The following is a 57671-nucleotide window of genomic DNA, read 5'->3' on the forward strand; positions in this document are numbered from 1 at the left end:
CATTCTCTTAATAAATGTGGGGCGTGCCACTAAATTTGTCCAATTTAGGCAGTGCCAATAAAAAAGCAGCCCTTGATGGACTGCTTTGAATGCACTGAGTTATGGACTACTGGCTATGCTGTAGTTTAGGTATTACAGTGCGATAGCTTCTAGTTGAGATTGTGCTGATTCAATCCCTTTAGCCGCTGGTTCATCGCCCATGTTTAGGGCTTCTGCGTATACAAACTCAACGTTTGTAATACCAACAAAACCTAGAATTGTTTTTAGGTAAGGCGTCACGTTGTCAGTTGCAGAATCTTTGTGGATACCACCGCGAGTGGTGATAACAACTGCTTTCTTTCCTTCGATTAGACCTTGAACGCCTGTTTCTGTGTACTTGAATGTCACGCCAGCGCGAGCAATCAAGTCAAACCAGTTTTTAAGCTGAGTTGGAATTGTGAAGTTGTACATAGGTGCTGCGATAACAAGTGTATCTGCCGCGTTGATTTCAGCGATTAGCGTGTCTGAAAGTTCAACAACTTCTTTTTGTTCTGCAGTCAGATCATCTGTAGCGCGAAGTGCTGTTGCAACTGATAAATCAAGTACTGGAAGAGGAGAAGCAGCCAGATCACGAACAACGAGTTTATCTTGATCGAATTTGGTTAGGTAAGCATCAATCAGTTTACTTGATTGAGAGTAATCACCAAGGATGCTGGATTTAAGTGCAAGTACTTGAGACATAATTTTTCCTTTACTGGAGGTATCACATTGATGGTTACATCATAATGAGAGCTATGACACATAAGAAGCAGGAATATTTGCATGACTCATTCAAAAAAATTGAATAAGAGGAATTGCTAATCCTGACCGCACTCTGTGATACAATCCGCGCAGTTTTGTTAATTAAAAGAATAGGTAAACGCTTTGACTCAGTCACAGCCAAATACAGAAACGAATAACTCAGCAAAAGCGAACAGTGCAGAATCTCTGAAGAAAGCACTGAATCAATGTTTGCTGAAAGATCGCTTTCGATTAAGCAAGCGTATTTCGGGCGCAAGTAAAATCAAAAAAGATACCGCTCGTAACGCCGTGTTTGATGAAATCGCTTTAGATATTGCGCAATCCATGATGGTTGTGCAGCAGCGAATCAACCAGAAAGTCACTATCGAATACCCAGAGCTTTTGCCAGTCAGCCAAAAGCGCGACGACATTGCGAAAGCGATTCAAGGCAACCAAGTGGTGATCGTTGCCGGTGAAACAGGTTCAGGTAAAACCACTCAGCTACCGAAAATTTGTGCCGAGCTCGGTAGAGGTAAGTATGGCCTGATTGGTCATACTCAGCCACGTCGTCTTGCTGCTCGTTCAGTCGCAACCCGTATTGCAGAAGAGATGGAAACCGAACTGGGCAATTTCGTCGGCTATAAAGTTCGATTCAACGACCAAATTTCTGATCAAACACAAATCAAGTTGATGACAGACGGTATTTTACTGGCTGAAATTCAGCATGACCGTTTTCTCAACCAATATGACACCATCATTATCGATGAAGCGCACGAGCGCAGCTTAAATATCGACTTTATCCTCGGTTATTTGAAACAGTTGTTGCCGCGTCGCCCTGATCTGAAAGTCATCATTACTTCGGCCACGATCGACCCCGAGCGTTTCTCAAACCACTTTAACAATGCACCTATCATTGAAGTGTCTGGGCGTACCTATCCGGTGGATACTCGTTACCGACCGTTGTCGAGCGACGAAGATACCGAACGTGATCAGCTTGAAGGCATTTTTGAAGCAGTAGACGAGCTTTGCGATGAAGGCTTAGGCGATATTCTGATCTTTATGAACGGTGAGCGCGAAATTCGCGATACGGCGGATGCGCTGTCGAAACGTAACCTTCGCGATACTGAAATCGTTCCTTTGTATGCACGCCTTTCAGCCGGTGAACAAAACAAGATTTTCCAACCGCATGCTGGCCGTCGAATAGTATTGGCGACCAACGTGGCGGAAACATCGCTTACCGTACCGGGTATCAAATATGTGATCGACCCAGGTACAGCGCGTGTCAGTCGTTACAGCTACCGAACTAAAGTTCAGCGTCTTCCTATTGAACCTATTTCTCAAGCGAGCGCCAACCAGCGTAAAGGCCGTTGTGGTCGTGTGGAAGAGGGTATCTGTATCCGCCTCTACTCCGAGGAAGATTTTAACTCGCGTCCGGAGTTCACCGATCCTGAAATTCTGCGTACCAACTTAGCGTCGGTTATTCTGCAAATGACGGCACTTGGTCTGGGTGATATTGAAGCCTTCCCATTTGTCGAAGCGCCAGATAAACGCAACATTCAAGACGGTGTGCGTTTGCTTGAAGAGCTCGGAGCGGTTAAAGAAGAATCGAAAAACAGTAATAAACAACTTACCGAAGTGGGGCGTAAACTGGCTCGTTTGCCAATTGACCCTCGTTTAGCTCGTATGGTGTTGGAAGCGCCACGCATGGGTTGTTTAAAAGAAGTGATGATTATTGCTTCTGCGCTCTCTATTCAAGATCCGCGTGAGAGACCAAGTGACAAGCAGCAGTCTTCGGATGAAAAACATCGTCGTTTCCATCATGAAGAGTCTGACTTCCTTACTTTCGTTAACTTGTGGGAATACATCAAGCAACAGCAGAAAGCGCTCACAGGTAACCAGTTCCGTCGTCAGTGTAAGCAAGATTACCTCAACTATTTGCGCATTCGTGAGTGGCAGGATGTTTACTTCCAGTTGCATCAGTCAATGCGCGAAATGGATTATAAGCTCAACGACGAACCGGGCAGCTATGAAGGTGTTCATACCGCTATTCTTGTTGGTTTGTTATCGCACATTGGTATCAAAGACCCAGATAAGAACGAGTATCAAGGTGCTCGCAACGCTCGCTTCAATATTTTCCCAGCCTCTGGCTTGTTTAAAAAGCAACCTAAGTGGGTGATGTCTGCGGAGTTGGTTGAAACATCCAAACTCTGGGCGCGTATCGTGGCGAAAATCCAGCCTGAATGGATTGAACCGCTGGCGAAACACTTAATCAAACGCAGCTACAGTGAACCGCATTGGTCGAAGAAACGTGCGGCGGTAATGGCGTACGAGAAAGTGATGATCTACGGCATCGCGATTGTACCTAAGCGCCTAGTGAACTACGGCAATATTGATCCGGTGTTGAGCCGTGAAATCTTTATTCGTAGCGCGCTTGTAGAAGGTGAATGGGAAACCAAACACAGCTTCTTCAAACTCAATCGCTCGCTACTGCAAGAAGTGGAAGAGCTGGAGCACAAGTCACGTCGTCGCGACATCTTGGTTGATGATGAAGATTTGTACCAATTCTATGACCAGCGTGTTGGTACAGAAGTGGTTTCTGGTCGTCATTTTGACACTTGGTGGAAAGCGACCAGCAAGACGTCGCCAGAGCTGCTGAACTTTGAAAAAGAGATGCTTTTCAAAGGTGATGCCAGCCATATTACAGATTTAGATTACCCGAACTTCTGGTATCAAAATGGCCTCAAGCTAAAACTCAGTTATCAGTTTGAACCGGGTGAGGATAGTGACGGTGTCACTGTTCATATTCCTCTGCCGATCTTAAATCAAGTTGAACCACAAGGTTTCGAATGGCAGATACCGGGTTTACGTCATGAACTTATCGTCAGTTTGATTAAGTCTCTACCGAAAACCTTGCGTAAGAATTTCGTACCAGCACCTAACTATGCAGATGCATTCTTGGCGCGAGTGAATGCGATGGAACTGCCTCTGCTTGACGCTTTAGAGAAAGAACTGCGTCGCATGACGGGCGTTACAGTATCGCGTGATGACTGGAATTTGTCGCAGGTGGCGGATCACTTGAAAGTCACCTTTAGAGCGGTAGACCACCGAAACAGTAAGCTTAAAGAGAACAAAGATCTCTACGAGCTGAAAGAGAGCTTAAAAGAGAAAGTTCAAGAAACCCTTTCTCAGGTTGCTGATGACGACATCGAGCAATCAGGTTTACACACTTGGTCGTTTGGTGAACTGCCAAAAGTGTATCAGCAGAAACGTGGTGGTTTTGACGTTAAGGCATACCCTGCGCTGGTAGACAAAAAAGACAGCGTTGAAATTAAGCTATTTGAAACTGAGCAAGAGCAAATTAGTGCGATGCGCGAAGGTCAACGTCGTTTGATTTTACTGAACGTGCCTTCACCGATTAAATATCTGCACACCAACTTGCCGAACAAGTCTAAACTTGGATTATATTTCAACCCGTTCGGCAAAGTGATGGACTTAATTGATGACTGCATTGCATGTGGTATCGACAAGTTACTTGAAGAGCGTGGTGGGCTAGCGTGGACGCCAGAAGAGTTTGAGTCTCTGAAAGAGTTTGTGAGAGCCGAACTGGGTGACACCGTGGTTGATATTGCGAAGCAAGTTGAAGCTATTCTGACAATGGCATTCAATATCAATAAACGATTGAAAGGTAAGGTTGACTTCACGATGGCATTTGCATTATCCGATGTGAAAGCGCAAATCGAAGGCTTGATATTTAAGGGCTTTGCAACGGAATGTGGCTGGAAACGACTACCGGATATCTTGCGATACATGAAGGCAATAGAACGCCGCTTAGAGAAATTGCCGATCGATCCGAATAAAGATCGTCTGCATATGCTTAAGGTGGAATCGATTCGCAATGATTACAAAGAGCTGTTAAACAAAGTTCCGAAGGGAATGGCATTGCCGGAAAATATCAAAGAAGTTCGCTGGATGATTGAGGAACTTCGAGTAAGTTTCTTCGCGCAACAACTCGGCACGCCTTATCCTGTCTCGGATAAGCGAGTTAAGAACGCTATTGATGCATGTTCGGTATAAGATTTGCATAGCTGAATGAAATCACTATAATTTGGCGCCACGTGGCAACGGATCGCCGAATTTGGGACTGTTGCCTCACGTTATAAAAGAAGGTTTATTATGAAAAAGACTCTATTAGCAATTGCTCTTATCGGAGCTTCAACAACAGCGTTCGCTGATTCATGGATTTACGGTGGTGCAACTGTTGGTCAGTCTGACTTTAAAGGCAAAACTGGTACTTCTTACAACGTACACGCTGGCACAGGCATTCTGCCATTCATCGGTGTAGAAGCGGGTTATACAAAGCACGGTGATTTCGATTTCGGTGCTGGCAATGATCAAACAGCGAGCTCAGTTTACTTTGCATTAAAACCAAGCATTGATTTTGGTCCTCTACACGTTTACGCGAAAGGTGGCCTACATTCTTGGGACCTAGACCAAAACGGTACGAAGATCGATGATGGTGTAGATATCATGTATGGCGTAGGTGCTGAATACTTCATCATGGGCCCATTCTCTGTTGGTGCTAGTTACAACAGCTATACTTTAGATAACGAAGATATCAACTCATTCTCACTAAACGCGACTTTCCACTTCCTATAAGTCTGATAGTTTTAAAAAGTCTGATAGTGCAGATACGCAAAAGCCAGCCTAGTAAGGCTGGCTTTTTTACGTCTGCGATTAGGAAACTTAACCTAAGTAACGTGAAGTCAGGTGTTTCTTAAAGTGTTCGGCATTTAGTGTTTCACCAGTGGCTTGTGTCACCAACTCGTCAGTAGTGAACAAGCTGCCTTTACTCCAGATATTATCTGACAACCAAGTGAAGATTGGCGTTAAGTCACCGCTGCGTATAACGCTGTCTACATCTACGGTTTTCTTCATAGCAGCCATAAACTGAGCCGCGTACATAGCTCCCAAAGTGTAGCTAGGGAAATAGCCGAAGCTCCCATCTGTCCAGTGGATATCTTGCATGCAGCCATTTCTGTAGTTGTCTTTGGTGCTCAGACCTATGTAGGCTTGCATTTTTGTATCCCAAAGCTCTGGCACATCAGTGTGTTTGACCTTGCCATTCATTAAATCGCGTTCAATTTCATAACGCAAAATGACATGGCTAGGATAGGTGAGTTCGTCAGCATCAACGCGAATAAAATCTCTTTTCACTCGGGTATAGAGCTTCTTCATGTTCTCCACTTCAAGAACGTGTTTATCACTATCCTTAAAATGAGTCGCAGCTAAGCCCGCTAGATGGTGAATAAAGTTTTCGTTTCGTCCAACCTGCATTTCAAAAAATAGCGATTGAGATTCATGGATGCCCATGGAACGCGCTTCGCCAACAGGATTGCCAGCTAATGACTTTGGAAGCCCTTGTTCATATCTTGCGTGGCCGGTTTCGTGCACTATGCCCATCAGAGACTGAACAAACTCTTCTTCGCTGTAGCGAGTGGTAATACGAACGTCACTTGGTACACCACCACAGAAAGGATGAACACTTTCGTCAAGTCTGCCGTGGTTGAAGTCAAACTGAAGTAACTTCATTACATCTAAACCGAGAGCTTTTTGTGTCTCAGTCGCATAGTGACCATTGGGCATAATGATCTGTTCAGATTTCTGCTTTTCTATCGCTGCATCAATTAAAGCTGGTAGCCAGCTTTTAACATCATTAAATACCACGTCTAACGATTGTGTGGTTGTACCCGGTTCATAGATATCCAGCATCGCATCGTATGGCGTTAGGCCTGTAGCGTCTGCTCTGATTGCGGCTTCTTCTTGTGACAACTTAACAACTTCTGCCCAATTCTTTTCAAAACCAACCCAGTCGTTCTCTTTACGTTGAGTCCGCCAAGCGTGTTCACATTTAGAACCCGCAAGGGATTTCGCCTGAACTAAGCTTTCCGGAAGCACATTTGCTTGCTGCCATTGGCGTTTCATCTCTCTTAATGTAGATAGTTGTTGATGATTAAGAGATTCAGAAGCGGCATAAACAAACCACTCTTCAAGCTGTGGTTTCGTCATTAGGCTATGAATATGGACTGAGAGTTCAGCCATCGCTTCAGAGCGAGCCTGAGCACCGCCGTTTGGCATCATTGAAGCTTGGTCCCAACCACAGATCGCAGATAGGTGGCTGAAATGAGAAATGGTTTTAAAGTGTTGAACTAAGGTGTTGAATGCACTCATAGAAAGTGTTCCTTTATCCTTAAAGAAATTTGCAGAAAGTGTATCAAGGGAAAAACTAATCACCAAATTAAGTTGTTGTAATCTTGTTGCTCATTGAGCAGAAAGTTACTTATTTTTAGGCAGGATATTGCTTTATATCTCAACGAGTTAATTTAACTTATTGATTTGTTGATGATAATTATTTGGCATTTGACTTGCTCTTTATTCAGCGACTTAGCGCATAACGCGATATTTATACCGATAAAGAGGAATGTAAAATGCCAACTCCATGTTATATCTCGATAGAAGGTCAAACCCAGGGCTTGATTACGTCTGGAGCATGCACTTCAGATTCAATTGGTGATTCATTTGTTGAAGGCCATGAAGATGAAATGCTGGTGCAGCAATTTGACCACAGTGTGACTGTTCCAACGGATCCACAGTCGGGTCAACCTTCAGGTCAACGTGTTCATAAACCGTTTAAATTCACTGTAGCGTTAAACAAAGCTGTGCCTCTGTTGTACAACGCTTTGGCGTCAGGTGAGAAAATGAAGTCTGTTGAATTGAAATGGTACCGTACGTCCATTGAAGGTAAACAAGAGAACTTCTTCGTCACCAAGCTAGAAAATGCTTCGATCGTTGATATTCATTGTGAAATGCCTCACTGCCAAGATCCGGCAAAATCAGATTTCACTCAAAATCTAACGGTTTCGATGTCTTACCGAAAAATCACTTGGGACCACGTCAATGCAGGTACGTCAGGTTCAGACGATTGGCGAAAACCCGTTGAAGCGTAAGCCTAAAGTTAAACCAACAAAAAGGTCGCCTAGTTTGGCGACTTTCTTATCTGTATACACTCAATCAATGATTAGGCTTTACGCAGAGCAATTCGTTGTCCAAACACGTTGAACAAAGCGCCGACAACAATAAGAGCACCACCGATATAGGTAGACACAGCTGGAATTTCTTCGAAATACACCAGTCCGATAACAATCGAGAATACGATCTGAACGTAAGAGAACGCTGAGGCTTTACCCGCTTCTTGCGTTTTCATCGCTTTGGTTAAGCCATATTGTCCAATCTGTGTAAACACACCAATCATAATCAACATAAAGGTCAAATGAAGATCCGGCCATATAAAATCATTCCATACCAGCAGAATCGAAATGGGAGTAGCAATCATTGGGAAGTATAAAATGATGACTGAACTGTCTTCCGTTTGGCTTAGCTTACGAACAATGACATAAGCGATAGAGCTACCAAAAGCGCCAATGAGGGCAACTATCACGCTGAATGCGGGTAGGTTGACTTCAGTGGAACCATCAAGTTCTGGCAATAGGATGCAATATAGACCTAGTATGCATAGCACAATACAGATCAAGGTTGCTGGTTGAATTCGTTCTTTCAAAAAGAACACGGCTAGCAACGCGGTGAAAATAGGGTGCGTGTATTGAAGAATCGTTGCTTCTGCTAGCGGTAGTGACGTTACTGAATAGTAGACACAGATAAGTGAAAACGTACCTACAGCGCCTCTAAGTAATAGCAATGGGCGATTGTTACCCCAAACCGAAATGCGTTTACGTTTTACATCAGCGTAACTAATGACAAAAGAGACCAGAGCCCTTGCCGCGACGATTTCAAAGACAGGAATGCCATATTCATGAACCGCTTTTACGCTGGCTGTCATCAAGGAGAAGCCGAGCGCAGAAAGAAACATAAAACGTACGCCGACAGGAATTGCCAGCAAAGGGTTGGTTTGCATAGTAAAAGGTGACTTAGTTTAAAGCAGAATTAGAGCGATACTTTATCGTTACACGTCGTCGTTGTCGCGCATTTTCTGAAGTGTTTTTCATTCTCATTACTATCACAGAACCGTAAACGGTAAGAATGTTTCTAAAAACGGGAATATTGGTTATGGTATTTATGTCTAAAGGGAAAATGCTAGTTGGAAAGAAGCAAGGATTCTCTTAGGTTTAAATACATAGGGCCAAGTTCATTGGAAATTCATTAACGATAAAACCGTTGTCCTAGATAAGTGTTGGAACTGCTTACGGCGACAAATAAAGTCCGTTTCCCCTGAAATGGTTGAAACGGCTAAGGATATTTATGAATGCAAACTATCTGGATTAAAAATCCTCTCGCGATTTATACAGGGAATACCAAAGATGCTCGTGGTGGTGTGGTAATTCGCGGAAACAAAATTATCGAACTGGTTGCGTTAAACGCTTCACCTTCAATATCTTATGACTACGCTGTTGATGCTTCGCATCACGTCGTCACTCCCGGGCTCATCAATGCTCACCATCATTTTTATCAAACATTAACTCGCGCTTATCCAACCGCTTTGAATAAAGAGCTTTTTCATTGGCTCAAGAGCCTCTATCCGGTATGGGCGAATCTTGACGATGAAATGCACAGTGTTGCGACCGAACTTGCGCTGGTGGAACTGATGCGTTCAGGCTGTACAACCGCATCAGACCACCATTATTTGCTGCCATCAGGACTTGAACACGCCATTGATATACAGGTTGAAACGGCACGTAAACTCGGCGTGCGTACTATCTTCACTCGTGGATCAATGAGTTTAGGCGAGGATGAAGGTGGTCTTCCGCCAAGGCAGACCATACAAAAAGAACAAACCATCATTGATGATAGCGAACGATTAATCCGTGATTATCATCAGACTCAAGATGGAGCAATGACGCAAATCGCGTTAGCACCGTGTTCACCGTTCTCGGTCACTACAGACTTAATGAAGGAAACCGCTCGTATTGCAGAGCGCGACGGTGTTATGACTCATACACACTTGTGTGAAACCATCGATGAAGAGAATTTTTGCATTCAACGCTTCGGAATGAGGCCGGTAGATTATTTGGAAGATGTGGGTTGGCTTAATGACAGAACTTGGCTGGCGCACGGCATCCATTTCAACTCAGAAGAAATTATCAGGCTCGGTAAAGCAGGGGTGGGTATTTCACATTGCCCGACCTCGAACATGATGCTTGCTTCAGGAATGTGTAAGAACTTAGAACTGGAATCTGCTGGCGTGAAAGTAGGGCTGGGTGTAGATGGTTCGGCTTCCAATGACGGTTCGAATATGATTGCCGAAGTTCGTATGGCGATGTATTTGCAGCGACTTCAATACGGTTCCGCCAAAGTGACCCATTTCGATGCATTACGTTGGGCGACGAAAGGTTCGGCAGCGGCAATGGGACGCAGTGATATCGGGGAGTTAGAGGTTGGTTTAGAAGCCGATATAGCCATGTTCAAGCTTGATGATATTCGTTTCTCAGGGAGTCACGATCCATTAGCTGCGCTTTTATTATGTGGTGCTCAGCAAGCGGATAAAGTGATGGTGGCTGGTCAATGGCGAGTTTTAGATGGTGAAGTGGTGGGTATTGATATGGATCAACTGCTAGAGCGTCATACCGCGGCAGCGAAGCGCTTAGCGCAGCTCGCTAAATAATTATTCTTTAACTTAAAAGTCATAGAGACAGTATGAGATCTTTGTTGTATAACGAAGATCTCATAATTCATCAGGGATTGATAATGTACATTCAAAATTTCGAAGCTTTTCTTATTGCTATTACCATTCTGACTCTCACTCCTGGATTGGATACCGCACTGGTTATTCGCAACACCTCACGAGCGGGATTCGCGGATGGTTGTACTACGAGCTTGGGAATTTGTACGGGACTATTTGTCCACGCTACCTTTTCTGCAATCGGTATTTCAGCGATCTTGGCTCAGTCAGCAGAGCTGTTTCATTTCGTGAAAATGATTGGTGCGGCTTATTTAATTTGGTTGGGTTTATCGAGTCTTAGAGCGCTTATGGCTTCTGGTCAAGGGCTCAATGTAGCAGTGGCTACGCATTCATCTTTGAATTTGAAACGTTCACTGCGTGAAGGTTTCTTATCGAACGTATTAAACCCTAAAACAGCGGTATTTTACTTAGCATTTTTGCCACAGTTTATTAATCCTGAACATTCACCTTTGCTTCAATCTCTATTGATGGCTGCGATTCATTTCGTGATTGCGATGATTTGGCAATGTGGTCTCGCAGCAGCGTTAAGTTCAGCTAAGAACCTACTTAAAAACGCGTCTTTTATGCGTTGGATGGAAGGCACAACGGGTGTGGTGCTAGTGACTTTAGGCATTAAATTGTTATTTGAAAAAGAAACGGTTTAGTCTGAAACATTATGTTTGCAATAAAAAATAGCGCCAATGCGGCGCTATTTTTTTATCTGTCGGATGATGCTTGGTTAAGCAACAGCTTTTGAATAAGTCACATGCGCTTCAAAGTAACGTTTTGTCTCTTCAACTACCACATGGCGTAGGGCAATCAGACCGATAAGGTTTGGAATCGCCATCAGGCCATTCACGATATCCGCCAAAATCCAGATCATATCCAAATGCAAGAAAGCGCCTGATGCTACGAGAGCAATGAAGATTAGCTTATATGGCAGAACCGCTTTTGTCCCCAATAGGTAAACCACGCAACGCTCACCGTAATAGTTCCAACCTAAGATGGTGGTAAATGCGAAGAACATTAAGCCGATAGAGACAAGCATTGGCCCCAACGTGTTTGCATTTAAGCCAACAGCGAATGCATGAGTTGTCATTGCAGCACCAGCCAAATCTGTTTGCCATGCACCGGTAAGAATCAATGCTAAGCCCGTCATGGTACAGATGATGATGGTATCGAAGAACGTGCCTGTCATGGAGATCAAACCTTGGCGTACACAAGAGTCCGTTTTCGCTGCTGCTGCTGCCATTGGAGCACTACCAAGGCCGGATTCGTTTGAGAATACGCCGCGTGCTATACCAGATTGGATAGCCAGCATAATGCTTGCGCCAAGGAAACCACCTGTTGCAGCGGTTGAAGTGAAAGCAGAAACCAGAACCAACTCAATAGCATTCAACAGTTGATCTGAATTGGTGATAATCACACTCAGACAAGCAACAATGTAGAACACCGCCATTGTTGGTACCACTTTACCCGCTACTTTCGCAATAGACTGAATACCGCCGATAGTGACGAATGCCACTAGCAGAGTCAGCACCACTGCGGTTACTTCACGTGATACACCAAATGAAATCTGTGTTGCATCTAAAATCGCGTTTACTTGAGGGAAAGTACCAATACCAAAACAAGCGACACCCAGAGCAAAAATTGCAAACAACACTGCAAGTGCTTTTGAGCCAACGCCGTATTGTAAGTAGTACATTGGTCCGCCGACCATTTGACCATTTGCGTCTGTTTTACGATATTTCACAGCAAGTAGACATTCGGCGTATTTAGTCGCCATGCCAAATACAGCAGCCAACCACATCCAGAATAGTGCGCCAGGGCCACCGACTTTGATAGCGGTTGCGACGCCCACGATGTTACCTGTACCTATTGTTGCGGATAGGGCAGTACACAAGGCAGCGAAACTGGATACATCACCTTCTTTGTTTGAGTTTTTGTCTTTGGAAAAGACCATTTTTAACGCAGTTGGTAGATGGCGAAACTGAAGTAAGCCTAAACGAAATGTAAAATAGATACCTGTACCAACAAGTAATATCAGAAGTGGTGGACCCCAAATAAAATTGTCGATCGATTGTAGTAATGATTGAAGGTTTGTCATGAATTCCCCTTAAAAAATAACACATAAGGAGAAGAGAGAAAGGGTATTAAAAAATATAAATAGATCCGTGGCATTGGATGCAACGAACACAATAGGGCCTTTCACTCCTCTGTCCTTTTGCCTGAGAGTTTCACCCTGCTAAACGCAGGACTTGCTCCTTCGGCGACCGATTTAACGGTTCTCTCCAGAGGTTCCTCCAACTACAGTCCTCGCTTATTCCAAATACGGAATAAAGCACCTGAAAGATTTACTTCTTCGGCGGGTAACACTAATCTAACAATTTGTTATTAGATTAATAACCTCTCTCCTGCAGTCTTCATCGGAACAATTATCCAAGTGAATGGATAATTTGCGTTGGCGATATTAGCGAAATCAAAATGTGATGTCACGCGCTAGATCAATTTAATGTAACATTGTGGTTCAAGTTACGGATTTATATACTTTCCCATGACTTTATGGGCAATAATACGTGATATAAGCAAGTCAACAAATTGGAGGAATCCATGAACAGGTTAATTGCTATCGCTGTATTGGTGGTGCTGGCTTTTCTGTTAATCCGATATGGTACTAACGCGAAATTTCAGAAGTGGATTGTCACAACTTTGGTTTCTGCGTTTGTCATCTACGTTGTGACAGTTGTTGTAGCTGAATTGATCCGCTGATGTTTGAACTAGGAGTTAATAATGAATCAAACAGATTTAGATGATGATCATGATGATGTTGTCGTCATCGAGCAGCGTGATAAAAGGGGTGTTGTTTATATAGCAGTGGCTGCTGTATTGGGTTTGGCACTTGGAGGTCTGATTGGTTCTACAGTAACGGCTTCTAAGTGGGAAAAGACATACCAAGTGCTTGAGGCTCAGTATCAGAAGAGTTTAGAAACCAAAACAGAAGAAGCGGCGGTTGCAGAGCAGAATAAAACCTCAGCCCAAGAAGAGTTTGATAAGCAGCTTGCAGCGGCGATGGATGAGCAAGAACAAAAGCATCAACAAGCTTTGGCAAACATTGAATCGCAACTGACTGAGCTTGAAAAAGTGAATATGTCGTTGGAAGCGCAAGTCTCAGAACAAAAAGCGCAGTTGGAGCAGACTGCTCAGCAAAATGCCAAGTTGAATCGTCAGTCAGATATGCAAACCACCATGCTTGAGCGTTCTCGTGAGTTATTCCAGCAAGAGCTGAAAATTAAGCAAGAAGTAGAAACCTTGCAGAAAGAACGTGACGAGTTGGTTCCTAAGCTAAAAACACTGAAAAAAGAGTGTGATGTTTATTTAGAAGGTAAGTCATGGGATGCGACCTCAGACTCTTGTGATAAACAAGATGCTGCGAGTTCGAGAATTAGCCAAATTGATCAAATGCTAAGAATCCATCAGATGGACTTAGAGCAAATCAAAGCACTTTCAGAAGAACTTGGACTTTAAGTTCCAATCGAAATGAACAAATAAAAAACCAGCCAAGTGGCTGGTTTTTTTCAACTTAGTGTGACAACACTTGTTATTAATCGCGGAAGTTGTTGTATTGGAACGGCTGTTCCAAATCAGAACCACGTAGGAAAGCGATCACTGCTTGTAAATCATCCCGCTTTTTACCAGTTACGCGTACTTTGTCGCCTTGAATTGAAGCCTGAACTTTTAGCTTCTCATCTTTGATCATCTTAACGACTTTCTTCGCTAAATCGGTTTCAATACCTTGTCTGAAAACCACTTCTTTAGACCAAGTTTTACCTGACGGTACCGATTTTTTCGATTCCATTGAACGTGGGTCAACACCGCGTTTCGCGAGGTTGTTACGCAAGATGTCCATCATCTGAGTGATTTGGAAATCGTCAGGGGCAGTAAGTTTTACCGTTTCATTTTTTAGTTCAAAACTGGCTTCAACGTTGCGGAAGTCAAAACGTGTTGCTAGATCACGTACAGAGTTCTCGACAGAGTTACGTACTTCAACAGTATCGACTTCAGAAACGATATCAAAAGAAGGCATGTTAAGTTTCCTTATTGTTGATTAGAGCGGCGTACTTTTATCGACTCAGCCAGCATCGCTAGCATTGTCTTGGTATCTTCCCAGCCCAAACAAGGGTCAGTGATAGATTGGCCGTACGTCAGATTATCAAGGTCAACCATAGACTGGTTTCCTTCCTCAATAAAACTTTCAGCCATGATACCCGCTATTTTATGACTACCGGACTCTATTTGCTCACAAATGTTTTGAGCAACGTCTAATTGTTTACGATGCTGCTTTTCGCAGTTCGCGTGGCTGAAATCGACCACAAGACGTTCCGGCAAATTAAATTGGGCTAGTTGCTTACACGCTTCATCAATTGATGTGGCGTCAAAGTTTGGTCCAGATTCGCCACCACGTAGGATAACGTGACCGAATGGGTTACCCGCAGTGCGATAAACCGTCATGCGACCATTTTTATCTGGCGAATAAAAGTAGTGCTGGGCATGTGATGCACGAATAGCATCAATAGCAATTTTCACATTGCCATTGGTACCGTTCTTAAAACCGACAGGACAAGACAGGGCTGAAGCCATTTCCCGGTGAATTTGAGATTCTGTCGTACGCGCGCCAATTGCTCCCCAAGTAATCAAATCAGAGATATATTGGCCTGTGATCATATCCAAGAACTCAGTCGCGGTTGCAAGACCAAGCTTGTTAATATCTAGCAGAAGTTTACGCGCTTTGTTTAGACCGGTTTCTAATGCATAGGACCCATCTAAGTTTGGATCGGTAATTAAACCTTTCCAACCAATAACTGTGCGCGGTTTTTCAAAGTAAGTTCGCATAACGATAAACAATTCATTGCTATATTGTTCTTGAATTGCACTTAAACGCTGGCCGTAATCCAAAGCTGCTTCTGTATCGTGTACAGAACATGGGCCTACGATGACCAAAAGGCGATCGTCCTCGCCAGTAAGAATCTGTTCGATTTGTCTGCGAGAGTGAGCAATACGTTGTGCAACTTCTTCCGTAATTGGATGTGCTTGGCTAAGTTCTGCCGGAGTTGGCATTGGTCCCAACGCTTGGGTTCTTAATTCATCTGTTTTGGTTGGCATAGGAGAATAGCCTGTCCTTTTATTGCGAAGCGCTAAAGATAGCGAATTTGGCTGTCAGAATAAACAGTTGCGAGCATTTGACGCTCATAAAAAGTGTAAAGTGAAAATATATTCAGTTTTTCATCATAACTATTGAATATATGCTTGTTTTTCTCTCTTTGACTCGGTATTTTCGAACTAACAACAAAACGGTAATTGGAGCAGTAATGAGTTTTGAACAACAAGGAATCATCCATCAAGAATTGGTGTTGGGAAATACCCTGCCAAATGCGGAGCCACAGCAAAGTAGCCATGCCTTATTTATATCGCTGTCTGAATTGATTGCAGAGAGTGTGTTCTACCATCCTGCATTGGCTGCGGGTGGAGTAGAGTTGCTTCCTGAGTTAGAACAAAACTCATTGAAATCTCTGCTCAACGGACTGTCGATCGAAGAACATTTTGTCTCAGTTCTTGTAGAACGCATTACGCAGTCGATCAGTGCTGAACATGCCTCAATTCGAATTTGTTTAAGCTCATCAGACAGCTATGCGTTTAAAGCACTGATTGGCGGAAGCATAGAAGAAGATGAAGTTAACCCAGCAATGGGTGTTCGCGGTGTGTCTCGATTTGCTTCTAGCAAGTATTCACCGGCGTTTGCTCTAGAGTGCAAGGTCATCAAAGCACTGCAAGAGAAAGGTCATAACGTAGAGATCGTTGTACCGTTTGTCAGAGCGTTGAGCGATGCTGCAACCATTATTGATCGTCTGGCTGAACAAGGTTTACCACGTGGTTTGAATGGTCTGAAAGTGCTGTATGTTTGTAGTGTGCCTTCGGCTGCGTTGGTTGCAGAGAAACTGCTGCAGTACTTTGATGGTGTTGTCATCGATTGGGACGACCTGACGCAGATGACGTTAGCGGTGGATAAACATAATGATGCGATTAGCTATTTATATAACCCAGAAAGCGAAGCGGTAAGTCAATTAGCGAACCTTGCTGTAACTGCTGCAAACTTGGCTAAAAAGCCTGTAGTGGTTGTTACTCGTGGTTTGGAAAACTATCCGAAACTGCAGGAACATCTTGTAGAAAACATCCAGCCAGAGTCTATTTTTAACTTTTAACTCGCTGTTCTTGATTGAGAATTAAGAGATTGGTGAGAGCATCACTGATCTCTTAATTTTGTTAGCGAAATGTTGACACTTTATCCTGCATCCCTTTAACTGACCGAATAAATATAAAACAACATACCTTAAAAGGTCAGAAACATGCTCTCTACACTTACTAAAGCAAATTGGTATCTCAAGTCATTTGGATTTTTTAAAGTTCCTTTGATTTGGGCATGCCGCCCTCAAATTTTATCTCTCAATGATAAATCGATAGAAATCCGTATTCCTTTAAAACGACGCAACAAAAACCATTTGAACAGCATGTACTTTGGTGTGCTCGCTGTAGGCGCAGACGTAGCTGGTGGCTTTATGGCTATGGACAAAGCAGGGCAACGTGGCGAAAAGGTGTCATTGGCTTTTAAAGCTGTCAAAGGGGAGTTTTTTAAACGTCCGGAAGCGGATGTGCACTTTCACTGTAATGATGGCGAACTGATAGATGCAATGCTGGACGAAACCATAGCAACAGGTGAGCGAATTAATAAAGACGTAAAAATTGTTGCCACTTGCCCATCTTTACATGGAGATGAGCCAATGGCGGAGTTTTTGTTAACCTTGTCGCTTAAGCGCATTAATAAGCGCGGATAGCCTGATTTAACTAGCAAAGCCCGATTATTGTTGGATTTCGGTTTTCTCAATATCGACGATCTTGCTTCGGTTGAGTACCACTTTCCAACGATAGTAACGAGGGCTTTGCTGGTGTCCGTCTTCTTTAATGATTAAGTTGATTAAATGACGTTTTTCGACGGATTCTCGGCTTACCTGACCATTGCTCAGCCGATAAATACGGTTGGAACCTTTATCCATCAAGCGGGTTAGGGCACGCAGATCGATCAGCATTACATCTCGAGTTTCTTCATAGCCGCTCATGAAACGTGACGTTGTCATTTCTGTTTCGGAGCGATAATGGAGAATTTGCTCTTCCCGCTGAACCACGCGTTTCTTACGTATTATTTTGATGCGATCGGCTAAAGCAGAAAGGGGCTTATAGTCGAGCCATTCGATTTTTTGACCCACTTGCTTGCCGGTTGTCGGATCGAAATAACGTCGACGCCACTTCGGTTTTCCTTTGCGAATCCAACGCCACATCATGTCTTTCAAATCGTCTTTAAAAATCTCACGCAAAGCGTAGACAAAAGACATAGCAATAATGAATGAAGCAGTGATTTCTCCCCAATAATCTCTTGCCAGAATCGCTGTGATAGTCACAAACACCATCACTAACCCCGTCGCTAAGCCTTTGACTGCGCGCCTCATATTCTTACCTAAAGAGGTCACTTTCTCAGTAAGAATAATCGGATGCTCTATCAAACGACGTAGCAAACGCATTTTGTTACTCAAGCGGGTAATGTCCTGATCAGCTTTGACAGAGTTATAGTTGTTCAAAGTACGGTGTGCTTGCTCCCTTTCAACCAAGGTAATCAGGCGCTCTTTTATAGTTTTATATTCTTTATCACGAGTCAGCTGAGACACCATGGATAAGAATTTTTGTTCAGTATACCAAGAGAGGTAGTTATCGATATTTGCGTAGTAACGCTTCAAACCTTCTTCGTACGGAATGCTTCGGCGTAGTCGTTTAAGTATGTCTAAAGAGAGTTCTATAACAGTATCAACCTCATCTTCAGTGACGCTGTCACTTGAAAGGTTGAGCTGACTGACGGCTTTATCTAATGCGATAACATATTGATAAGCAAACAAACTTAAACTTACACGGTACTGTGTTGGAGAGAGCCTGCCACGTTGGGCAAGTCGACTGTGTACAAGTGGGAGAAGAATTTTGTCACTGTAGTAGGAGCGTTTTTGATGAATGGAGCTGTAAAAAAATTCAGACTCAGTCATTACGTCAGAGGTAAGTCCTAGTTCGCCCGGAACAAAGATATACATGTCTAAGTCCAGTTTTTTGCTTTCTGACATCTCAGTGGTGATTTTTAACGTAACCGCATCTTGCTTATCTACCGTGATCAACAATAACTCCTAACTATCTTCGAAAAAAATAACGAAATTTTCTCTGATGAACAGGCGAAAGCATAACAGAGATAACGTATAATCTCTGCAAATTTGAGGTGAGACAGTAATTAATGATTAACGTTGGCAAGATTAACAGTCTAGAAGTGGTAAAAATCGCTGAGTTTGGCGTGTTTTTAGATGCGGGCGAATATGGCACAACAATGTTGCCAAAACGCATGGCTCCTGAGGGCGTAGAACTCGGACACTATGTTGACGTATTTTTGTATTTCGATTCAGACAACCAATTGGCTGCTACAACTGAAAAACCTGTGGCTCAAGTGGGTGAATGGGGCTTAATGACGATTGAAAGTGTTAACAGCACTGGCGCGTTTGCAAGCTGGGGTATCAAAAATAAAGATTTGTTGCTTCCATTTAGCGAGCAACGTACACGCTTTAAGCCGGGTCAAAGCGTACTGGTTTATGTTTACACAGATAAAGCGTCTGGTCGTATCGTTGGTACCACTAAGTTCAATAAATGGTTGGATAAAACACCAGCTAATTACACCAAGAACCAGCAGGTTGATTTGATTATCGCTGAACGTTCAGACTTGGGCTTCAAAGCAATAGTAAATGGCGAGCATTGGGGAATGATTTTCCCTTCAGATGTATTTGGTAAGTTATTTATTGGTAAAAAGCTGAAAGGCTTCATCAAGAATATTCGCCCTGATGGCAAAATTGATCTCTCTTTGCAGAAGATCGGTGTTGAGAAGATGGACGACTTGAGCGAGAAGATTTTAGAGACTCTGGCTAAGAAAGGCGGTTCAATGCCATTAAGTGATAAATCAACGCCTGAAGCTATCTTTGCTGAGTTCCGTACCAGTAAAGGGACGTTTAAGAAATCTATCGGTACTTTGTATAAACAAGGCAAGATTGTTATCGAGCAAGATGGCATCCGCTTGGCTTAAATGCCAAGCTTTATAGCTCTGTTTGTTCCTCCTGAATAACCTTGTTTCCCTAGAATAAAAAAAGGCCCGAAATGCTTAGCATTTTTGGGCCTAGGGGAATGGCTCCGGAGAGCCTGCGCTAATTTCCACTTACAAATAAGTGTAGTACAGGCTCCTCGTTTAGCGAGGGTTAACTAGAATTTCATACTATAGTTTGATTTTACAAAAGAGAAGTTTGCTTTTTAGAATAGGTTTTTGTCTCTAACAAGCTCTCTTGGTAAACCATTTTTCACTCGGTTACCGACCCATTTTCCTAATCCAATCACATCGTTACCAAAGCGGACGATGACTTCACCTTGGCCACTTTGCCCTTGTGGACGAACATCACGCCCCATATACCATTCTCTGGCGTCTTCAATCGAGAGTTCAATACAACAAGCTTCATTACCCGTTGCAAGAGTGGTTGCGACTTGGTGTTGCCAGCGATAGCCTTTTTTGTGCGTTTCAGCAATCTTAATCCCCATACGCGAGAAACGTAGCTCACCCAGCATTGGCTCTAATGCATCAGGGAATAACCATACATCGTTGTCACGAAGCCAAACGGAACTGTTTTCTGGCAGCGAAATACCTAAGCATTTTTTCAGCTCTTGATTCACGTCGTTTGAGATCTTCGCGTTGGCTTTTTCAAACGGGAACTTACCTAAGCGTTTTTTGACTGCTGGCGTATCAACACTGCCATTCTTGCGGATTCGAGCCACGAAGAAGCCTTCGCAGTCATAAACTTGTGGGAATATATGCAGGAAACCTTCTTCTGTTAATGCTTTATTGGCTTCAGGGAATAGCGAAGCTAAGGATTCGAAACTGACCGCATCGCCGAATGTCTGTTTAAGATGCTGGCAGACATCTTGGTTTTCTTCACGGCTTAATGTACAGGTTGAATAAACAAGCACCCCACCGACTTTTAGGGCCTGAAATGCGCTTTCAATCAGTTCTTTTTGTGTATCTGCAATGCTTTGAATGGATTCTTTGCTCCAGTTTTTCAAAGAATCCGGATCTTTACGAATGGTTCCTTCGCCTGAACAAGGAGCGTCCAACAGCACGGCATCAAACTGCTCTGGTAACCAACTGCCAAACACTCGTCCATCAAAGTTGGTCAGCGCAGTGTTGCGAATGCCGCAGCGTTCTATGTTGGCATGTAGGACTTTTACACGGCTGGCTGAGAATTCATTCGCTACCAAAATACCGTTATTTTGCATTAAGGCTGCAATCTGCGTTGTTTTAGAGCCCGGTGCTGCCGCAGTGTCTAGCACTGACACATAAGGGCTGTCTTCAGCGGTGAACAGTGCAGATACAGGCATCATAGAGCTGGCTTCTTGGATATAGAACAAGCCTGCCATATGTTCAGCGGTATTCCCCAGAGGAACGTCACCTTCGTCAGCATCAATCCAGAAACCAGTATCACACCAAGGTACAGGTTCTAAAGCCCAGCGTTTATCTTCAGCGCGTTTTTTGAATTCCTCTACAGAGATTTTCAATGTGTTTACGCGAACACTTTTACGTAGCGGTCTTTGGCATGCTGCAATGAAATCTTCCATGTTTAACTCAGGAGGAAGAATTTCGGCCATTGAAGATAGGAACAACTCAGGGAAGGATATATTAGGATGCAAAACGTATTCTCGATTAGCTAAAGGGCAGAGTAGGTAGTAGGCGGCAGATTATAGCGGCATCACAGTTTTATTTGAAGTCGTGGTTTTACTGCTGGGTTAAGCGTTGTTAAGCAGATAAATGAAAAAAGCGTGTTTCCACGCTTATTTCTTACTACTTTGAAGTTGCTAGTCCGGTTGCAGACTAGTTTGGTTGAGGAATAGGTGTGCGCCATTGTTTCCAACCTTCTTCAGCGCGCGAGTACAAGTAGAACGACTGTCCCGCTTTGGCAGCAGGCATGAGCTGTTTTTGTTCTGGTGTTGAGAAGGTAATACCACCGCGAACAATACTGTCAAACGTACCTGCCTTGATATCCGCACCCGATAAACCGATAGAAACGTCCACGCCTGAAACGTTCCAGAAGACACTGTTTTGGCGAATGAGATAGCTGTACTCAGGTTCAATTTCGATAGTCGAAATCACTCTGTCAGCAAGGTTTCCTAACTGCACTCGAGTTACTCGACCTACATCCATGCCTCTAAACAAAACAGGGGTGCCAACGGAAACCGAGCCTTTATCTTCGCTTTGTAGGGTAAACGAGATACTGGTTTTCTTATATGGCAGTTCTGACAACGGGAATGAATAGGTTGGATCGCCATCTCCCGGCTTAACCTCAATAGACTTGCTTAGCAGGTTCTCGATGTTTTCAATACCATGAGTCAAGCTAACGTTCGCTGATGCAATCCAGAATACTGATCCTTTTGTTGCAATGTTCTTGCTGTATTCAGGTTTAATTCGAGCGGAAATCGCAATCTTATTTGCAGTGAAACTTGGCGTGACGCTGACCACTTCACCTACAGATACGCCTTGGTATTTGATGTTTGTACCGACAGGAACCGCCACATCGCCAGAGGCTGTAAGAGTAATGGTTTTACCGTACTTTTGTGCTTGTTGATAGCTTGGATAAAGCACCCATTTGTCATTAACTTTGTTATCAACACCACTGATGTTATCAAACGCTATCCCTCCTTGAATCAATGTTTGCAGAGGCGCAGCTTTAACACTTATTCCTGCCAGCGATGCATCAATTTCGACACCTGAACGGTTCCAAAATACAGTTTGACTCGTAATTAGATGCTTGTACTGATTCTCTATTTTTACCTTAATCTCAACCCCTTTAGACGTCAGCGTGTAGCCTGCTACATTCCCCACTCGCAGGTTGCGATAGAGAAGTGGGCTACCCGCACTGACTGGAGGAAGTTCTTCCGCCATTAAGGTAAATGTTTGAGTGCCAGACTGATTGTACTTCGCCAATTCAGCTAACGATTGGCTTTGATAAAGCCGATATTGTAACTGAATTTGCTTACTGCCTTCACTGACAAAGCTAATTGAACCCGTCAGTAGCTGTTTAGCTGGAGGAATAGAAACGTTTAACCCTGATTCTGTCAGTTCGGCGGTTGCAGTACCTGTAACATAAAAGCGGCTATTTGAGCCGATAAATGGAACGTACTCTTCATCAATTAGCACATCGAACTCAACGTTATCAGGCTTAAGGGAGACTTTTGTAACGCTACCGACCGCAACGCCGCGATACAGAATATCGGTGCCAGCACTCAGACCAAATGAGCTGTCGGCGATAAGTTTTAAGGCGACGGATTTCGCCTGAGTACGGTTAAATTCTTGCTTACGCACTGCCACAAAATGACGAGAACGATCACCTTCACCGGGAACCAGAGTTAGATAGTTGCCCTTTATAAGATTGCCTAGGTTCTCAACACCTGTCAGTGCGATTTTTGCTTCTTCAAGAATGAAGTTGCTGCCACTGTTCAGCATATCGCTGAAGGCAGGTTGAATAGCGGCAGATGCAATAATTTCTTTGCGTTCTTCATCCAACTGCAGATTGGTGATCTGACCGATTTCCAACCCTCTGTACATAATTGGCGCACCAGAAACACTGATGTTGTTATCATCTGGCAGAACAATCTTAATGGCGACACCTCGTCCGGCGGTTCTGAGGTCCGGATAAAGTTTAAATTCAGAATTTTGTTCAGCGGGTTCTCCTTCGTCAGGAGAGTCAACGGCGATAGCCCCACCTAACAAAGCAGCTACACTTTCCATACGAATATCAACACCACCTAAACCTAAGTTAGCGCCAATACCACTTACGTTCCAAAAACGGCTTTCCGTCGTTATGACATTGCGATATTGCTCTTGAATGGACGCATCGATAATTACAGACTGATTGTCATCGGCCAGTTGATAGTTGTATACCTCACCGATGGGGATCTTTTTGTAGACGATTTGCGAGCCAACAGAAATTCCACCCAAATCTCGAGCTTTCAAAGTAATGGTTAACCCTTGATTGGCGAGCAAGTCTGAAGGTGCAGAGTCGAGAGCGCGATAGCTTTGAGGATGGTCGTCTGCATCATAATCATTGTCTTTAACAATTTCATCTCCCGGGTCAATAGCAATGTAGTTACCCGATACCAAAGCATCAAGACCGGAAATACCAGACAAACTAGCGGTGGGTTTTACTAACCAAAAGCGGGTCTTTTCAGAAAGCAGTCTTTTCGCATCCGGATAAATGTCGGTGTCGACATAAATGCTGTCTAAGTTAGGGGACAACTTGATGTTTCTGACCATACCGACCTCTAAGCCTTGATAGCGGACCGGTGTTCTTCCAGCTACCAGACCTTGTGCATTAGAGAAGTAAATTTGAATGCGTTCACCAGCATCATGGATAGATTTCATTATTAACCAACCAGCCAGCACGACGGTGAGGATAGGCAAAATCCACAAAGGAGAGATTCCTTTGTTCTTTTTGACATCTGGCTTGTAGGAGGTTTGCTGAGTAATATTTTTATTCATCAATTGACTCTTGTTTATTGTTATCGTCGCGGTAGTTATCCCAAATGAGTCTTGGATCGAGGCTTTCTGCTGCTAACAGCGTCAACACCACAACCATTCCAAAAGCAATGGCACCGTATCCGGGAGTAAAATCGAGCAACTGCCCACGATCAACGACCGCTAACATTATAGAAATAACAAACAGGTCCATTACGGACCATTTTCCTATCCATTTGATAACAAAGTATATGATCATTCTTTGGCGGAAAAAGACGCTTCGCTTAAATTTTATGGCAAGTAGTAGATAAGTTAAGCCAAGTATTTTGGCGACCGGTACCACAATACTTGCCACAAAAATGATGACTGCAATTCCAATCATGCCGCTGTTAATCAGTGATGCTACACCCGAAAATATGGTGTCTTCGAGTCTTTGTCCGTTGGTTAACAAGATTGAAATAGGCAGAATGTTGGCTGGAATAATCGAAACCGTAGCGGCCAATAAGTACGCCCAAGTCGTTTCAATGGAATTAGGCTTTCTGTGGTAGAGCTTCTGATGGCAACGAATGCAATTTGAACTCTCCGGTTGAGAGAGATGGCAGTTGTGGCAGTGCACATGTTTCACTTCGAGCGGATATTCAGTTTCTGGTCGCCAAGCTTCCCAATAACGTCTTACACTGATACGACTGATTAGCAGAACGGTAAATATCTGTAGCAGAACCAGTCCGTACAGCCCGGGGCCAACAAAAACGTCTGAAATATCAATCAGTTTGAAGCACGAAACCGCAATGCTCACTAGAAATACATCGATCATAACCCAAGGCTTAAGCTTAGAGATCAGTAGCAGCGAATAGCGCATTAGGGCGAAATTATTGTGTCTTAACGCAACGTGTGCACCTACCACGCTGCAGCAAAGTATAAATGGAGCGAGCGAAGCACAGAAAAACACGAGCAGTGCTAAGCCGACATATCCTTCGTTATAGAGTGCTTCTACACCGGAAGGTAGTGTTGCTGGAATCATAACGCCTATTAGGCGAATACGAATGAAATCGAAAAAGTGAGAGGGTATAAACAACAATAGGCAGGTAATAGCCAAAGCTAAGTTGCCTGATAGGGAAGGTTGCCCGCCACGATAAAGTTGCGTACCACACCGAGGGCAATATGCACTTTTACCTTTCTCTACGCTAATGACGTCCACGGGCAACTCACACCCTTGGCAAAGGCGTATTCCAGAAGGAGTGGATAGATGTTTTTCTATCGCTCTCACTTTCATCAGATACCCCTTGAACTTAATGTGTCAATGTAACTAATTGGCGTAGGATTGCACCGAACCGTAGAGAGTTTGATATAGCCCTTCTTGCTCAACCAGTTCTCTATGTGTGCCAGCTTGGCTAACGCGTCCATCTTCCAATACATAAATTAAATCTGCTTGTTTCACCGCTGAAAGTCTGTGCGCGACTATCAAAGTGGTTCGTCCTTTTAAGAACTCGTTCAATGCCTTATGTAAGGCACTTTCTGTTGCGGTATCGAGTGCTGATGTCGCTTCGTCTAAAATGACGAATTTTGGATTACTTAAAACCATGCGTGCAATGGCTAGACGCTGACGCTGACCACCGGACAGACGGATACCATTACGCCCGATTTGAGAATCTAACCCATGATCCAGCTTACTAATTACATCCTGCATTTGCGCAATTTCAAGAGCGCGCCACAGTTCAGCTTCATCATGTTCTCCACCAAGGGTCAAATTGTGCCTTAAAGTGTCATTAAAGAGTATAGGTTGTTGTAGAACAACGGCAATTTCCCCACGGATAACATCGAAACTAATGTCGTCGCATGTCTCGCCATTGAAACGAATTTGCCCTGAGTTCGCCCGATAAACACCGATCAGTAGCTGTATTAGAGTCGATTTTCCTCCGCCACTTGCTCCGACCAGTGCAACTTTTTTACCGGATGGGATATTAAGAGACAAATCCTTGAGCACATTGTTTTCACCGTCATATGAAAAATTGACGTTTGAAACCGTCACTTCTACTTCTTTGTCTTCAGTAAATGGATTGATTTTACTGACTGGGCGATGTTCTTCTTCTAAATCAAGTAGAGCGTTGATTCGGCCAAGCGCGGCTTTGGCGCTATACCAAGAAAATTGAATGCTCAACAGTTCCTGAACAGGTGAAAGCATGAACCACAAATAGCCGAACACCGCAAACATCTGCCCAATAGAAAGATCACTGAACACTACCATGAGCATGGCCGCCGCTCTGAACAACTCGAATCCAAGCAAAAACAGCAGGAATGATAAGCGGCCAGCCGCTTCGGATTGCCATGCATATTTGTCCGCACTTAAACGTACTTCGTTGGCCTGTTCTTTTAGCTCTGTAAGAAATTCACGTTCTTTGTTGGCCGCTCTAAGTTGATAAATACCATCGAGGGTTTCTACCAGCCTGTTTTGAAAGCGCTCAAAGGCTTGGTTTTCTCTTTTCTTCAGGTGTTTGACTTTACTACCAAGCAAACGCGAAAAGTAAACCACGACAGGGTTTACTAATAGGATAAAGAGCCCTAAGCGCCACTCAATCCACAATAAAACGATCGCAGTTCCGCTGACGGTTAACAGGCCAATAATAAATTTACTTAACGTAGACCCGATAAATTGGTCTATGGTTTCAATATCTGTAACCAAATGGGCATTTATTCCACCGCTTCCGCGAGTCTCGTATTGTTTTATGCTAATTCGCCCCAACTTATCTATCATCTTGCTGCGCATCTGATAGGTGATGGTTTTAGAGACAAGTGTGAACTGTCGGCTTTGTAGAATATTGAGCATCTGGCTCGCCGCTCGCATGAGAACGACAAGTACTAGAGTGAGGACGATGTAACCTGTTGCTGTTTGCCAAGACGATGGCAAAACACCATTCATCATCTCGATACCGGTTGAAGGCTGGTTTAGCAGCACTTCATCAACCATGAGAGGCATAAGCAGTGGGATGGGCACACTGATTAGCGTTGCAACAATCGCAATTACATTGGCAAACAATAGCTTGGATTGATGCTTTTTCGCTTGTGTTATTAGCCAAGAACGGCTAATAGTGTTTGTGGAATTTGCCATCTTTATGAGAATGAATCCTATTTAGTTTTGGCGCATTATATGTAAAACCTTTAGGTAATCAAAACTTAAAGGCATTTAAAACCTAAAGTGAAGTCTTTATTTTTCAATTGGAAGTTTAGTTTATATGAAATTAGAACATTACCACCGCTTAACAAAACAAGCTGTCGCACTACTAGAATCAGAAAAGGACTTGATTGCGAACTTGTCTAACTTAAGCGCACTACTCAACATGGAATTAGAAGACCTTAACTGGGTTGGTTTCTATCTGATGCGAGAAGGTGAGTTGGTATTAGGTCCATTCCAAGGTAAACCTGCTTGTGTGCGTATTCCTGTCGGACGTGGCGTATGCGGTACAGCAGTTTCAACTAATAGTGTACAACGTGTTTATGATGTTCATGAGTTTGAAGGTCATATTGCGTGTGACGCTGCCAGCAATTCGGAGATTGTTATTCCATTTTCAATCAATGGTGAAGTAGTCGGTGTTCTCGATATTGACAGTCCAAGTGTGGGTCGTTTTTCCGAAATTGATGAGGAAGGACTGACATTTTTGATGACAGAAGTTGAAAAGCTGCTCAATTCACAGGCTAACAAGGCATAAATTGTCTTTTGCCTGTGGTTTTTCGTATTCAGGTCACTATAATACCGAACATATTTACTCTTAATGCTCGCGGACAAGCCGCATAAACCAGGAATCCTCATGGAAAACACTGAAAAGTTAAAAAACAGCAAAGAAGTTATTGCGTACATTGCTGAATGTTTCCCTAAATGCTTTACTTTAGAGGGTGAAGCGAAGCCTCTTAAAATTGGTATTTTTCAAGATCTTGCTGAACGCCTTGGCGAAGATCCAAAAGTTAGTAAAACTCAGCTTCGTGCAGCTTTAAGACAGTACACTTCTTCATGGCGTTACCTACACGGCGTAAAACCTGGTGCGGTTCGTGTAGACCTAGACGGAAATGCTTGTGGAGAGCTTGAAGAGCAACATGTAGAACATGCACAAGCAGCGTTGGCAGAAAGTAAAGCTCGTGTTGACGCTCGTCGTAAAGAACAAGGTAAAAAAGCTCGCGAAGAAGCGAAAGCTAAGCCAAAAGCTAAGAAAGCAGCTCAGCCTCGCCGTCCTCAAAACAAAGGGCCAAAACCAGAAAGTAAACCTGTTGAAACAAGAGCTTTGAATGCTGACGAAATCATTGTTGGTAAAGAAGTGAACATCAACATGGGTAAAGGCAACATGGCTGCGACCATTGTTGAAATCAATAAGGAAGACGTGCGTGTTCAACTTGGTAACGGCCTACAAATGGTTGTAAAAGCGGAGCACTTGCGCGCCTAAAGGAGAAACTCCTACGCATGAAATGCCGTTCAAAATGGACTCTGATTGCTGCTAGCGTTTGGCTAGCAGCATCTTCAGCTCAGGCTGTTGAAGCCCAAATTCAAAAGAAAGATTTACCCGTTCTTGCTCCTGAAGCTCAACATGAAACAGCAAGTAAAAGGGTAACCTCTCGTTTTACTCGTTCTCACTACAAGCATTTCAATCTCGACGATCAGTTTTCTCAGGAGATTTTTGAACGTTACGTTGAGCTTCTTGACTACAACCGCAGTCTTTTCACTCAAGCTGACATCGATTCTTTCCAGTCTAAAGCTGTTCAATTAGATGATGAACTCAAGGCAGGTAGCAACGCTATTGCGTTTGAAATCTATAACTTGTCGATGATTAAGCGTTTCGAACGTTTTAAATATGCTTTGTCATTACTCGATAAAGAAATCAAATTTAACACTGATGAAACCATCGAAATTGATCGTTCTAAAGCGGCTTGGCCTAAGAATAAAGCTGAAATTGATGAGTTATGGCGCAAGCGCGTAAAATACGATGCTTTGAGCCTAAAATTGACAGGCAAAGAGTGGCCTGAAATCAAAGAGACGCTGTCAAAACGCTACAACAATGCTATCAAACGCCTAACTCAAACTCATAGTGAAGATGTTTTCCAACTTTACATGAATGCGTTTGCTCGCCAAATTGATCCTCATACCAGCTATCTATCACCACGTAATGCAGAACAATTCCAGTCAGAGATGAGCTTATCTCTGGAAGGAATTGGTGCCGTTTTACAAATGACGGATGACTACACGGTTATTTCTTCGTTGGTTACTGGTGGCCCAGCTGCAAGCAGCAAGCAATTGTCAGAAGGCGATCGTATTGTTGGCGTTGGTCAGGATGGTGAAGATATCGTCGATGTTATCGGCTGGCGATTGGATGATGTTGTTCAGTTAATCAAAGGTCCGAAGGGCACTAAGGTTAATCTTGAAATTCTACCTGATGGTAAGGATGTAAAACGTCACGTTGTAACAATTGTCCGCGATAAGATTCGTCTAGAAGATAGAGCCGTTAAATCAGAAGTGATTGAAAAGGTTGGTAAAAAGATTGGTGTTCTAGAAGTACCAAGTTTCTACGTTGGCCTTTCTCAAGACACCGATAAACTGATTACTCAGTTAAAAGCTGACAAAGTGGACGGAATCATCGTTGACTTACGAAATAACGGTGGCGGTGCTTTAACAGAAGCGACGGCATTATCCGGTTTGTTTATTACCAGTGGTCCTGTTGTTCAAGTTCGTGATAGTTATGGTCGCGTGAACGTAAACAGCGATACCGACGGAAAGATCAGTTATTCAGGTCCAATGACGGTATTGATCAACAGCTATAGCGCCTCTGCCTCTGAGATTTTTGCTGCGGCAATGCAAGATTATGGTCGCGCTATTATTCTTGGCGAGAACTCATTCGGTAAGGGTACAGTTCAGCAGCATCGTTCTTTGAATCATATTTACGATATGTTCGATAAAGAGCTGGGCTATGTGCAATACACGATTCAGAAGTTTTATCGCATTGACGGTGGTAGTACGCAAAACAAAGGTGTAGTACCTGACATTGCGTTCCCAGCTGCAATTGATGCTGCTGAAACGGGTGAGAGTGTCGAGCCAAATGCGCTTCCTTGGGACAGCATTGATCAAGCGAAGTATTCTAAACTTCACGATTTCTCAGCACTTATTGCTTCATTGACGCAAAAGCATCAGCAACGTATTGCCTCTGATCTTGAGTTTGGTTTTATCCAACAAGATATTACTAAATATAAAGCAGAAAAAGATGACAACGCGCTGTCTTTAAACGAAAAAGCTCGTAAGAAGAAAAGTGATGAAGCCGATGCAGAGCGTTTAGCTCGAATCAACAAACGTCAAGTTGATGCTGGAAAAGCAGAATACAAAAGTTTAGACGACGTGCCGAAAGATTATGAAGTGCCTGATGCGTATTTGAACGAGTCAGTATCTATCATGGTTGATATGCTGAAGTCGGCAAAAAAATAGAAAACTCAATGTAATAAAAGGCGAGCTGGTTAGCTCGCTTTTTTCATGCCTAAAATCCATATGCAACTAAATGTGATGTGTATCAAATAATTTAGCGAAATCTAACATGCGATCCTAAGCTTAAGAAAAGTGAGGGAGATCGCTATGAAATGGATAACCGTTATTTTTGCCTGTATTGCTTTGACGATAACAGGCCTGTCCTTTGGTTCAATGAATGGGCCGATTAAAGATTTAACGCAGTTTGATCAGCCGTTTCTTCTTGGCGATTGGTATTTGTTAAATCCAGCCCCAGAGGAATCAGAGGAAAACTTCCTCGCCATCAAGCTGAACTTTGAGTCCGACTATACCTTCAGCATTGATATTCAGAAGAAGGATTACAGTGTCGACCACTGGGAAGGTATGTATACAGCAAACAGTGATACGCTCATTCTCGGATTAAATAGCGATGATCCTCAGGTTTATGAATATCAAAGTAACCACAATTTGCTGTTTTTAAATGGTGTAACGTTTACCAAAGCTTTACCCAACGCTTTAGCAGGAATGTGGTCTAGCACTTCACTGTCCGGTCGGGATTTGTATGCCGATAAACTCACGGAAGTGTTACTCATTCTTCAACCGGATTTTGTGTTTCTGTTTAAAGCCAGTGGTAGTGATGGAAACGAAACGACCCATCAAGGTGTGTATTACATGGAAGGGGACCACCTTGTTTTGCTGTATGAAGACGGCGAACAAGATACTCGCTATACGCTACAGCAGGACCAGTTAACTCTGGATATGGAAGGCGGCTCTATGTATGCGGTTTTAAATCGAATTCGTTGACGGCGACAATCGAATGTTTATTAACCAATTGAATTCTATTTATAAGAGATAGCCAGTGATGGGTATCTCTTTTTTTCTTTTAGGGGTTGTTATTGGCAATAACAAGCCTAAGATCTGTAATTGTCACATATCATTATGTCAAAAGGATTCCGGCAATGGCTCACACTCCTCAAGCCAAATATCGTAAAGATTATACTCAACCATCCCATACCATTTCTCAAATCGAACTGACTTTCGATCTGTATGACACAGAGACGACGGTGACTGCTGTTTCACAAATTAAACAAATGAAGGACAGCACAACCTTAGTTTTGGATGGTGAAGACCTTAAGTTACAAGCGCTGAAAGTAAATGGCGTTGATTGGAACGAATACACTGAGCTGGAAGCTGGTTTAGAGATTCGTCAGCTACCGGCTGAGTTCGAGTTAACGGTTGTCACTCTGATCAACCCTGAGGCAAACACTGCATTAGAAGGTTTGTATAAATCCGGTGGTGCGTTCTGCACGCAATGTGAAGCTGAAGGTTTCCGCAGAATTACTTACTATTTAGATCGCCCGGATGTTTTAGCGAAATACACCACAACGGTCATTGCAGATAAAGCTCAATATCCATACCTGCTAAGTAACGGTAACAAAGTTGAACAAGGCGAAGTAGACAATGGTCGCCATTGGGTGAAATGGCAAGATCCGCATCCAAAACCCGCTTACTTATTCGCTTTAGTAGCGGGCGATTTTGATGTTCTGCACGATAAGTTTGTTACTCAGTCTGGCCGCAACGTAGATTTAGAAATCTTCGTTGATAAAGGCAACCTAGACAGAGCGCACCACGCGATGGTTTCTTTGATTAACTCAATGAAGTGGGACGAAAAACGTTTTGGTCTTGAGTACGATTTAGATATCTACATGGTCGTCGCGGTTGATTTCTTCAATATGGGCGCAATGGAAAACAAAGGGTTGAACATTTTCAACTCGAAGTTTGTATTGGCCAATGATCAAACGGCAACAGACACTGATTATCTTGGTATTGAAGCAGTGATTGGACACGAATACTTCCATAACTGGACAGGTAACCGCGTTACTTGTCGTGACTGGTTCCAGTTAAGCTTGAAAGAAGGCTTAACGGTATTTCGCGATCAAGAGTTCTCTTCAGATTTAGGTTCTCGTGCCGTGAACCGTATCAACAATGTTCGCATTATTCGTGGCCCGCAGTTTGCAGAAGATGCAAGCCCAATGTCGCACCCAATTCGTCCAGATAAAGTGATAGAAATGAATAACTTCTACACATTGACTGTGTATGAAAAGGGCAGCGAAGTGATTCGAATGATGCATACTTTGCTTGGTGAGGAAGGTTTCCAAAAAGGTATGAAGTTATACTTCGAGCGTCATGATGGTACAGCCGCAACGTGTGAAGATTTTGTCGCTGCGATGGAAGATGCATCCGGTGTTGATCTGAAGCAGTTCCGTTTATGGTACAGCCAGTCGGGTACTCCAACGGTATCAGTTAGCAGCGAATATAATGCAGAAGCAAAAACGTATGCGCTAACGGTATGTCAATCGACAGAACCAACGCACGATCAAAAAGAGAAGCAACCTCTGCATATTCCTTTTGACGTTGAGCTTTATGCAAAAGATGGAAGTGTGATTCCTTTGCAAAGCAAAGGTAATACTGTTGCGAATGTGCTGAATGTTACTCAAGCGGAGCAAACATTTGTATTTGAGAACGTGACAGAAAAACCAATCCCATCGTTACTAAGAGAGTTTTCTGCTCCGGTGAAGTTGGAATATGACTACTCAGATGAAGAGTTAGTATTCTTAATGTCCAATGCGACTAACGAATTTGCACGTTGGGATGCTGGTCAAATATTAATGGCTAAGTATATTCGTGACAATGTAACTCGCGAACAACAAGGACAAAAGGTTGAATTACCTGCTGTTGTTGTCGATGCATTCCGCGGTGTTTTATTGAGTGATTCTTTAGAACCTGCATTTGTTGCCGAGATGCTTTCACTACCGAGCCATAACGAAGTGTCTGGTTGGTACAAGTGTGTAGATGTTGATGCGATTGCCAATGTGCTTAAAGCATTCAAAGTTATTCTTGCGACTGAACTTGAAGATGAATTAGGCGCAACATATCAAACGCTAAAACAAAATGAATACACCATTAGCCATGAAGCCATTGGTAAACGCGCATTACGTAATATCTGTTTGTCCTACCTAGCGTACACTGAGCAAGGTAATGCTTTAGTGGAGAAACAATACAACCAAGCGAACAATATGACTGACACTATCGCAGCCATGACTGCGGCGAACAGTGCAGGGCTTGCATGTCGTGAAGCCCAAATGGCGGATTACAGCAATAAGTGGAAACATGACGGTTTAGTGATGGACAAGTGGTTTACTCTACAGGGTTGCAACCCGGCGAGTGATGCACTAGAAGTGATTAAGAAAACGATGAATCATGAAGCGTTCAGTTTGAAGAACCCAAACCGCACTCGTAATCTGATTGGTGCTTTCTTAAATAACAACCCGGTTAACTTCCATGCGAAGAGTGGTGAAGGCTATCGTTTTGCGGGCGAAATACTTCGCGAGCTCAACAGTAGTAACCCTCAAGTGGCTTCACGTTTAATTGACCCTCTGCTTAAATTCCGTAAATACGATGAAGAGCGACAAGGATTAATTAGAAAAGAGCTTGAAGCGTTAAAAGCGATGGATAATTTAGCGCGAGATCTTTATGAAAAAGTCTCTAAAGCGCTAGAAGATTAACAATCGGCAGTGGTGGCATTTCGATGCCACCTTTTTTATTTCTAAACCACAATTCATCGCTGCGGTGATTGGTCTATGAAGCATTACTATTTTTCACTCAACATTTCGTATCAAGCTTATTTGGCACATTATTCGGGAGCGGCAAGTTCCATTTTAGTTGCAACAGAGCAGGGATTGCGTTTGCAGTTGCCAGCATCAAGATTTCGGCCATTTCTTAGCCAAATTGGAGTAAAAGGTCGATTTAGATTGATAACTGACCAAAATAACAAGTTTATAAAGTTAGAAATGCTATGAAGAAAGTTATTACCAGATGTTTAAATAGGAATCTTAGTCACATTCTCAAACATTTGGCTGTGTAGAAATGTTAAAAATATTAACGTTTAGTTCCTAAAACTTTTACAATAAAACATGCATTACCAGCGGTAGGTTATATTCTTACTGCATCCCCTACAAAACATAATTCTAATCTGGAGTCGCCTATGACCGCGCGTGAGACTTTGATGCCGGTTCTACTTGAAAAAGTTTACCAACTGATTCAAGACAAACTTGAGCAAAAACAACAACCTTTGGTTACTCAACTCGCTCAACATTTATTTAGCAATGTATCGCAAGATGATTTAGCTGAACGAAATGAATCGGATTTATACGGTGCAGTTGTCAGCCTTTGGCATCATATCTGTGAGAAGAAGAGCGATGATTACTCTGTTCGAGTTTTCAATCCAACAGTAAGCCGACATGGTTGGGAGTCTACCCATACGATTGTCGAGATTGTTGTTCCTGATGGTCCTTTCCATGTTGACTCTATTAAGATGGCATTAAGCCGACTAGATTTAACTGCCCACCTGATGCTAAATGGTCCTACTCAAATTGATCGTGATGATAAAGGCGCAATCAAGAGTATCAATAACGGAGAAGGGCCTCTTCAGTCTTTATTCCATATTGAAGTCGATCGTTTAAGCAATAAAGCGGAGATGAAAACTCTTCAGGATGAACTGTTAGATATTCTGCTTGATACTGCTCTGGTCGTTAAAGACTGGAAACCTATGGTAAATAAACTGGATCAAGTTATCAGTCAACTTGAAGCAAATGTTGATCGTCTTCCTGAATCTGATCGTTTTCAGGAGACCATGGCATTCTTACGTTGGTTAGGTGATCATAACTTTACCTTTATGGGTTACAAAGAATACGATCTTGTTGAGATTGAAGGCGACACCACACTAAGACCTACTGATGAAGCGGGGCTTGGTCTTTTCTCACAAAGTGATCGCGTTCGTTCAGTAAAACTATCTGAGTTTTCAGATTCAGCCCGTCTAGAAGCGAAAAAAGCCTACTTATTAATTCTAACTAAAGGCAATAAGCAATCTCGTATCCATCGTCCGGCGTATACCGATTACATCGGTATTAAGAAGTTTGATGAAAACGGTAAGGTGGTCGGCGAGCACCGCTTTACAGGTTTGTACACATCAGCGGTATATAACCAAGCCGTACAAAGCATTCCTCTGATCCGCGAAAAAGTGGAACGTATACTCAGCGCTAGCCGTTACCGTGTTGGTTCATACGCTTATAAAGCACTGCACAATATTCTAGAAAACTACCCACGCGATGAACTTCTTCAAGCGACCGAAGAAGAATTGTTAGAAGTCGGTATGGGTGTTGTACAAATGCAGGACCGAGATCTTCTACGTCTGTTTGTACGCAAAGACCCGTTTGGCCGTTTCTTTAGCTGTATGGTGTATGTAACAAAAGAGCGTTACAACACTGAGTTGCGTCGTCAGACTCAACGCATTTTTAAACAGTATTTTGGTTGTGAACAAGAAGTCGAGTTCACAACGTATTTCTCTGAAAGCCCACTTGCAAGAACTCATTACATCGTTCGTGTTGATAACAACAATATGGACGTGAATGTGAAGAAAATAGAGCAAAACTTAATGGAAGCATCAACAACTTGGGATGATCGTTTGTCTGAAGCGATCGTGGCGAACTGTGGCGAAAGCAAAGGTTTACCGCTTTCAAAACAATATCTTCATGCATTCCCTCGTTCATATAAAGAAGATGTAATGCCAGCTTCTGCGGTTGCAGATATTGAGCGCCTTGAAGCTCTCAATGAAGAAAACAAACTGGGCATGCTGTTCTACCGTCCGCAAGAAGAAACCAAAGATTCTAAAGCGGTACGCCTGAAATTGTATCACCGTGATGAACCTATCCATCTTTCTGATGTGATGCCAATGCTTGAAAACTTGGGCTTGCGCGTGATTGGTGAATCGCCATACGAAGTGATCAAGTCAAACGGTCAGGTTTATTGGATCCTAGATTTCTCAATGCTTCATAAGAGTGAAAACCAAGTTGATCTTCGTGAAGCTCGTGATCGTTTCCAACAAGCATTTGCGGCTATTTGGTATGGTGATCTGGAAAGCGACGGTTTCAACCGTTTAGTTCTAGGCGCTTCATTAACTGGTAGAGAAGTATCGATTCTTCGTGCTTACGCTCGTTATATGCGCCAAGTGGGTTTCCCATTCAGCCAACAATACATCGAAGATACATTGAGTCACTATCCTGATGTGGCGAAAGGCTTGGTGGATCTGTTTGTACGTCGTTTTGATCCTAAACATAAAGGCGCTCAAAAAGGTCAAACTGAACTGATTAACAAGATCACAGAACAGTTAGATCATGTAGAAAGTCTTGATGATGACCGTATCATTCGTCGCTACATGGAAATGATCCTAGCGACTTACCGCACCAACTACTACCAATTGGATGAAGATAAGCAACCAAAACCTTGGTTAGCATTAAAGATGAAGCCAAAAGAGATCCCAGAGATTCCGGCACCTGTGCCTGCTTTTGAAATCTTCGTCTACGCACCAGATATTGAAGGTGTGCATCTACGCGGCGGTAAGGTAGCGCGTGGTGGCTTGCGTTGGTCTGACCGTCAAGAAGATTTCCGTACTGAAATCCTTGGTCTGGTAAAAGCACAACAAGTTAAGAACACAGTAATTGTACCTGTAGGTGCAAAAGGTGGCTTCGTTTGTAAGAAACAGTACCTGTATAACACTCGTGATGAAATTTTCGCTGAAGGTCAGCGTTGTTATAAACGCTTTATTCGTGCGCTATTAGACGTTACAGACAACATTGTAGAAGGCGATCTTGTTGCACCTGTGAGCGTAGTTCGCCACGATGAAGACGATCCGTATTTGGTTGTTGCGGCAGATAAAGGTACTGCAACATTCTCTGACCTTGCTAACTCAGTTTCTGCGGAATACAACTTCTGGTTAGGTGATGCTTTCGCCTCTGGTGGTTCGAATGGTTATGACCACAAAGCGATGGGTATTACCGCGAAAGGCGGCTGGGAATCAGTTAAACGTCATTTCCGCGAAATAGGTATTGATTGTCAAACCACAGACTTCACTGCAGTTGGTGTCGGTGATATGGCGGGTGACGTATTTGGTAACGGTATGCTGCTATCAAAACACATTCGTCTACAGTGTGCATTTAACCACTTACATATCTTTATTGATCCAACTCCAGATGCAGCAAGCAGTTGGGAAGAGCGTAATCGCTTGTTCAATCTTCCACGTTCTAGCTGGGAAGACTACAACCCTAAGTTGATTTCTAAGGGCGGTGGTATTTTCTCACGTAAGGCAAAATCCATTACCTTAACGCCTGAAATTCAGAAGATGTTAGGGACTAAAAAAGGATCGGTTGCTCCAAATGAGCTGATTAAGATGATCCTTTGCATGGAAGTTGATCTGTTATGGAACGGCGGTATCGGTACTTACGTTAAATCTTCGCGTGAAACGCACACCGATGTGGGTGACCGTGCAAACGATGCATTGCGTATCGATGGCCGTGATCTCAACGCTAAGATTGTCGGTGAAGGCGGCAACTTAGGTATGACTCAGCTTGGACGTGTAGAATACGCACTGAAAGGCGGCCGAGTGAATACCGATTTCGTTGATAACGTTGGTGGTGTGGATTGTTCAGATAACGAAGTGAACATTAAGATCTTCCTCAATGGTCTGGTTGCAAATGGTGACATGACGATCAAGCAACGTAACCAAGTTCTTGAATCAATGGAAGACGAAGTCGGCGCGATCGTAATTGAAGATGCGTATGTTCAGTCAGAATCGATTTCTGTGACCGAGCAACAAGGTGTTGCTGTCGTTAAAGAACAGATTCGCTTTATTCACCAATTGGAGAAAGCAGGGCATTTGGATCGTGCATTGGAATATATTCCTGATGACGAAACACTGCTTGAGCGTGAAAAACTTGGTCAAGGTTTAACGCGCCCAGAGCTTTCTGTACTGGTCGCCTACGGCAAGATGGTGTTGAAAGACGAATTGGCTTGTGAAGAGATTGCGAATGACGAGTTCCATGCTCAGCAGCTAATGCAATACTTCCCAACTGAGTTACGTCGTAACTATTCACAACACATGCAGAACCATCCGCTACGTGCTGAAATTATTGCAACAGCGCTTGCGAATCAAATGGTTAACGAAATGGGTTGTAACTTCGTTACTCGTTTGCAGGAGGAAACAGGTTCAAACGCTGTCGATATTACTAATGCATACGCTGCTGCCCGTGAAATCTACAAGTTAGGTTCAGTGCTTGAAGAAGTCCGTAAGCTGGATAACAAAGCTGATGCATTAACGCAATACGAAGTGATGTTCCATGTTCGCCGTACTCTGCGCCGTCTATCTCGTTGGTTGTTACGTAATCGTCCGGGCAAACAATCAGTTCGTGATTTGATTGAGTTGTACAAAGCAGATGTAGAAGCTATCGCCAACAAACTTGATGATGTTCTTGTGGCTGAAGAAGTAGAAGAGCACAACGTTATGGCTAAGGCTTGGATCGATAAAGGTATCGAACCTAAACTGGCTAACTATGTGGCTCGTTTGTCTAGCTTACACTCAGTACTGGATATATCTACAGTGGCTAAGGAAAAACAGAAAACAGTTGAGCAAACAGCCAAACTGTACTTTAACCTTGGCGACCGCTTGTCTCTGCACTGGTTCTTGAAACAGATTAATAACCAAGCGACAGACAATAACTGGCAAGTATTGGCACGTGCAGCATTCAGAGAAGATCTGGATTGGCAGCAACGTCAACTAACCGCACAAGTGCTTAACTGTGAATGTGCAAGTGGTGAGTTGGACGTCATCAAAGCGCTGGATGAGTGGATGGAAGCAAATTCAGTCTCTTTACACCGTTGGGAAAATATCCTCAATGAGTTCAAAGTCGGTACAGTCCATGAGTTTGCGAAATTCTCTGTTGCATTAAGAGAATTGATGCTGCTCAACTTAAACTGCCAAGCGGTTGAATAAAGTTTGAATTGTTAGCCGAATAAGACAATAATTACGCCCCGTTTAATCGGGGCTTTTTTCTATCGGAGGCACAATGCTCTACCGCTTAGCCAGAACTGGCTTTTTCAAATTGGATGCTGAAAAGGCGCATGATCTTGCCATCCAAAACTTCAAACGTTTTACCGGCACTCCTCTTGATCTCTTCTATCGTCAACATCTCCCTAATCGACCAGTTGAATGTATGGGATTAACATTCAAAAACCCTGTTGGCCTTGCGGCTGGTCTTGATAAAAATGGCGAATGTATTGATGCATTTGGTGCTATGGGTTTCGGATTTGTAGAAGTAGGGACAGTAACTCCTCGTCCTCAATCCGGAAACGACAAACCACGTCTTTTCCGTATAATTCCAGCAGAAGGGATCATCAACCGTATGGGTTTTAATAACCTAGGCGTTGATAACCTAGTTGAGAATGTAAAGAAAGCCAATTACGACGGGATTATCGGTATCAATATCGGTAAAAATAAAGACACACCAATCGAAAAGGGTGCGGATGACTATTTGATCTGTATGGAGAAGGTTTATCAGTATGCTGGTTATATTGCTGTAAACATCTCATCGCCAAATACTCCTGGACTGCGCACTTTACAGTACGGTGAAGCACTCGATGAACTATTAGCAGCGCTGAAGGAAAAACAAGCTGAACTTGCTAGCAAGCATGATAAGTATGTTCCTTTAGCTCTTAAAATTGCACCAGATCTGAGTGATGACGAAATTAAGCAAATTTGTGCATCATTACTTAAGAACCAAATCGATGGTGTCATTGCAACTAACACTACTTTGGATCGTTCTTTGGTTGAAGGTATGAAGCACGGCAATGAAGCGGGTGGGCTAAGTGGTAAACCACTTCAATCTCGCAGCACTGAAGTGATCAAATGTTTATACCGTGAGCTAGGCGATCAAATTCCGATTATTGGTGTTGGTGGTATTGATTCATATGTTGCCGCTAAAGAAAAATTGTTGGCTGGTGCAAAACTTGTTCAAGTTTACAGCGGCTTCATTTACCAAGGACCAGGTTTGGTAGCGGACATAGTAAAAAACATCTAATTTGTCTTGCGGTGTATAGATTTACGCAAAAGTGACAAGGTAATGTAGAGAGGGAATGAGCAAATCATTTCCTCTTTTTTTTTGTTTTTCCTCTCTTAGAATGAACTTCAGTTAGTTGGCAAGGGTAATTAAGCGTTTTACCTAAATAGTCTGATAAAAAATATATAGAGAGTCAGGACAATGCTTAAACCGAGTGACAAATGGAATTGGTACTACTCAGATAGTGAAGGCTATCTGATGCTAGAACTGGGTGAGGATATGGTGTTTCGCACCAACCTTAGCAGCAATCTATTAGTAGATTGCGCTTTTGCATCTAATCAATTTACCGTTGATGACGCTTCCGACTATCAAACATATAAGGAGCGTATTGATTGCTTAAATCTCAGTGAGCCGCGCAAAGTAGAATTAGTTCTATATTGTGTAGCCGCTAAACGCTTCCATAAGCCAGTTCAACCTAAGAGCTGGTTCTTCGACTATCAAAGCAGTGGTTATTCTCCAGAAGAGGGTGAAGTTGTCAGCTTGGTTAACAGTAATGGCCAAGGCTATTTTATCGTCTTAGAAGTGGGCGACAGTGCAAGTCTTTGTGCACTCGTTGACCTTGAAGATTTTGCTCTAAACGGTTCAAAGCAATTGCGCTTTGGACAGGTTATTAAAGTCATGCATGATCGAATGGCTTCAGCAAATCAAATTTTGCTACCTCAGCCTATGGCGATGGTAGGTTAACTTTCCCTAGTATTTTCGTTCCTTTGTTTCATTTCCTATCGGCGTAAAGCCGATTTTTTTTGCCTCAAATTTGCCATCGACAGGTAGGGTAACATCCGTTACTGCTATCTCATTTTTGATTCTGACAAATTAATTACATTTATTTTCCTTCAAATGTGACATCCAAATCGCACAAATCTCACCCCCAACTCATCTAAAAATTCCTGTTTTAGCTAATTTTGTAACTAATTTACAGTGTAAAAATGCATCTGGTATAGTCCAATTTGAGGGTGAATAAATACTCACTATCGCTATGAGCCCTTAAATTATTAGCTTTAGCCTTAGTGATGATTTATCCGGCGGTTTTTTGGGTAATAGAAAGGATGTTTTGTGTTTTTATGGATTTGGGGTGTTTAGATTTGGGCAAGCTGTCCATTGTCAGTTATAATCTGACACCATTTTTATTAGCTAAAGAACAGTATGAATCAGTATCTAGCGGTAACCTCAAACGGTCTTGAGAACCTATTAGTAGAAGAATTAACAAAATTAGGGATTTCAGACGCCAAACCTGTACAAGCAGGGGTGAAATTCAAGGCGTCAAATGAGCAAATTTACCGTTGTTGTTTATGGAGCCGACTTGCTTCACGATTTGTACGTGTTATTACAGAATTCAATTGTCAAAATGATATGGACTTGTACCTTTCGGCAACGTCAGTGAATTGGGTCAATCATTTTCACAGCTCTAAAAAGTTTGTTGTTGACTTCAACGGTACAAACCGAGAGATCCGTAACAGTCAATACGGTGCAATGAAAGTTAAAGACGCCGTAGTTGATTGTTTTGAAAAGAAAAATCTCCCACGCCCTTCGATCAGTAAAGATCATGCAGATCTTCGCATTCATGTTCGTTTACATAATGATAAAGCGCTGCTGGGTATCGATATGGTTGGTGGTGGCTTACATGTCCGAGGTTACAGACCGGAATCTGGTCGAGCGCCACTTCGAGAAACTTTGGCTGCAGCAATCATTCTACGTAGTGGTTGGGATGCCTCTAAGCCATTGCTAGACCCTATGTGTGGCTCGGGAACTCTATTGATTGAAGCTGCAATGATGGCTGCAAATATCGCACCTGGACTTAAGCGCGAGAAATGGGGCTTTGAGTCACTTGAAGATTTTGAACCAGAGCTATGGGCAGAGGTGAAATCTGAAGCGAGTGTTCAAGCAAAAAGGGGTGTCAATAAAACTGACACTAAGTTCTTTGGCCTAGATAATGATAGTCGTGTACTGAAAACAGCTAAAGATAACGCTAGGCGAGCTGGTGTAGAAAACTTGATTCAATTCGAGCTTGGTGATGCTTCTCTGCTTAAGAAGCCACAAGGCTTTGAGAATGGCGTTATTATATGTAACCCGCCATATGGTGAACGTTTGGGAACTCATCCTGGTCTGATTGCGCTTTACACTGCATTTGGTGCTCAGCTGAAATCAGAGTTCGGTGGTTGTCAGGCGTCTATTTTCTCTAGTTCAGACGAACTGCTAAGTTGTTTGCGTATGCGCGCTGAGAAACAATACAAGCTGAACAACGGTGCGTTACCTTGTCACCAAAAGAACTACTCAATTTCAGCTCGTGAACGTTCTGAAGATGAGCAGCAGTCACAATCAACACAAATTGCACCAGATTTCTCAAATCGATTGAAGAAGAACATTGGCAAGATTGGTAAATGGGCGAAACGAGAAGGTTTAGATTGTTACCGTATCTATGATGCTGATCTTCCAGAATACAACGTAGCGATTGACGTTTATCAAGACCAGCTTGTTATCCAAGAATACGCAGCGCCTAAGAATATTCCAGAAGAGAAGGCGAAACGCCGTCTTACTGACATCATTCGAGCGGCGATTCAGGTGACGGGAACAAACGCAAACAATGTGGTTCTAAAAGTTCGCGAGAAACAAAAAGGTACGTCCCAGTATCAGAAGTTTGGCCAGCAGTCTCAAACGATGGAAGTCAGCGAGTATGGTGTAAAACTTATCGTTAACTTACACGACTACTTGGATACAGGTCTTTTCTTAGATCACAAAATCACTCGTCGTAAATTGGGTGAGATGGCTCAAGGTAAAGACTTCTTGAACTTATTTGCCTACACAGGTTCAGGCACCGTTCACGCGGCTTGCGGTGGTGCAAAATCAACTACTACGGTTGATATGTCGAATACCTATCTTGAATGGGCTAAAGACAACATGAAGCTAAATGGTCAAGTAGGGCGTCAACATCAGTTTATTCAAGCGGATTGCCTTCAGTGGCTGGATCAGGCTTCGGGTCAGTATGATTTAATCTTTATCGATCCACCGACGTTCTCCAACTCAAAACGCATGGAACAGTCTTTTGATGTTCAAAGAGATCATATTCAGTTAATGAAGAACCTCAAGCGCATCCTACGCCCAGATGGCACTATCGTTTTCTCGAATAATAAGCGTCATTTTAAGATGGATATAGAAGAGCTAGCTAACTTGGGCTTGGAAGCGAAAAATATTTCAGCACAAACGCTTCCGCTCGATTTCGAGCGCAATAAGCATATCCATAACTGTTGGATTGTTACTCATAAGCAACTCTAGTGAATAATTAATAGGGAAGGTTGAGTGATCACTTTATATAGTACAGAGGGCTGTCATCTATGCGAGATGGCCTTCGCTTTACTAAATCAAGCAAATGTCGCTTCTCAAGTTGAAGTGATTGACATTGCATTCGACGATGAACTGTTTTCTCGTTACGGGGTAACTATACCTGTTGTCTCATATCAAGGTTCAGAGCTTAACTGGCCTTTTGATTTTTCAGAATTAACTCAGTGGTTAAAAAATAATGGCATTAATTACCATTCATAACGGTTTACTGGCTTTTGGTGATCACCCTTTACTCGATCACGCAGATTTTGCATTACAAGAAAACGAGCGAGTGTGTTTGGTTGGACGAAACGGCGCTGGTAAGTCGACGTTAATGAAAATCATCGCAGGCGAAATCCTGTTAGATGATGGCAAAATGCAAGTGATGCAAGATGTTGTTGTCTCTCGTTTAGAGCAAGACCCTCCTCGTAATCAGGAAGGAACGGTTTTTGATTATGTTGCTGGTGGACTACAAGAAGTCGGTGAGCAATTAAGGATCTATAACGATCTGCTCGATCTCGTTGCCGTTGACCCATCTGAGTCCAATATCAAGAAGCTTTCTAACGTGCAAGAGCAGTTGGAACACGCAGGCGCTTGGCGTTTCGAAGACAGAATTCAGAACGTTTTGGGCTCTTTGAAGCTTGATGGTCATACAAAACTTACTGATCTATCTGGTGGTTGGCAGCGTAAAGCAGCTTTGGCTCGCGCCTTGGTGTGTGACCCCGATGTATTGCTTCTTGATGAGCCAACCAACCACCTAGATGTTACGACCATTGAATGGCTGGAAGGGTTCTTAAAGGACTTCCGTGGCTCAATTATCTTTATTTCTCACGACCGTTCATTCATTAAATCTATGGCGACTCGCATCGTAGACTTAGATCGTGGTCAATTGAACTCTTTCCCGGGCGACTATGAAAATTATCTCAATGAGAAAGAAGAGTTACTGCGAGTAGAAGAGCTGCAAAACGCTGAATTTGACAAAAAATTGGCTCAAGAAGAGGTCTGGATTCGTCAGGGTATTAAGGCTCGTCGTACGCGCAACGAAGGTCGAGTAAGAGCACTGAAAAAGCTTCGTCAGGAGCGTAGTGAAAGACGTGAAGTGCAGGGCAAAGTTAACCTGCAAATCGATGATGCTGCTCGCTCAGGAAAGATTGTATTTGAAGCAGAGAACTTAAGTTATGCCATTGATGGCAAACGCCTCGTTAATAACTTTAGCTTCAATATTATGCGCGGCGATCGCATTGCACTAATTGGTCCGAATGGTTGTGGTAAGAGTACACTGCTGAAGCTTCTTTTGGGTCAGTTGGAGGCGGACAGTGGTCGTTTGCACTGTGGTACTAAGCTGGAAGTTGCTTATTTCGATCAATATCGTGAAGTTTTAGATCCTGAAAAAACGGTGATAGACAACCTTGCTGATGGTAAACAAGAAGTGACTGTAGGTGGTCGTCAACGCCACGCGTTGAGCTATCTTCAAGATTTCTTATTCGCTCCTAAACGCGCAAGAACACCAGTAAAAGCACTGTCAGGCGGTGAGAAAAACAGACTTCTGCTCGCTCGTTTGTTCCTAAGATCCAACAATTTATTGGTTCTAGATGAACCAACCAACGATTTAGATATCGAAACTTTGGAACTTTTGGAAGATTTGCTTGCCAATTATCAAGGTACTTTATTGTTAGTCAGCCACGACCGTGAGTTTGTAGACAATACAGTGACGACGAGTTGGATTTTTGAAGGTAACGGGAAAATAGAAGAGTTTGTCGGTGGCTATCACGATGCTCAGCAACAGCGCTCTCAAGTACTGCAATCGCGTAGTGTCGAAAACGCCGTCAAACAAGAAAAATCGGTTGAGCCAGCTCCCAAATCGGAGCCTGCGAAGCCTAAGTCTAAGAAGTTATCTTATAAACTGCAGCGTGAATTAGAAACTCTGCCGCAAAAACTCGAAGAATTAGAAGCTGAAATAGAATCAATGCAAGAGCAAGTCAACGATGCAGATTTTTTTAGTCAGTCTGTAGATGTGACACAACCAATTTTAGACAAGTTAACTGCTAAAGAGCAGGAGCTTGAAATTGCATTTGAGCGTTGGGAAGAGCTCGAAGCAATGCAACAGGATAGTTAATGGATTTTATGAATAGAAAATTGTTTAAGCTGAGCCTTGTGAGCTCAGCTATTCTTGCTACCACACAGGTGTCTGCTGCGCTTTATAACGTCGTAGAAGTAACGCCAAGTACTACTAACAGCTATAAAAGTGCTTATGGTGTCGCTATTGAGCCTGCAACCACCACTGGTGCAAGTGATAACTGCTTTGTAAGTAGTGTTGCGGGTTCCAAGTCATGTGACAGCTATATTCTGGGTGGAGAAACTCGTTTAGCAGAGATGAACTCAGGTTCAGAAGTTGATGGTTTAAGCTTTAGAGAAGAAGCGCCGTTCGCGATGAACCGTCAGTTTAACTTAATCAATACCTATGATGATTTCGAAAACTATTGTAAAGCTCAGCTAGGCTATTCAACTTGTAACCAGTGGGCAAGCGTTCGTTGGAATATCTGGTCTGCTGAACTGAATGGGAATGCTACACCAAATTCGATTGGTTTTATCGGAGCATCAACGACTAGTGATGAGGTCTATGAGTCTGCTAACGTAGTTATCAATAGTATTTCAGATTCTGGAAAAGCGATTGGCATTGACTCAGGTTTTGCTAACGTTACTAATTTTCGCCGAAATTCAGTAACTGCTCGTACCGAAGATAAGGTACCTTCAGGCTATTTCCAAACCAGAGCTTGGAAATCTGACGGTACATATACTGCGGGAAGCGTATCAAAAGAACAAGCAACTGCCGACAACGGTACATTCTACTCATCTCATCCAGCTCTTTGGGAAAATAGCACCGGTACAGCGGTAGAAATTCCGTGGGTAAGTGGCACCGCTTTAGCATCTTCAAATAATATTGCTGAAGGAAGTATGCGTGATTTCGTTATTGTTGATAACGTTATTTACGGTGTGGGCTTCAATGCATATGACTCCAGCAACAACTATATGAATGCTACGGTCTTTAAATTAGATCTAGGCTCGAATACATTCAACACTCAATCTGCATGGTCATCTACGGTTGTGAATGATGCAACTGTTGTTATAGGTTCTGATACCGTTCACACCAATTCAGTGATCACATCTGTAAATAAACACTTAGTCGCTATTGGTAGTGCAAAGAGGACGGGTAGTACACCGTACAACGGTTCAGCTTCAAACCGTCTATTTATTGTTAATGATGTTTCAGCTTCATCATTAAACGCATTTTATCCAACTGGCGGAATTCTCTTTGCTGGTGCTGGTGGTAAAGCTGGGGCAATTAACAACTACAACGAAATTGTTGGTCAGCTTGATTTTGCTGACACTCGAGAAATAGATGGGAAACCGAGAGTGAAACGCGGATTTATATATCCGTACAATGCTGCTAGTAGTGATGCCACTCGCATGAGTCGCTTCGCCAATAAAGCATGGTTTCTTGATGATCTAACAAACGGCGACAATGCAGCGTCGACTAATAACCAATATCGCGTTGTGGATGCTACAGATATCAATGATGCAGGCGTGATTTCTGGTACAGCGCTGAAGTGTAGTGGTGGATACAGTACTACTTCTCACAACGCTTCTTGTAGTGGAACTGAAACTGTTGTGGCAGTGAAACTTGTACCGATTGCCGGAGCCACTTCAAGTGACATTAGCCAGCGATCTACAGATACAACAACCTCTGAACGTTCGGGCGGTAGTTTAGGTTTGTGGAGTTTAATCCTTCTGACTTTAGGTTGGTTCCGTAGAAAATAGTCATTTTTTGTCAATAAAGGCACAAGCTCACAAAAATAAGCTTGTGCTTTTTTTTGACTTGAGAAAGGTCAGATTTTGCGCGATTCTTTAGGTGTGGTCATAAAAGATCCACACTAATGTAATAGTTGTAAGTAAGACACAAGTTACTGTATGAGGACTGCACTATGAAGAGACAAAAGCGTGATCGCCTTGAAAGAGCACAATCTCAAGGTTATAAAGCTGGTTTGAATGGACGATCTCCTGAGGAGTGTCCATACCAACAAAGTGATGCTCGTTCATATTGGCTAGGCGGTTGGCGTGACGCAAGAGATGATAAAAACTCTGGTCTCTATAAATAACCCCCACATACTAAAGGATCTTAAGCCCCGAAAGGGGCTTTTTAGTACCTAGCATTTATAACGCACTATAACTAAGTGTGTTTGATAAAATTAAAGCAGCTCGATAGCTGCTTTAATTAATAACTGAGAATTAAAACGCAGAAGTGTCTTGGAAGAGACCAACTTTCAAATCTTTAGCTACATAGATTTCTTTACCATCAACAAGCACACGACCATCAGCAAGACCCATTACAAGCTTGCGATTTACTACACGCTTCATGTTGATTTCATAAGTCACTTTTTTCGCAGTTGGTAGAATCTGTCCAGTAAACTTAACTTCACCAACACCAAGAGCACGGCCTTTACCTTTACCGCCAACCCAGCCTAAGAAGAAACCCACAAGTTGCCACATTGCATCTAGACCTAGACAGCCAGGCATTACTGGATCGCCAGGGAAGTGGCAGTCAAAGAACCATAAATCTGGAGTGATATCTAACTCAGCAATAATAAGACCTTTACCAAATTCGCCTTCAGTTTCAGACATTTTGCTAATACGATCCATCATCAGCATGTTTGGTGCTGGCAACTGAGGGTAACCTGGGCCAAATAGCTCCCCACGGCTAGAGGCTAATAGGTCTTCACGATTATATGAGTCACGTTTGTTTTGCATTATCAATTACTCCAATTTCTGATAGGGTGCATGTTAGTGAACACGTGTACGCCAGACAACTCCGATCAGTACTAAACAAACCAGTTTTTGATACGTTCCACAAACCCAACTGGCTGAACATGTTTTTCAAAATTTTCAATACGTTCTGCAATTTTGCTAATGACGCTATCTTCATCTTCACCTCTGAATGGTTTACCCATAACAAGAGGAACGACTTCATCGACATGCGACACTGGCCAAATATGAAACTCTCCATTCTTAATACTTTCGACTACAGATTTATGAAGAGCCAAATGTTTCAAATTACTTTGAGGAAGGATCACTCCTTGCTCGCCTGTAAATCCTTGGTGTTGGCAAACATGGTAGAAGCCTTCAATTTTTTCATTTAAACCACCAACAGCTTGCACTCGGCCAAATTGATCTACGGCTCCAGTAACGGCAATTTGCTGATTAATAGGGTATTCAGAAAGCGCACTAACTAATGAGCATAGTTCAGCTAGCGATGCACTGTCACCATCAACTTCACAATACGACTGCTCAAATACTACAGATGCTGAATAAGGAAGAGGGACGTCTAAGTCGAGTTCGCTGCTAACAAAAGCTTGCATAATCATCATACCTTTTGCGTGCAAGTTTCCGCCTAGTTCAACCTTACGCTCTACGTCAGCGATGTCACCATCACCAAAGTGAATAACACAGGAAATTCTAGCAGGCTCTCCGTAAGACACCGGGTGGCCTGCTATATCTACAACGGTTAATCCATTGACTTGACCAACTTGTTCGCCCTGAGTCTCAATAAACACTTGTCCATCGAGGATATCGTCTAAAGCTCTTTCTGGTAGGTAAGATTCTCTGTAGTGACGTGCATCTATCGCTTTTTCTATATGAATAGCTTCAATTACATCACCATTCGCTTCTATTGCAGCTTCTTCCAAGAGAGCTCTATGCCACATAACGCAAAGAGGAGCATAGTGTTGATCTTCGGTATATCTAGCGCCGGCTGTCATTAAGCTTACAAGTGCTTCAATGTTTAGCTGAGGAAGTGCGTAGTAATGGCATAGCCATTTAACAAATGATAAATATTGAGTTATCGAATCTGAATCAATCTTTACATCTAGTTCTAGTTCACTGTAAATACACAGACCAGAGTGGATATCTGCATCTAGAAAATCAACATCACCAAGTTGACTTCTATCACCAACAACGATGAGTTTGACATCATATTGGCTGTACTGCGTTTCTTCGATGATAGATTTTGGATCACAGTTAAATGGAGCAACGGGTGTACCAAGAATGGCCGATTTCAAAGTAGGCCAGTGACGTGGATTGGCTAAAAGTAAGTTAGCGGAAACGATAAGATGGCCACCATCAGCTTGAGATATCAGGCCCTTAGATTTAGAGACAATATGACCATTTTCAGCTTTTACTTGTCCTAAAATTGCTTCCATATCAAGCGATTCAGTTGAAATAACTGGCTTGCCTTCAACCATGCTTTCTAATTTTTCTTTTAACAAAGAGCGATATATTGAGTTGTCAGGGGCATTAACAATCAAGAAACGGCTAAATCCTCTAATGTTTAGAAATCTGTCGATTGCTTTTGTTAACCTAGATTGAGTATCGATTAGCGAGATCGGCTGTAGGTTAGGGTACTGTTCGAGTTGAATTTGAAATTCATCGTACTGGGGAGTTGCAAGGCGCCAAATATCTTGAGTCATTGAATTACTGAATTGATTGTTAAGAGACAACGAATTATATAGAAAAACCACTAGTTCGAATAGCACACTTGATGAATGATCTTCCTCTAGTTTTTATCAGGATTAATTTGAACATAAAATCGGGTTGGGTTACGCTGTCACCCTGATTTTTAATGGATTGCCTCAAATGAAATATCAACAGCTTGAAAACCTAGAATGTGGTTGGAAATGGCAGTATTTGATTAAGAAGTGGAAAGATGGTGAATCAATTACTTGCCATCTCGATCGTAGTGAAGCGGATGCTGCCATACAGAAATTGAAATCGATTGAACATGAACCTACGTTGGTTCTGGAATGGATTGAAAAGAATATGGCACCTGAGCTTGATAATAAGCTGAAGCAAGCCATTCGAGCAAAACGTAAGCGTCACTTTAACGCAGAGCAAATCCATACACGTAAAAAGTCGATTGATCTTGATTACCAAGTCTGGGAAAAGCTTTCCACTAGAGCTAATGAATTGGGATGTACGTTGTCAGACGCAATTGAATATCTGCTTAGTGAAGCTTCTCGAAGCGAAAAAGCCAGTAAAGCTGTATCAAACTTAAAAGAAGATTTGAGTAAGTTGCTATCTAATTAGGAGTTAACTCATGCTGTACGTAATTTTAATCGCTGCTTTAATCATTTTCTGGCTTGTAGCTGTTGATAGGCCTGTACTTAAAGTCACTTTTAAAGATGGTACTTTAAGTAAAGTAAAAGGTCATTTTCCTCCAACTTTTAAACATAACGTCACTGAGATTGCGGAAGTAACGCCATTCAGCGGTGAAATGAAGGTATATCAGCAACGTACAGGCATGAAATTAGTATTTACAGAGCAAGTTCCTAAAAAAGTTCAACAGCGAATTCGCAACGTTTTTCCGCATCAGGGATTTAAGAGTTCTGGTGATAAAACCAAGAAGAGTCATTAAGTAAATGATTAAAAATCAAATAGACAAGGCGCCAATTCAGCACCTTATCTTAACAGCATCTAAGTGCGCATTATATTGGTTTATGACAAATAAACCTTATTTAACAATAACTTATCGTATGCAGTTTTTATATACTAATTTCTTCAAACTGTCACGAAATGCATAAAAATAAGATATTTAGAGAGTTTGTGTGCAATTTAAGTATCGAAGAAACAGCAGAATTGTGTTTCAAAACTTCGAGAACGGTCACACAGTGGGATAGTGGAAAAACGATTCCACCGGAATGCAAACGACTAATGCGCTATGCGAAAAAGCGCCAAATCAGTGATCATAAGTCATGGGAACAGTTCACCATGATTCATGATCGGCTAGAGCTTCCAACCGGACAGCTAGTCGCACCGCAACAGATTCTTATAGGTATAGCACTTTTAAGTATCCAATCTGAGTTAGAACTCAAAACAACTTCTAAGCTAATACGTTATTCAAGAGAGTTAGCTCGGATGCTAGTCGAATCGAAAAGCCATACATGAATAAATGTATTGTGAGTTGTTATGCTCCGATAACAAGGAGATATAACTCGCAATACATCATTGTTTTCTAAGACTTTTATAACGTGTCGATAAACTCTTCATATATAACGCATGCTTTTAATTAGGCATGCGCATAATGACCACTAAAAAGCATACAAAAAACTACATATTTCGAGAATTCGAGTGCGGGTTAACGGTTGAAGCAACCGCAGATCTTTGTTTTAAACATATCAAAACAGTTAAAGAGTGGGACAAAGGCAGACCCATACCACCCGAATGCAAAAGGCTCATGCGTATGTCTCGAACACGTGATGCATCAAAAGAAGCCAGCTGGCAGCAATTCAAGATAACAAACGGATTGCTAGAACTTCCTACAGGCTTGCTTATCACACCTCAACAGATCCTTTTAGGTGCAGCACTCGTAACAGAGGGATCTGAATCTACTAGAAAGACTTCTTTATACTTAATGAAAACAGCTAGAGCGTTGGCAAATATTCTAGTTCTGAGGAGCGATTTTAGCCCCCAAAACAGAGAACGCCGATAGTTCGGTGGAATTTACCCCCGTAATACAGATTCGGGGGTTTTGCCTTTCCTTCAAGCGCATCACGCTTGTGCGTGCGCTCGTTCCGAGCACACACTCAATCGTAATTGCGCTTTATTAGTCAGACGGAAAGCCGCTAAAAGTATGCTGCAAAGCTATGAGCCACTTTTGACGCTTTAGATTATTAGGTCGTTAGGCTTGGCAGGAAGGGGGAAATATGATGCCATCAGAAGACTAGGGAAGCTCCGCGCCATTTAACGACACGAGACACTCAGCATTTGTGTGGGCTTGGTGCCTCGGTCGCGTAAGACGCTCCCTTATCCCTTCGGGGGAGGTGCTTAAAATCTTACTCTTCTTCGCCAGTATGTTTTTTTATATAAGATTTGTAATCATTAGGTAAATCATCATCTGCTTTCAGAAGTGCAATGGCGGCTTCACGCTCTTCGTTCTTCAATGCTTTTGTGTGCAAATGAATCGATAAAATATTTATGGCTTGATCGGTTGAATAAAGAGATATTGAAGCTACAAAACACAAGACGAATACACTGATAGTAAAAGCAACGGCAGTATGTGTCTGTATCGCCGAAATCGGCAATAAGGTTACAGATATCGAACAGAAGAATGCAATGAAGTAAACAAACCAAAGCATCCAGATTCGTCGGTTAAATTCAGTAGAATGCCCTGTTATTTTACTTACGTCTTTTGAACGTAGTCCCTTAATAGATGAAAGTGCATCCGCCTTGTTTTTGATATGGATTGATATTCCAATAAACGGAACTAATAACGCATTTAATAAATATAGTTTTTGCTTAAACAATACGGAGCTCTCTACATCTAGAAGATATAGGGCTAAGAATAATACTGTCGTACAGACAACGAGTGCTAAAACTACTCTAAACTTACTCCGCATCTAGCTCCTCTACTGAAATTTGTTCAATCAACCACTCTCGAACCTTTGGATATAGATCTTGCGCGTCCATTACTCCGTCTACATACCTTAAGTTTAGTCGTTTATGGAGAACTAACTCTCGACCAACTAAACGTCCAACCTTACCATAGTCAATTGAAATATCATCAGGATGTGAGTGCCTCATTGCTGTAGATACACTATTAAGTATGCTCTGGGACTGCTTAGATACTTTTCGGGTGTAAGAAATTTCAAGAGATACGTTGATGCTAGAGCCGTTCACGGCATCTTCAGAAAGTAGTTCTTCAGTAATGCCATATTCTTTAAGCTTTTCCATATCACCAAAAGCATCTAACAACCAGCTTAACCCCAAACCTCTTGGTTTAACACGTACTTTTTTAGCATCAAATTTATTATCATCACTGTATGTTTCTTGTAGCTCTTCTACAGGTTTATTATCTACAGTATCGACAAGTGGCGCTCCAATTCTCAGTATTTTAGTGTCTGAGCTTTCGAGTTTTTTCTGCGCCATTTCGGGAATTTTTGACGTAAGTAGAACATAAACATCTTTGTTAACTACTTCTGATTGATGTAGTAACCAGTTGATGTGTTTTTCCAGTTCTGAGGTACGTAAGACAGCTGATTGAATTATGGCGAGATGGTTTTTAAAGGCACCAAAATAAAGAATAGAATCTAAAAATTCTCTACGCTGACCTTGTTCGCTTCTAGGTGGGGCAATGGATTCAACTTCTAAATGTTCAGCATTGTCATCTACAGTAACTATTGATTTATTTGTCCCATCAGAATAGCGCATCAGATCACCAAAAACGATGTTCCAGCTAACCGCTTTATTGTTAATAAACAATCTGGATTTCTTGAAATTTTCTTCCTCAGGGTCGTGGGAATCTTCGTTTACGATTTGGTATCTGTTCTTAACAAGGTACAAACTTGCTAATGCTTTGTTTAGCATATCAGCCAGTGTCATGTCCCCATCATAATTGTTAATCTGAGCATAACGGTAATGGAGTATCTTGTTTTTATGCTCGACTTTTATTTCTTTTACTAGTTTGATTTTTTTATTCTTAGCCATAACTGTCTGAGATGCTTAAGTAGTTAGTATTTATATAGTGCTTTGTACTTTATAAATATTCAATATAGACATGTAAATATATTGACTTAGGTACTTGATATTAAGAACAAGCCTTATCTAATAGTTAAACCTTTTCGATATATAACACTACATCAAGCGTTCTATTGCTTGTTTTCTCACTTTCAGAGCGAAACAGCACACCAAGATAAGGAATATCTCCAAGAACCGGCACTTTCATGGTCACGGTTTGTGAATCCCTTGCCATCATGCCGCCTAGTGCAATGGTTTGACCGGATTTGACCGTAAGAACGGTATCGATTTGTCGCTTGCTCGTAACAATGTCACTGGCTTCTACAGATTTATCAACACGACTAAGCTCTTGTTTTACCCTGAGTTTAATATCGCCATTCAAGCCAATCATAGGCTGAACCCATAGCGATAAGCCCACGTCTTTACGCTCGATAGTTTGAAACGGTTTGCTGCTTCCATCGGTCTCTGTAGTGTACGAGCCGGTGATAATAGGCAGCTCCTGACCAACACTAATCAAACCACTGTGACCGTGCAGGATGCTGATTTCAGGGCGGCTCAATATCTCGGTTTTGTCGTTGGACTCAATCCAACGCACAAAGGCATTAAAATCATTACTGGTCGTGGTGAAGTTAGGCGAGCCGGTTAAGAACGCAATTGCCGAACCATCAAACGCCGTCTTAATCGCACCGGCACCAGCGGCGAGATTTACGGTTAAGTCTCGTAAGTCACCGTCCACCGTTTCCACAATCACAGCGCGTATCTTCACTTGTTTGAGTGGCTTGTCGACTGTATCGATAAAATCGGCAATATCACTGTGCATCGATTTGGGCGCGGTAATCATCAGCGCCGAGCCAGCAATGATACTGTCTACGTTGGTGACGTCTGGCACATCGAGCACGGACGATTGGACAACCAGAGACTTTCTGAGCGGCTCCAGTAAATCATCGGCGGTGAGATAGAGCAGCTTATACGTTCGCGTGACGATTTCATTACCGCCCGTCAGTTTGTTGCGCTTGTCTACGCGAATGACTGAACCCGATTCAATGTAAGTGAGGTTATGAGCGCGCATAACGCTGAACCACACATCACGAAAGTTCGCCGCACCCGAGGCTTGATAGAGTTTTAAATCACCGTTCACAGACGGGTCAACGATGATGGTCTTATCAAACACTTTGCTAGAGATAATAAAGAACTCATTGAGCGTCTTACCGGCGAGGTTAGCTTCAAAGGCAAACGCTCGGGAAGCGAGGCACAGCAAGGCGAGGGCAAGGATACGTTTCATTAATAGAGTCCACCTTTGTTAAGTGTGACATTGTCACTATTAGTGCGATTTTGGGCTGTTTTACGGCGTTGATGGTTCTCGCTGGATGTCTCAAACGGGTCAAAGTAGCCATAGCGAGCAATGTTAAAACAGGCGCTCTCTTGCATGGCATAGGCTGAACCTTGCTGGGTGAAGCAGCTGCATTGCTTTCTCACAATTACACAGGTCAGTTCAGGATATTGATTCGCATCGAGCGTGAGTGAGTCATACACCGGCGCGGAGAACGGCAGGGAATCTAAGCGCGGAAGGAACTTTTCTATATATACTGTGTTTATATCCAGTATTTTTAAGTCTTCCGTATTTTCGGCACTTTCAACGGTTGAAACCTCGCTCTGAACCACTTCAACGGGAGCCGGTGTGACCTGTTTTTGAAACCACGAATAGAGGTAGAACGCCGCCGCACTGATACCTAACACGCCAACGGTTAAGCCGATGATGCCTTTCTTTAACTGCGGGTCGATTTTGACCTTTTGTGTGTGCTTAATCGAGCTGAGATAAACGCCATAGTATTTGTTATCGCGTTTGACTTTCTCTTTCTCAGCCTTGGCTAGCTCGGTCTTGTTGGCTGGGTCAAAGCCTTCAATGTGAAAGTATCGATGCAGCCAATCACCGCCGATGAACTCATAATGGACATAATACTGCATACGCCTGCGGATGATTTGGTCAACGTCTTTGAAGTCCTGAGAGATGTAGACCAAATCAATGCCTTTGTGCCGGTGTGTGGTCACGAACTTCACATCAGGGGACACGGTTTTACCGGCTGTGCGATTGCCCCAAATGTTCTGCACTTCATCAACCAGTATCACCGAACCGGCAGGAAGCGTGTGGATCTCCGTTGGATCATCAAACGATGTCCAAGACAGGTTCAGGTGTTCAATGTCTTGGTAGGTGATGGACTCTTCATCGAGTTCAAGCACGGCTAAGGCTTCTTTAAACGAGGCGAGGCGCTTAGGGGATGCCAGCTTTTTGAACCAGTAAAGCCACTGCTTAAACGGCTCATGCTTCTTGTAGTGAAAACCCAGATAGGGCAAATCTTCTAGGGTTGCCAGACGTTGCTCAGTCTCGATGCGTAACAATTTCGCTTCTAACTCTTTGTTGTGACTGTTGGCTGGGAAATACACGCCATAGAGCCAGCCCTGAAAGCTGTTACACACATTGTAGTCGAGCAGCATCACCCGTATACCGTGATAGAACACAGGACGGTCGGCGAAGTTGTCGTTCTCGATGATAAACTTGATGGCGTTAAGGCTTTTCCCTGTTCCCATGCCACCACTGAAACCGTGCAACATAACGCTGGCTCCTTATGCTGGGTCGACCGGTTTACGCCACGAAGGACGATAGCCGGTTGCCGACATGAGCCCGTTTAACGTGAACGAGAACACCACACAGGTGAGCACCACGTTGATATAGGTATCCACGCCAGCCATCGCCATGAGCGCGGCAAGTTTCGGTGTGACGCCGTTCATGTTCGACTGTATGTAATCAGCTATCGAATCCATCGCGACCGACACGCCGGTGTAAGCCACCAAAGAGAACCCGACCGAGAGCGCGACATAGGTCGCCAGACCTTTTGCAATGCTGGGAATGAGAGGAACCAGCACCGTGGCTAAAAATCCAATGAAATACTGCATATTAAACGGCTCCTTGTGTGCGACCGATGATGAACAGCCCCGTTAACCACGCAAAGGCAATCAATAGGGGGCGTAATAACTCTGCATAGCGACAAGCGGGATCAAACTTAAATTCAATGGTTTTACTGTCACCAAAGGCTCGAAACGAAATGCGCTCAGGCGCAGGGCAAGCACCGCTACCAAAGGACACACCGCCGT

General features: G+C 42.9%; 47 protein-coding genes and 1 riboswitch (1 of these 48 cut by a window edge). Of the genes, 28 read left to right on the forward strand and 19 right to left on the reverse strand.

Annotated features, from left to right (window positions below; all coding sequences use genetic code 11):
* Nucleotides 1-132 precede the first annotated feature (132 nt).
* On the reverse strand, nucleotides 133-720 hold the full coding sequence (locus L3V23_RS17285) for an FMN-dependent NADH-azoreductase (RefSeq protein WP_042482526.1): 588 nt from the start codon (nucleotides 718-720) through the stop codon (nucleotides 133-135).
* A 183-nt stretch (nucleotides 721-903) separates the two neighbouring features.
* On the opposite strand from L3V23_RS17285, the gene hrpA reads away from it, so the two are divergent.
* On the forward strand, nucleotides 904-4833 hold the full coding sequence (hrpA, locus tag L3V23_RS17290; protein WP_102966588.1) for an ATP-dependent RNA helicase HrpA: 3930 nt from the start codon (nucleotides 904-906) through the stop codon (nucleotides 4831-4833).
* A 99-nt stretch (nucleotides 4834-4932) separates the two neighbouring features.
* Nucleotides 4933-5415 (forward strand): porin, encoded by a 483-nt coding sequence (locus tag L3V23_RS17295; RefSeq protein ID WP_102955068.1) that lies wholly within the window; start codon nucleotides 4933-4935, stop codon nucleotides 5413-5415.
* Between the two features lie 87 nt (nucleotides 5416-5502).
* On the opposite strand, the gene L3V23_RS17300 is transcribed toward L3V23_RS17295, so the two are convergent.
* Nucleotides 5503-6987 (reverse strand): carboxypeptidase M32, encoded by a 1485-nt coding sequence (locus L3V23_RS17300; RefSeq protein ID WP_102966587.1) that lies wholly within the window; start codon nucleotides 6985-6987, stop codon nucleotides 5503-5505.
* Nucleotides 6988-7244: 257 nt separating this feature from the next.
* On the opposite strand from L3V23_RS17300, the gene hcp-2 reads away from it, so the two are divergent.
* Complete coding sequence (gene hcp-2 / locus L3V23_RS17305) at nucleotides 7245-7763, forward strand: type VI secretion system effector Hcp-2 (protein ID WP_042482515.1); 519 nt, start codon at nucleotides 7245-7247, stop codon at nucleotides 7761-7763.
* Nucleotides 7764-7834: 71 nt separating this feature from the next.
* On the opposite strand, the gene L3V23_RS17310 is transcribed toward hcp-2, so the two are convergent.
* A complete protein-coding gene (locus L3V23_RS17310; protein WP_042482512.1) occupies nucleotides 7835-8728 on the reverse strand; it encodes a DMT family transporter in 894 nt (297 codons plus the stop codon).
* Between the two features lie 348 nt (nucleotides 8729-9076).
* Here L3V23_RS17310 and L3V23_RS17315 point away from each other — a divergent pair, with 348 nt between their 5' ends.
* Together L3V23_RS17315 and L3V23_RS17320 are read left to right on the forward strand one after the other, a co-directional pair.
* The gene (locus L3V23_RS17315; protein WP_102966586.1) at nucleotides 9077-10432 is read left to right on the forward strand and encodes an 8-oxoguanine deaminase; all 1356 of its coding nucleotides are present in this window, start codon (nucleotides 9077-9079) and stop codon (nucleotides 10430-10432) included.
* Between the two features lie 83 nt (nucleotides 10433-10515).
* Nucleotides 10516-11154, forward strand: a complete 639-nt coding sequence (locus L3V23_RS17320) for a LysE family translocator (RefSeq protein ID WP_042482506.1) — start codon at nucleotides 10516-10518, stop codon at nucleotides 11152-11154.
* 74 nt (nucleotides 11155-11228) lie between these two features.
* Here the strand turns inward: L3V23_RS17320 and L3V23_RS17325 are convergent, their stop codons facing one another.
* Entirely contained in the window at nucleotides 11229-12596 is a 1368-nt protein-coding gene (locus L3V23_RS17325) for a sodium:alanine symporter family protein (protein WP_042482503.1), read from the reverse strand.
* A gap of 99 nt (nucleotides 12597-12695) precedes the next feature.
* Nucleotides 12696-12794, reverse strand: a riboswitch (glycine riboswitch).
* Between the two features lie 305 nt (nucleotides 12795-13099).
* Here L3V23_RS17325 and L3V23_RS17330 point away from each other — a divergent pair.
* Nucleotides 13100-13258, forward strand: a complete 159-nt coding sequence (locus tag L3V23_RS17330) for a hypothetical protein (RefSeq protein ID WP_042482498.1) — start codon at nucleotides 13100-13102, stop codon at nucleotides 13256-13258.
* 21 nt (nucleotides 13259-13279) lie between these two features.
* Nucleotides 13280-14014: a chromosome partitioning protein ParA gene (locus tag L3V23_RS17335; protein ID WP_237292650.1), complete on the forward strand. Its 735-nt coding sequence runs from the start codon at nucleotides 13280-13282 to the stop codon at nucleotides 14012-14014.
* 76 nt (nucleotides 14015-14090) lie between these two features.
* Here L3V23_RS17335 and L3V23_RS17340 read toward each other — a convergent pair whose 3' ends face one another.
* Complete coding sequence (locus tag L3V23_RS17340) at nucleotides 14091-14573, reverse strand: YajQ family cyclic di-GMP-binding protein (RefSeq protein WP_102955554.1); 483 nt, start codon at nucleotides 14571-14573, stop codon at nucleotides 14091-14093.
* An 11-nt stretch (nucleotides 14574-14584) separates the two neighbouring features.
* Entirely contained in the window at nucleotides 14585-15649 is a 1065-nt protein-coding gene (locus L3V23_RS17345) for a 3-deoxy-7-phosphoheptulonate synthase (RefSeq protein ID WP_237292652.1), read from the reverse strand.
* 206 nt (nucleotides 15650-15855) lie between these two features.
* Between L3V23_RS17345 and L3V23_RS17350 the strand changes: the two genes are divergently transcribed.
* Together L3V23_RS17350 and L3V23_RS17355 are read left to right on the forward strand one after the other, a co-directional pair.
* Nucleotides 15856-16746 carry a putative PEP-binding protein gene (locus L3V23_RS17350; protein WP_102964448.1) on the forward strand — a complete coding sequence of 297 codons (891 nt, stop codon included), beginning with the start codon at nucleotides 15856-15858 and terminating at the stop codon, nucleotides 16744-16746.
* A 144-nt stretch (nucleotides 16747-16890) separates the two neighbouring features.
* Nucleotides 16891-17376 carry a DUF4442 domain-containing protein gene (locus L3V23_RS17355; RefSeq protein ID WP_042482485.1) on the forward strand — a complete coding sequence of 162 codons (486 nt, stop codon included), beginning with the start codon at nucleotides 16891-16893 and terminating at the stop codon, nucleotides 17374-17376.
* A gap of 24 nt (nucleotides 17377-17400) precedes the next feature.
* Here L3V23_RS17355 and L3V23_RS17360 read toward each other — a convergent pair whose 3' ends face one another.
* Nucleotides 17401-18753, reverse strand: coding sequence for a hypothetical protein (locus L3V23_RS17360; protein WP_042482483.1), 1353 nt, complete (start codon nucleotides 18751-18753; stop codon nucleotides 17401-17403).
* A 113-nt stretch (nucleotides 18754-18866) separates the two neighbouring features.
* On the opposite strand from L3V23_RS17360, the gene L3V23_RS17365 reads away from it, so the two are divergent.
* Entirely contained in the window at nucleotides 18867-19700 is an 834-nt protein-coding gene (locus L3V23_RS17365; protein ID WP_042482480.1) for a S1-like domain-containing RNA-binding protein, read from the forward strand.
* Nucleotides 19701-19921: 221 nt separating this feature from the next.
* Here the strand turns inward: L3V23_RS17365 and rsmF are convergent, their stop codons facing one another.
* From rsmF to L3V23_RS17385, 4 genes are all read right to left on the reverse strand, one after another.
* On the reverse strand, nucleotides 19922-21346 hold the full coding sequence (gene rsmF / locus L3V23_RS17370; RefSeq protein WP_237292653.1) for a 16S rRNA (cytosine(1407)-C(5))-methyltransferase RsmF: 1425 nt from the start codon (nucleotides 21344-21346) through the stop codon (nucleotides 19922-19924).
* 181 nt (nucleotides 21347-21527) lie between these two features.
* Entirely contained in the window at nucleotides 21528-24191 is a 2664-nt protein-coding gene (locus L3V23_RS17375) for an MlaD family protein (RefSeq protein ID WP_237292655.1), read from the reverse strand.
* Complete coding sequence (locus L3V23_RS17380; RefSeq protein WP_237292657.1) at nucleotides 24184-25440, reverse strand: paraquat-inducible protein A; 1257 nt, start codon at nucleotides 25438-25440, stop codon at nucleotides 24184-24186. Before L3V23_RS17380 ends, L3V23_RS17375 begins: the two co-directional genes overlap by 8 nt.
* A 33-nt stretch (nucleotides 25441-25473) precedes the next feature.
* Entirely contained in the window at nucleotides 25474-27273 is a 1800-nt protein-coding gene (locus L3V23_RS17385; protein WP_102966580.1) for an ABC transporter ATP-binding protein, read from the reverse strand.
* Between the two features lie 124 nt (nucleotides 27274-27397).
* Here L3V23_RS17385 and L3V23_RS17390 point away from each other — a divergent pair, with 124 nt between their 5' ends.
* From L3V23_RS17390 to rmf, 14 genes are all read left to right on the forward strand, one after another.
* Nucleotides 27398-27871 (forward strand): GAF domain-containing protein, encoded by a 474-nt coding sequence (locus tag L3V23_RS17390; RefSeq protein ID WP_042482467.1) that lies wholly within the window; start codon nucleotides 27398-27400, stop codon nucleotides 27869-27871.
* Between the two features lie 99 nt (nucleotides 27872-27970).
* Nucleotides 27971-28597, forward strand: coding sequence for an RNA chaperone ProQ (gene proQ / locus L3V23_RS17395; RefSeq protein ID WP_042482463.1), 627 nt, complete (start codon nucleotides 27971-27973; stop codon nucleotides 28595-28597).
* Between the two features lie 17 nt (nucleotides 28598-28614).
* Nucleotides 28615-30621 carry a carboxy terminal-processing peptidase gene (gene prc / locus L3V23_RS17400; RefSeq protein ID WP_102966579.1) on the forward strand — a complete coding sequence of 669 codons (2007 nt, stop codon included), beginning with the start codon at nucleotides 28615-28617 and terminating at the stop codon, nucleotides 30619-30621.
* A 144-nt stretch (nucleotides 30622-30765) separates the two neighbouring features.
* Complete coding sequence (locus tag L3V23_RS17405) at nucleotides 30766-31440, forward strand: hypothetical protein (protein ID WP_102966578.1); 675 nt, start codon at nucleotides 30766-30768, stop codon at nucleotides 31438-31440.
* A 155-nt stretch (nucleotides 31441-31595) separates the two neighbouring features.
* Nucleotides 31596-34202, forward strand: a complete 2607-nt coding sequence (gene pepN / locus L3V23_RS17410) for an aminopeptidase N (RefSeq protein WP_102966577.1) — start codon at nucleotides 31596-31598, stop codon at nucleotides 34200-34202.
* Nucleotides 34203-34277: 75 nt separating this feature from the next.
* Nucleotides 34278-34496, forward strand: coding sequence for a DUF2835 domain-containing protein (locus tag L3V23_RS17415; RefSeq protein WP_081878676.1), 219 nt, complete (start codon nucleotides 34278-34280; stop codon nucleotides 34494-34496).
* Between the two features lie 185 nt (nucleotides 34497-34681).
* Nucleotides 34682-39520: an NAD-glutamate dehydrogenase gene (locus L3V23_RS17420; protein ID WP_102966576.1), complete on the forward strand. Its 4839-nt coding sequence runs from the start codon at nucleotides 34682-34684 to the stop codon at nucleotides 39518-39520.
* A 73-nt stretch (nucleotides 39521-39593) separates the two neighbouring features.
* Entirely contained in the window at nucleotides 39594-40604 is a 1011-nt protein-coding gene (pyrD, locus tag L3V23_RS17425; RefSeq protein WP_042482448.1) for a quinone-dependent dihydroorotate dehydrogenase, read from the forward strand.
* Nucleotides 40605-40784: 180 nt separating this feature from the next.
* A complete protein-coding gene (locus L3V23_RS17430; protein ID WP_042482445.1) occupies nucleotides 40785-41327 on the forward strand; it encodes a cell division protein ZapC in 543 nt (180 codons plus the stop codon).
* A 459-nt stretch (nucleotides 41328-41786) separates the two neighbouring features.
* The gene (gene rlmKL / locus L3V23_RS17435) at nucleotides 41787-43913 is read left to right on the forward strand and encodes a bifunctional 23S rRNA (guanine(2069)-N(7))-methyltransferase RlmK/23S rRNA (guanine(2445)-N(2))-methyltransferase RlmL (RefSeq protein ID WP_102955544.1); all 2127 of its coding nucleotides are present in this window, start codon (nucleotides 41787-41789) and stop codon (nucleotides 43911-43913) included.
* Nucleotides 43914-43937: 24 nt separating this feature from the next.
* A complete protein-coding gene (locus L3V23_RS17440) occupies nucleotides 43938-44180 on the forward strand; it encodes a glutaredoxin family protein (RefSeq protein WP_102966575.1) in 243 nt (80 codons plus the stop codon).
* A complete protein-coding gene (locus L3V23_RS17445; protein ID WP_102966574.1) occupies nucleotides 44158-46074 on the forward strand; it encodes an ABC transporter ATP-binding protein in 1917 nt (638 codons plus the stop codon). The genes L3V23_RS17440 and L3V23_RS17445 overlap by 23 nt, the downstream gene beginning before the upstream one ends.
* 8 nt (nucleotides 46075-46082) lie before the next feature.
* Nucleotides 46083-47777 carry a DUF3466 family protein gene (locus L3V23_RS17450; RefSeq protein WP_102966633.1) on the forward strand — a complete coding sequence of 565 codons (1695 nt, stop codon included), beginning with the start codon at nucleotides 46083-46085 and terminating at the stop codon, nucleotides 47775-47777.
* A gap of 164 nt (nucleotides 47778-47941) precedes the next feature.
* Nucleotides 47942-48115: a ribosome modulation factor gene (gene rmf / locus L3V23_RS17455; RefSeq protein ID WP_042482436.1), complete on the forward strand. Its 174-nt coding sequence runs from the start codon at nucleotides 47942-47944 to the stop codon at nucleotides 48113-48115.
* Between the two features lie 130 nt (nucleotides 48116-48245).
* On the opposite strand, the gene fabA is transcribed toward rmf, so the two are convergent.
* Together fabA and L3V23_RS17465 are read right to left on the reverse strand one after the other, a co-directional pair.
* The gene (fabA, locus tag L3V23_RS17460; protein ID WP_042482432.1) at nucleotides 48246-48764 is read right to left on the reverse strand and encodes a bifunctional 3-hydroxydecanoyl-ACP dehydratase/trans-2-decenoyl-ACP isomerase; all 519 of its coding nucleotides are present in this window, start codon (nucleotides 48762-48764) and stop codon (nucleotides 48246-48248) included.
* A 71-nt stretch (nucleotides 48765-48835) separates the two neighbouring features.
* A complete protein-coding gene (locus L3V23_RS17465) occupies nucleotides 48836-50479 on the reverse strand; it encodes a Lon protease family protein (RefSeq protein WP_102966632.1) in 1644 nt (547 codons plus the stop codon).
* Between the two features lie 166 nt (nucleotides 50480-50645).
* Here L3V23_RS17465 and matP point away from each other — a divergent pair, with 166 nt between their 5' ends.
* From matP to L3V23_RS17485, 4 genes are all read left to right on the forward strand, one after another.
* Nucleotides 50646-51095: a macrodomain Ter protein MatP gene (gene matP, locus L3V23_RS17470; RefSeq protein WP_042482429.1), complete on the forward strand. Its 450-nt coding sequence runs from the start codon at nucleotides 50646-50648 to the stop codon at nucleotides 51093-51095.
* A gap of 10 nt (nucleotides 51096-51105) precedes the next feature.
* The gene (locus tag L3V23_RS17475; RefSeq protein ID WP_042482425.1) at nucleotides 51106-51423 is read left to right on the forward strand and encodes a DUF3634 family protein; all 318 of its coding nucleotides are present in this window, start codon (nucleotides 51106-51108) and stop codon (nucleotides 51421-51423) included.
* Nucleotides 51424-51581: 158 nt separating this feature from the next.
* Nucleotides 51582-51953: a phage protein gene (locus L3V23_RS17480; RefSeq protein ID WP_102942156.1), complete on the forward strand. Its 372-nt coding sequence runs from the start codon at nucleotides 51582-51584 to the stop codon at nucleotides 51951-51953.
* Between the two features lie 136 nt (nucleotides 51954-52089).
* Nucleotides 52090-52497 (forward strand): regulator, encoded by a 408-nt coding sequence (locus tag L3V23_RS17485; RefSeq protein WP_237292659.1) that lies wholly within the window; start codon nucleotides 52090-52092, stop codon nucleotides 52495-52497.
* Between the two features lie 343 nt (nucleotides 52498-52840).
* Here the strand turns inward: L3V23_RS17485 and L3V23_RS17490 are convergent, their stop codons facing one another.
* The 6 genes from L3V23_RS17490 to L3V23_RS17515 form a co-directional block, all read right to left on the reverse strand.
* Nucleotides 52841-53404 carry a hypothetical protein gene (locus L3V23_RS17490; RefSeq protein WP_237292661.1) on the reverse strand — a complete coding sequence of 188 codons (564 nt, stop codon included), beginning with the start codon at nucleotides 53402-53404 and terminating at the stop codon, nucleotides 52841-52843.
* Entirely contained in the window at nucleotides 53394-54491 is a 1098-nt protein-coding gene (locus L3V23_RS17495; protein ID WP_237292663.1) for a hypothetical protein, read from the reverse strand. Before L3V23_RS17495 ends, L3V23_RS17490 begins: the two co-directional genes overlap by 11 nt.
* Before the next feature lie 124 nt (nucleotides 54492-54615).
* Nucleotides 54616-55803: a hypothetical protein gene (locus tag L3V23_RS17500; protein WP_237292665.1), complete on the reverse strand. Its 1188-nt coding sequence runs from the start codon at nucleotides 55801-55803 to the stop codon at nucleotides 54616-54618.
* Nucleotides 55803-57131 (reverse strand): zonular occludens toxin domain-containing protein, encoded by a 1329-nt coding sequence (locus L3V23_RS17505; RefSeq protein WP_237292666.1) that lies wholly within the window; start codon nucleotides 57129-57131, stop codon nucleotides 55803-55805. Before L3V23_RS17505 ends, L3V23_RS17500 begins: the two co-directional genes overlap by 1 nt.
* A gap of 12 nt (nucleotides 57132-57143) precedes the next feature.
* Nucleotides 57144-57473 (reverse strand): DUF2523 domain-containing protein, encoded by a 330-nt coding sequence (locus tag L3V23_RS17510; RefSeq protein WP_042487053.1) that lies wholly within the window; start codon nucleotides 57471-57473, stop codon nucleotides 57144-57146.
* Nucleotide 57474: 1 nt separating this feature from the next.
* Nucleotides 57475-57671: the final stretch of a virulence factor TspB C-terminal domain-related protein gene (locus L3V23_RS17515; RefSeq protein WP_237292667.1), read on the reverse strand. 1345 nt of this gene lie beyond the right edge of the window; the window shows 197 of its 1542 coding nt (coding positions 1346-1542); its start codon lies beyond the right edge, outside the window — the gene reads right to left on this strand; it ends in the stop codon at nucleotides 57475-57477.

Source organism: Vibrio sp. A1-b2 (genome assembly GCF_021726015.1).
GTDB lineage: Bacteria > Pseudomonadota > Gammaproteobacteria > Enterobacterales > Vibrionaceae > Vibrio > Vibrio diazotrophicus.

What these genes read in the sequence shown, in the direction of transcription:
- matP (WP_042482429.1), top strand. Translation starts at nt 50,646, where the DNA reads ATGAAATATCAACAGCTTGAAAACCTAGAATGTGGTTGGAAATGGCAG.
- L3V23_RS17505 (WP_237292666.1), bottom strand. Translation starts at nt 57,131, where the DNA reads ATGTTGCACGGTTTCAGTGGTGGCATGGGAACAGGGAAAAGCCTTAAC.
- rlmKL (WP_102955544.1), top strand. Translation starts at nt 41,787, where the DNA reads ATGAATCAGTATCTAGCGGTAACCTCAAACGGTCTTGAGAACCTATTA.
- L3V23_RS17475 (WP_042482425.1), top strand. Translation starts at nt 51,106, where the DNA reads ATGCTGTACGTAATTTTAATCGCTGCTTTAATCATTTTCTGGCTTGTA.
- rmf (WP_042482436.1), top strand. Translation starts at nt 47,942, where the DNA reads ATGAAGAGACAAAAGCGTGATCGCCTTGAAAGAGCACAATCTCAAGGT.
- L3V23_RS17385 (WP_102966580.1), bottom strand. Translation starts at nt 27,273, where the DNA reads ATGGCAAATTCCACAAACACTATTAGCCGTTCTTGGCTAATAACACAA.
- L3V23_RS17500 (WP_237292665.1), bottom strand. Translation starts at nt 55,803, where the DNA reads ATGAAACGTATCCTTGCCCTCGCCTTGCTGTGCCTCGCTTCCCGAGCG.
- L3V23_RS17335 (WP_237292650.1), top strand. Translation starts at nt 13,280, where the DNA reads ATGAATCAAACAGATTTAGATGATGATCATGATGATGTTGTCGTCATC.
- L3V23_RS17415 (WP_081878676.1), top strand. Translation starts at nt 34,278, where the DNA reads ATGAAGCATTACTATTTTTCACTCAACATTTCGTATCAAGCTTATTTG.
- pepN (WP_102966577.1), top strand. Translation starts at nt 31,596, where the DNA reads ATGGCTCACACTCCTCAAGCCAAATATCGTAAAGATTATACTCAACCA.
- L3V23_RS17510 (WP_042487053.1), bottom strand. Translation starts at nt 57,473, where the DNA reads ATGCAGTATTTCATTGGATTTTTAGCCACGGTGCTGGTTCCTCTCATT.
- L3V23_RS17465 (WP_102966632.1), bottom strand. Translation starts at nt 50,479, where the DNA reads ATGACTCAAGATATTTGGCGCCTTGCAACTCCCCAGTACGATGAATTT.
- L3V23_RS17405 (WP_102966578.1), top strand. Translation starts at nt 30,766, where the DNA reads ATGAAATGGATAACCGTTATTTTTGCCTGTATTGCTTTGACGATAACA.
- L3V23_RS17350 (WP_102964448.1), top strand. Translation starts at nt 15,856, where the DNA reads ATGAGTTTTGAACAACAAGGAATCATCCATCAAGAATTGGTGTTGGGA.
- L3V23_RS17420 (WP_102966576.1), top strand. Translation starts at nt 34,682, where the DNA reads ATGACCGCGCGTGAGACTTTGATGCCGGTTCTACTTGAAAAAGTTTAC.
- L3V23_RS17390 (WP_042482467.1), top strand. Translation starts at nt 27,398, where the DNA reads ATGAAATTAGAACATTACCACCGCTTAACAAAACAAGCTGTCGCACTA.
- prc (WP_102966579.1), top strand. Translation starts at nt 28,615, where the DNA reads ATGAAATGCCGTTCAAAATGGACTCTGATTGCTGCTAGCGTTTGGCTA.
- L3V23_RS17365 (WP_042482480.1), top strand. Translation starts at nt 18,867, where the DNA reads ATGATTAACGTTGGCAAGATTAACAGTCTAGAAGTGGTAAAAATCGCT.
- L3V23_RS17495 (WP_237292663.1), bottom strand. Translation starts at nt 54,491, where the DNA reads ATGGCTAAGAATAAAAAAATCAAACTAGTAAAAGAAATAAAAGTCGAG.
- L3V23_RS17490 (WP_237292661.1), bottom strand. Translation starts at nt 53,404, where the DNA reads ATGCGGAGTAAGTTTAGAGTAGTTTTAGCACTCGTTGTCTGTACGACA.
- L3V23_RS17355 (WP_042482485.1), top strand. Translation starts at nt 16,891, where the DNA reads ATGCTCTCTACACTTACTAAAGCAAATTGGTATCTCAAGTCATTTGGA.
- L3V23_RS17430 (WP_042482445.1), top strand. Translation starts at nt 40,785, where the DNA reads ATGCTTAAACCGAGTGACAAATGGAATTGGTACTACTCAGATAGTGAA.
- L3V23_RS17285 (WP_042482526.1), bottom strand. Translation starts at nt 720, where the DNA reads ATGTCTCAAGTACTTGCACTTAAATCCAGCATCCTTGGTGATTACTCT.
- L3V23_RS17380 (WP_237292657.1), bottom strand. Translation starts at nt 25,440, where the DNA reads ATGAAAGTGAGAGCGATAGAAAAACATCTATCCACTCCTTCTGGAATA.
- L3V23_RS17340 (WP_102955554.1), bottom strand. Translation starts at nt 14,573, where the DNA reads ATGCCTTCTTTTGATATCGTTTCTGAAGTCGATACTGTTGAAGTACGT.
- L3V23_RS17445 (WP_102966574.1), top strand. Translation starts at nt 44,158, where the DNA reads ATGGCATTAATTACCATTCATAACGGTTTACTGGCTTTTGGTGATCAC.
- L3V23_RS17345 (WP_237292652.1), bottom strand. Translation starts at nt 15,649, where the DNA reads ATGCCAACCAAAACAGATGAATTAAGAACCCAAGCGTTGGGACCAATG.
- L3V23_RS17320 (WP_042482506.1), top strand. Translation starts at nt 10,516, where the DNA reads ATGTACATTCAAAATTTCGAAGCTTTTCTTATTGCTATTACCATTCTG.
- L3V23_RS17450 (WP_102966633.1), top strand. Translation starts at nt 46,083, where the DNA reads ATGAATAGAAAATTGTTTAAGCTGAGCCTTGTGAGCTCAGCTATTCTT.
- L3V23_RS17295 (WP_102955068.1), top strand. Translation starts at nt 4,933, where the DNA reads ATGAAAAAGACTCTATTAGCAATTGCTCTTATCGGAGCTTCAACAACA.
- proQ (WP_042482463.1), top strand. Translation starts at nt 27,971, where the DNA reads ATGGAAAACACTGAAAAGTTAAAAAACAGCAAAGAAGTTATTGCGTAC.
- L3V23_RS17325 (WP_042482503.1), bottom strand. Translation starts at nt 12,596, where the DNA reads ATGACAAACCTTCAATCATTACTACAATCGATCGACAATTTTATTTGG.
- L3V23_RS17480 (WP_102942156.1), top strand. Translation starts at nt 51,582, where the DNA reads ATGCATAAAAATAAGATATTTAGAGAGTTTGTGTGCAATTTAAGTATC.
- L3V23_RS17315 (WP_102966586.1), top strand. Translation starts at nt 9,077, where the DNA reads ATGCAAACTATCTGGATTAAAAATCCTCTCGCGATTTATACAGGGAAT.
- L3V23_RS17300 (WP_102966587.1), bottom strand. Translation starts at nt 6,987, where the DNA reads ATGAGTGCATTCAACACCTTAGTTCAACACTTTAAAACCATTTCTCAT.
- hcp-2 (WP_042482515.1), top strand. Translation starts at nt 7,245, where the DNA reads ATGCCAACTCCATGTTATATCTCGATAGAAGGTCAAACCCAGGGCTTG.
- L3V23_RS17310 (WP_042482512.1), bottom strand. Translation starts at nt 8,728, where the DNA reads ATGCAAACCAACCCTTTGCTGGCAATTCCTGTCGGCGTACGTTTTATG.
- fabA (WP_042482432.1), bottom strand. Translation starts at nt 48,764, where the DNA reads ATGCAAAACAAACGTGACTCATATAATCGTGAAGACCTATTAGCCTCT.
- L3V23_RS17485 (WP_237292659.1), top strand. Translation starts at nt 52,090, where the DNA reads ATGACCACTAAAAAGCATACAAAAAACTACATATTTCGAGAATTCGAG.
- L3V23_RS17330 (WP_042482498.1), top strand. Translation starts at nt 13,100, where the DNA reads ATGAACAGGTTAATTGCTATCGCTGTATTGGTGGTGCTGGCTTTTCTG.
- pyrD (WP_042482448.1), top strand. Translation starts at nt 39,594, where the DNA reads ATGCTCTACCGCTTAGCCAGAACTGGCTTTTTCAAATTGGATGCTGAA.
- L3V23_RS17375 (WP_237292655.1), bottom strand. Translation starts at nt 24,191, where the DNA reads ATGAATAAAAATATTACTCAGCAAACCTCCTACAAGCCAGATGTCAAA.